Origin of the sequence: Streptomyces sp. NPDC001668, from assembly GCF_042893155.1 — a bacterium.
Taxonomy (GTDB): Bacteria; Actinomycetota; Actinomycetes; order Streptomycetales; family Streptomycetaceae; genus Streptomyces.
On the sequence record NZ_JBIAUQ010000010.1, the window covers coordinates 1 to 55,607 of the forward strand.

The 55,607-nt window shown below is 71.7% G+C and carries 54 protein-coding genes and 1 pseudogene (1 of these 55 running past the window's edge); 34 read left to right on the forward strand and 21 right to left on the reverse strand.

The window, feature by feature from the left end:
• Positions 1 to 760: 760 nt before the first annotated feature.
• Complete coding sequence (locus ACFYZ8_RS27625) at positions 761 to 1,612, reverse strand: DUF4184 family protein (protein ID WP_388537773.1); 852 nt, start codon at positions 1,610 to 1,612, stop codon at positions 761 to 763.
• Between the two features lie 308 nt (positions 1,613 to 1,920).
• Here ACFYZ8_RS27625 and ACFYZ8_RS27630 point away from each other — a divergent pair, with 308 nt between their 5' ends.
• From ACFYZ8_RS27630 to ACFYZ8_RS27640, 3 genes are all read left to right on the forward strand, one after another.
• Positions 1,921 to 3,657: a lytic transglycosylase domain-containing protein gene (locus ACFYZ8_RS27630; protein WP_388537775.1), complete on the forward strand. Its 1,737-nt coding sequence runs from the start codon at positions 1,921 to 1,923 to the stop codon at positions 3,655 to 3,657.
• 145 nt (positions 3,658 to 3,802) lie between these two features.
• Positions 3,803 to 3,937, forward strand: a complete 135-nt coding sequence (locus tag ACFYZ8_RS27635) for an SPW_0924 family protein (RefSeq protein ID WP_359029548.1) — start codon at positions 3,803 to 3,805, stop codon at positions 3,935 to 3,937.
• Between the two features lie 21 nt (positions 3,938 to 3,958).
• Positions 3,959 to 4,942: a DUF3068 domain-containing protein gene (locus ACFYZ8_RS27640; RefSeq protein WP_388537777.1), complete on the forward strand. Its 984-nt coding sequence runs from the start codon at positions 3,959 to 3,961 to the stop codon at positions 4,940 to 4,942.
• Here the strand turns inward: ACFYZ8_RS27640 and hrpB are convergent.
• Entirely contained in the window at positions 4,932 to 7,466 is a 2,535-nt protein-coding gene (hrpB, locus tag ACFYZ8_RS27645) for an ATP-dependent helicase HrpB (protein WP_388537779.1), read from the reverse strand. The genes ACFYZ8_RS27640 and hrpB overlap by 11 nt on opposite strands.
• 31 nt (positions 7,467 to 7,497) lie before the next feature.
• The gene (locus ACFYZ8_RS27650; protein ID WP_359029551.1) at positions 7,498 to 8,391 is read right to left on the reverse strand and encodes a class I SAM-dependent methyltransferase; all 894 of its coding nucleotides are present in this window, start codon (positions 8,389 to 8,391) and stop codon (positions 7,498 to 7,500) included.
• Positions 8,392 to 8,707: 316 nt separating this feature from the next.
• Here ACFYZ8_RS27650 and rpsA point away from each other — a divergent pair, with 316 nt between their 5' ends.
• The 4 genes from rpsA to ACFYZ8_RS27670 all read left to right on the forward strand — a co-directional run bounded on the left by rpsA (position 8,708) and on the right by ACFYZ8_RS27670 (position 12,489).
• The gene (gene rpsA, locus ACFYZ8_RS27655; RefSeq protein WP_359029552.1) at positions 8,708 to 10,216 is read left to right on the forward strand and encodes a 30S ribosomal protein S1; all 1,509 of its coding nucleotides are present in this window, start codon (positions 8,708 to 8,710) and stop codon (positions 10,214 to 10,216) included.
• Positions 10,217 to 10,473: 257 nt separating this feature from the next.
• Entirely contained in the window at positions 10,474 to 11,412 is a 939-nt protein-coding gene (locus ACFYZ8_RS27660; RefSeq protein WP_388537781.1) for a PAC2 family protein, read from the forward strand.
• Positions 11,413 to 11,440: 28 nt separating this feature from the next.
• A complete protein-coding gene (gene coaE, locus ACFYZ8_RS27665; RefSeq protein ID WP_359029554.1) occupies positions 11,441 to 12,058 on the forward strand; it encodes a dephospho-CoA kinase in 618 nt (205 codons plus the stop codon).
• A 50-nt stretch (positions 12,059 to 12,108) separates the two neighbouring features.
• A complete protein-coding gene (locus tag ACFYZ8_RS27670) occupies positions 12,109 to 12,489 on the forward strand; it encodes a tetratricopeptide repeat protein (protein WP_359029555.1) in 381 nt (126 codons plus the stop codon).
• Positions 12,490 to 12,511: 22 nt separating this feature from the next.
• Here the strand turns inward: ACFYZ8_RS27670 and ACFYZ8_RS27675 are convergent, their stop codons facing one another.
• The gene (locus ACFYZ8_RS27675) at positions 12,512 to 12,778 is read right to left on the reverse strand and encodes a DUF6343 family protein (protein ID WP_359029556.1); all 267 of its coding nucleotides are present in this window, start codon (positions 12,776 to 12,778) and stop codon (positions 12,512 to 12,514) included.
• 76 nt (positions 12,779 to 12,854) lie between these two features.
• On the opposite strand from ACFYZ8_RS27675, the gene ACFYZ8_RS27680 reads away from it, so the two are divergent.
• The 3 genes and pseudogenes from ACFYZ8_RS27680 to ACFYZ8_RS27690 all read left to right on the forward strand — a co-directional run bounded on the left by ACFYZ8_RS27680 (position 12,855) and on the right by ACFYZ8_RS27690 (position 15,097).
• A complete protein-coding gene (locus ACFYZ8_RS27680; RefSeq protein WP_388537783.1) occupies positions 12,855 to 13,754 on the forward strand; it encodes an acyltransferase domain-containing protein in 900 nt (299 codons plus the stop codon).
• 74 nt (positions 13,755 to 13,828) lie between these two features.
• Positions 13,829 to 14,521, forward strand: coding sequence for a class I SAM-dependent methyltransferase (locus tag ACFYZ8_RS27685; RefSeq protein ID WP_388537785.1), 693 nt, complete (start codon positions 13,829 to 13,831; stop codon positions 14,519 to 14,521).
• A 100-nt stretch (positions 14,522 to 14,621) separates the two neighbouring features.
• A pseudogene (locus tag ACFYZ8_RS27690) lies at positions 14,622 to 15,097 on the forward strand (DoxX family protein).
• A gap of 73 nt (positions 15,098 to 15,170) precedes the next feature.
• On the opposite strand, the gene ACFYZ8_RS27695 reads toward ACFYZ8_RS27690, so the two are convergent.
• Positions 15,171 to 15,875, reverse strand: coding sequence for an RNA-binding S4 domain-containing protein (locus ACFYZ8_RS27695; RefSeq protein WP_388537787.1), 705 nt, complete (start codon positions 15,873 to 15,875; stop codon positions 15,171 to 15,173).
• Between the two features lie 120 nt (positions 15,876 to 15,995).
• Here ACFYZ8_RS27695 and ACFYZ8_RS27700 point away from each other — a divergent pair, with 120 nt between their 5' ends.
• On the forward strand, positions 15,996 to 16,691 hold the full coding sequence (locus ACFYZ8_RS27700; RefSeq protein WP_388538082.1) for a uracil-DNA glycosylase: 696 nt from the start codon (positions 15,996 to 15,998) through the stop codon (positions 16,689 to 16,691).
• Positions 16,692 to 16,747: 56 nt separating this feature from the next.
• Here ACFYZ8_RS27700 and ACFYZ8_RS27705 read toward each other — a convergent pair whose 3' ends face one another.
• Positions 16,748 to 17,416: a GntR family transcriptional regulator gene (locus ACFYZ8_RS27705; RefSeq protein ID WP_388537789.1), complete on the reverse strand. Its 669-nt coding sequence runs from the start codon at positions 17,414 to 17,416 to the stop codon at positions 16,748 to 16,750.
• Between the two features lie 177 nt (positions 17,417 to 17,593).
• Between ACFYZ8_RS27705 and ACFYZ8_RS27710 the strand changes: the two genes are divergently transcribed.
• Together ACFYZ8_RS27710 and ACFYZ8_RS27715 are read left to right on the forward strand one after the other, a co-directional pair.
• Entirely contained in the window at positions 17,594 to 19,063 is a 1,470-nt protein-coding gene (locus ACFYZ8_RS27710; protein ID WP_359029563.1) for an NCS1 family nucleobase:cation symporter-1, read from the forward strand.
• A gap of 5 nt (positions 19,064 to 19,068) precedes the next feature.
• The gene (locus tag ACFYZ8_RS27715) at positions 19,069 to 19,788 is read left to right on the forward strand and encodes an aspartate/glutamate racemase family protein (RefSeq protein ID WP_359029565.1); all 720 of its coding nucleotides are present in this window, start codon (positions 19,069 to 19,071) and stop codon (positions 19,786 to 19,788) included.
• A 151-nt stretch (positions 19,789 to 19,939) separates the two neighbouring features.
• Here ACFYZ8_RS27715 and ACFYZ8_RS27720 read toward each other — a convergent pair whose 3' ends face one another.
• Both ACFYZ8_RS27720 and ACFYZ8_RS27725 read right to left on the reverse strand, forming a co-directional pair.
• Entirely contained in the window at positions 19,940 to 20,353 is a 414-nt protein-coding gene (locus ACFYZ8_RS27720) for a RidA family protein (protein ID WP_388537790.1), read from the reverse strand.
• Between the two features lie 122 nt (positions 20,354 to 20,475).
• Entirely contained in the window at positions 20,476 to 20,862 is a 387-nt protein-coding gene (locus ACFYZ8_RS27725; RefSeq protein WP_388537792.1) for a hypothetical protein, read from the reverse strand.
• A 258-nt stretch (positions 20,863 to 21,120) separates the two neighbouring features.
• Here ACFYZ8_RS27725 and ACFYZ8_RS27730 point away from each other — a divergent pair, with 258 nt between their 5' ends.
• Positions 21,121 to 21,885, forward strand: coding sequence for a nucleotidyltransferase domain-containing protein (locus tag ACFYZ8_RS27730; RefSeq protein ID WP_359029568.1), 765 nt, complete (start codon positions 21,121 to 21,123; stop codon positions 21,883 to 21,885).
• A 219-nt stretch (positions 21,886 to 22,104) separates the two neighbouring features.
• Positions 22,105 to 24,021 (forward strand): FUSC family protein, encoded by a 1,917-nt coding sequence (locus ACFYZ8_RS27735; protein WP_388538084.1) that lies wholly within the window; start codon positions 22,105 to 22,107, stop codon positions 24,019 to 24,021.
• Here the strand turns inward: ACFYZ8_RS27735 and ACFYZ8_RS27740 are convergent.
• Positions 24,018 to 25,004, reverse strand: coding sequence for an endonuclease/exonuclease/phosphatase family protein (locus ACFYZ8_RS27740; protein ID WP_388537793.1), 987 nt, complete (start codon positions 25,002 to 25,004; stop codon positions 24,018 to 24,020). The genes ACFYZ8_RS27735 and ACFYZ8_RS27740 overlap by 4 nt on opposite strands.
• Before the next feature lie 136 nt (positions 25,005 to 25,140).
• On the opposite strand from ACFYZ8_RS27740, the gene ACFYZ8_RS27745 reads away from it, so the two are divergent.
• From ACFYZ8_RS27745 to ACFYZ8_RS27760, 4 genes are all read left to right on the forward strand, one after another.
• Positions 25,141 to 26,493: an amidohydrolase gene (locus tag ACFYZ8_RS27745; RefSeq protein ID WP_388537795.1), complete on the forward strand. Its 1,353-nt coding sequence runs from the start codon at positions 25,141 to 25,143 to the stop codon at positions 26,491 to 26,493.
• Positions 26,494 to 26,612: 119 nt separating this feature from the next.
• On the forward strand, positions 26,613 to 26,828 hold the full coding sequence (locus tag ACFYZ8_RS27750; protein WP_388537797.1) for a hypothetical protein: 216 nt from the start codon (positions 26,613 to 26,615) through the stop codon (positions 26,826 to 26,828).
• Positions 26,829 to 26,966: 138 nt separating this feature from the next.
• Entirely contained in the window at positions 26,967 to 27,656 is a 690-nt protein-coding gene (locus ACFYZ8_RS27755; protein ID WP_388537798.1) for a DUF899 domain-containing protein, read from the forward strand.
• 172 nt (positions 27,657 to 27,828) lie between these two features.
• Positions 27,829 to 28,014, forward strand: a complete 186-nt coding sequence (locus tag ACFYZ8_RS27760; protein ID WP_359029574.1) for a hypothetical protein — start codon at positions 27,829 to 27,831, stop codon at positions 28,012 to 28,014.
• Positions 28,015 to 28,016: 2 nt separating this feature from the next.
• Here ACFYZ8_RS27760 and ACFYZ8_RS27765 read toward each other — a convergent pair whose 3' ends face one another.
• The 3 genes from ACFYZ8_RS27765 to ACFYZ8_RS27775 form a co-directional block, all read right to left on the reverse strand.
• Entirely contained in the window at positions 28,017 to 29,879 is a 1,863-nt protein-coding gene (locus tag ACFYZ8_RS27765; protein ID WP_388538086.1) for an ABC transporter ATP-binding protein, read from the reverse strand.
• 311 nt (positions 29,880 to 30,190) lie between these two features.
• Positions 30,191 to 30,646: a hypothetical protein gene (locus ACFYZ8_RS27770; protein ID WP_359029576.1), complete on the reverse strand. Its 456-nt coding sequence runs from the start codon at positions 30,644 to 30,646 to the stop codon at positions 30,191 to 30,193.
• A complete protein-coding gene (locus ACFYZ8_RS27775) occupies positions 30,637 to 31,299 on the reverse strand; it encodes an ATP-binding protein (RefSeq protein WP_388537801.1) in 663 nt (220 codons plus the stop codon). The genes ACFYZ8_RS27770 and ACFYZ8_RS27775 overlap by 10 nt, the downstream gene beginning before the upstream one ends.
• A 279-nt stretch (positions 31,300 to 31,578) precedes the next feature.
• Between ACFYZ8_RS27775 and ACFYZ8_RS27780 the strand changes: the two genes are divergently transcribed.
• On the forward strand, positions 31,579 to 32,439 hold the full coding sequence (locus ACFYZ8_RS27780; protein WP_359029578.1) for a helix-turn-helix transcriptional regulator: 861 nt from the start codon (positions 31,579 to 31,581) through the stop codon (positions 32,437 to 32,439).
• Positions 32,440 to 32,694, forward strand: a complete 255-nt coding sequence (locus tag ACFYZ8_RS27785) for a DUF397 domain-containing protein (protein WP_359029579.1) — start codon at positions 32,440 to 32,442, stop codon at positions 32,692 to 32,694.
• A gap of 208 nt (positions 32,695 to 32,902) precedes the next feature.
• Here the strand turns inward: ACFYZ8_RS27785 and ACFYZ8_RS27790 are convergent, their stop codons facing one another.
• Entirely contained in the window at positions 32,903 to 34,393 is a 1,491-nt protein-coding gene (locus tag ACFYZ8_RS27790) for a PLP-dependent aminotransferase family protein (protein WP_388537803.1), read from the reverse strand.
• 46 nt (positions 34,394 to 34,439) lie between these two features.
• On the opposite strand from ACFYZ8_RS27790, the gene ACFYZ8_RS27795 reads away from it, so the two are divergent.
• Positions 34,440 to 34,919 carry a carboxymuconolactone decarboxylase family protein gene (locus tag ACFYZ8_RS27795; RefSeq protein ID WP_359029581.1) on the forward strand — a complete coding sequence of 160 codons (480 nt, stop codon included), beginning with the start codon at positions 34,440 to 34,442 and terminating at the stop codon, positions 34,917 to 34,919.
• 140 nt (positions 34,920 to 35,059) lie between these two features.
• Here the strand turns inward: ACFYZ8_RS27795 and ACFYZ8_RS27800 are convergent, their stop codons facing one another.
• The 3 genes from ACFYZ8_RS27800 to ACFYZ8_RS27810 form a co-directional block, all read right to left on the reverse strand.
• Positions 35,060 to 36,547: a glutamate synthase subunit beta gene (locus tag ACFYZ8_RS27800; RefSeq protein WP_359029582.1), complete on the reverse strand. Its 1,488-nt coding sequence runs from the start codon at positions 36,545 to 36,547 to the stop codon at positions 35,060 to 35,062.
• 116 nt (positions 36,548 to 36,663) lie between these two features.
• Positions 36,664 to 37,143, reverse strand: a complete 480-nt coding sequence (locus ACFYZ8_RS27805) for an anthrone oxygenase family protein (RefSeq protein WP_359029583.1) — start codon at positions 37,141 to 37,143, stop codon at positions 36,664 to 36,666.
• A 547-nt stretch (positions 37,144 to 37,690) separates the two neighbouring features.
• Positions 37,691 to 38,398, reverse strand: coding sequence for a DUF2293 domain-containing protein (locus tag ACFYZ8_RS27810; RefSeq protein WP_388537806.1), 708 nt, complete (start codon positions 38,396 to 38,398; stop codon positions 37,691 to 37,693).
• A gap of 98 nt (positions 38,399 to 38,496) precedes the next feature.
• On the opposite strand from ACFYZ8_RS27810, the gene ACFYZ8_RS27815 reads away from it, so the two are divergent.
• Entirely contained in the window at positions 38,497 to 39,129 is a 633-nt protein-coding gene (locus tag ACFYZ8_RS27815) for a uridine kinase (protein WP_388537808.1), read from the forward strand.
• A gap of 162 nt (positions 39,130 to 39,291) precedes the next feature.
• Positions 39,292 to 39,723, forward strand: a complete 432-nt coding sequence (locus ACFYZ8_RS27820) for a CBS domain-containing protein (RefSeq protein ID WP_359029586.1) — start codon at positions 39,292 to 39,294, stop codon at positions 39,721 to 39,723.
• Positions 39,724 to 39,745: 22 nt separating this feature from the next.
• On the opposite strand, the gene ACFYZ8_RS27825 is transcribed toward ACFYZ8_RS27820, so the two are convergent.
• Positions 39,746 to 40,873 (reverse strand): magnesium and cobalt transport protein CorA, encoded by a 1,128-nt coding sequence (locus tag ACFYZ8_RS27825; protein ID WP_359029587.1) that lies wholly within the window; start codon positions 40,871 to 40,873, stop codon positions 39,746 to 39,748.
• A gap of 253 nt (positions 40,874 to 41,126) precedes the next feature.
• Here ACFYZ8_RS27825 and ACFYZ8_RS27830 point away from each other — a divergent pair, with 253 nt between their 5' ends.
• On the forward strand, positions 41,127 to 41,921 hold the full coding sequence (locus ACFYZ8_RS27830) for a methyltransferase domain-containing protein (protein ID WP_359029588.1): 795 nt from the start codon (positions 41,127 to 41,129) through the stop codon (positions 41,919 to 41,921).
• A gap of 46 nt (positions 41,922 to 41,967) precedes the next feature.
• On the opposite strand, the gene ACFYZ8_RS27835 is transcribed toward ACFYZ8_RS27830, so the two are convergent.
• Positions 41,968 to 42,906, reverse strand: coding sequence for a carbohydrate kinase family protein (locus ACFYZ8_RS27835; RefSeq protein ID WP_388537811.1), 939 nt, complete (start codon positions 42,904 to 42,906; stop codon positions 41,968 to 41,970).
• Positions 42,903 to 43,808, reverse strand: coding sequence for a pseudouridine-5'-phosphate glycosidase (locus ACFYZ8_RS27840; protein WP_359029723.1), 906 nt, complete (start codon positions 43,806 to 43,808; stop codon positions 42,903 to 42,905). Before ACFYZ8_RS27840 ends, ACFYZ8_RS27835 begins: the two co-directional genes overlap by 4 nt.
• 102 nt (positions 43,809 to 43,910) lie before the next feature.
• Between ACFYZ8_RS27840 and ACFYZ8_RS27845 the strand changes: the two genes are divergently transcribed.
• On the forward strand, positions 43,911 to 44,339 hold the full coding sequence (locus ACFYZ8_RS27845) for a VOC family protein (RefSeq protein WP_388537813.1): 429 nt from the start codon (positions 43,911 to 43,913) through the stop codon (positions 44,337 to 44,339).
• Between the two features lie 26 nt (positions 44,340 to 44,365).
• Here the strand turns inward: ACFYZ8_RS27845 and ACFYZ8_RS27850 are convergent, their stop codons facing one another.
• Together ACFYZ8_RS27850 and ACFYZ8_RS27855 are read right to left on the reverse strand one after the other, a co-directional pair.
• The gene (locus tag ACFYZ8_RS27850; RefSeq protein ID WP_388537815.1) at positions 44,366 to 44,920 is read right to left on the reverse strand and encodes a methylated-DNA--[protein]-cysteine S-methyltransferase; all 555 of its coding nucleotides are present in this window, start codon (positions 44,918 to 44,920) and stop codon (positions 44,366 to 44,368) included.
• 60 nt (positions 44,921 to 44,980) lie between these two features.
• Positions 44,981 to 45,850 (reverse strand): glycerophosphodiester phosphodiesterase, encoded by an 870-nt coding sequence (locus tag ACFYZ8_RS27855; protein ID WP_388537817.1) that lies wholly within the window; start codon positions 45,848 to 45,850, stop codon positions 44,981 to 44,983.
• A 279-nt stretch (positions 45,851 to 46,129) separates the two neighbouring features.
• Here ACFYZ8_RS27855 and ACFYZ8_RS27860 point away from each other — a divergent pair, with 279 nt between their 5' ends.
• The 8 genes from ACFYZ8_RS27860 to aroQ all read left to right on the forward strand — a co-directional run.
• Positions 46,130 to 46,996 carry an MHYT domain-containing protein gene (locus tag ACFYZ8_RS27860; RefSeq protein WP_388537819.1) on the forward strand — a complete coding sequence of 289 codons (867 nt, stop codon included), beginning with the start codon at positions 46,130 to 46,132 and terminating at the stop codon, positions 46,994 to 46,996.
• Between the two features lie 271 nt (positions 46,997 to 47,267).
• Positions 47,268 to 49,400 carry an excinuclease ABC subunit UvrB gene (gene uvrB / locus ACFYZ8_RS27865; RefSeq protein ID WP_359029594.1) on the forward strand — a complete coding sequence of 711 codons (2,133 nt, stop codon included), beginning with the start codon at positions 47,268 to 47,270 and terminating at the stop codon, positions 49,398 to 49,400.
• 133 nt (positions 49,401 to 49,533) lie between these two features.
• The gene (locus tag ACFYZ8_RS27870) at positions 49,534 to 50,112 is read left to right on the forward strand and encodes a TerD family protein (protein ID WP_359029595.1); all 579 of its coding nucleotides are present in this window, start codon (positions 49,534 to 49,536) and stop codon (positions 50,110 to 50,112) included.
• Positions 50,113 to 50,164: 52 nt separating this feature from the next.
• Entirely contained in the window at positions 50,165 to 52,258 is a 2,094-nt protein-coding gene (locus ACFYZ8_RS27875) for a TerD family protein (RefSeq protein ID WP_388537820.1), read from the forward strand.
• 227 nt (positions 52,259 to 52,485) lie between these two features.
• Positions 52,486 to 53,487 (forward strand): TerC family protein, encoded by a 1,002-nt coding sequence (locus ACFYZ8_RS27880; RefSeq protein WP_359029597.1) that lies wholly within the window; start codon positions 52,486 to 52,488, stop codon positions 53,485 to 53,487.
• A gap of 130 nt (positions 53,488 to 53,617) precedes the next feature.
• Positions 53,618 to 53,920: a hypothetical protein gene (locus tag ACFYZ8_RS27885; RefSeq protein WP_359029598.1), complete on the forward strand. Its 303-nt coding sequence runs from the start codon at positions 53,618 to 53,620 to the stop codon at positions 53,918 to 53,920.
• 38 nt (positions 53,921 to 53,958) lie between these two features.
• Positions 53,959 to 55,059 (forward strand): calcium:proton antiporter, encoded by a 1,101-nt coding sequence (locus ACFYZ8_RS27890; RefSeq protein ID WP_388537823.1) that lies wholly within the window; start codon positions 53,959 to 53,961, stop codon positions 55,057 to 55,059.
• Between the two features lie 105 nt (positions 55,060 to 55,164).
• Positions 55,165 to 55,607: the 5' portion of a type II 3-dehydroquinate dehydratase gene (gene aroQ, locus ACFYZ8_RS27895; protein WP_359029600.1), read on the forward strand. 31 nt of this gene lie beyond the right edge of the window; 443 of the gene's 474 nt are visible here — the first part of the coding sequence; the start codon lies at positions 55,165 to 55,167; its stop codon lies off the right edge, out of view.

Sequence of the window (55,607 nt, forward strand, 5' to 3'; positions counted from 1 at the left end):
GTAGTGCCCTGTAACGGACGCCGGCCGCTGCGGGCGGACACCCCCCACCCCGTCCCCTTCCCGCCGTACGCGGCCAACGGCCCGCGGTGGCGCGCGAGGCGTAGAGAACGGCCCGTCGTGGCGCAGGCCCACCGCAACCCCAGGGGCGCGGGGAACTGCGCGACCAGCCCCCACACACCCGCACCCGCCCGACAACCGCACCCGGCACCCCCGTAGGCGCCCCGCCCAAGCCCAGCGCAGCGGCCCCGCGGGGAACTGCGCGACCAGCCCCCACACACCCGCACCCGCCCGACAACCGTACCCGGCACCCCCTCAGGCGCCCCGCCCAACCGCCGGAGGCACCGTCACTCGCGTGGACCCCGCAGCCGCGCCCCCGCCCGGGCCCCCGGCCAGGATGCCGTCATGGGTATACGCATGCTTCACCGCCGGGCGGTCCCCGGGCGGACGCAGGCACAGGCGCACGCCGGCAAGAGCCCGTTCGTACGACCCCCGGTCCAGGCCCACGCGGCCGCCGCAAGCACCGCCCGCATTCCCTTCGACCTGGCGACATTCCTGCGCCGGGCGCGAGTCAGGGCGGCACGCCCTCGGATCCCGGTCCACCTCGGCACCACCCTGCGTCACGCCGCCGCAGGGCTCCGGCGCCGTGTCACCCGCGGCGACCGGGACGCCGTAGGGCTGTGGGCCGAGCTGGCGCTCAGTTACCTCGCTCTTGCCCTCACCCTGCTGCCCCGGTCCCGTCCGATGCCCACGATGACGGTGTTCATCGCCGAAGCGGCCGCGGGAGACCGGCCTCTTCCTGCGCGTCGGACACCGGGGCCGGGCGCCACAGCCTGACCCCGGAGGCGTACAGCAGGACCCCGAGGGCCAGGCCGGCGCCCGCGCCGAAGCAGAGGGTGGGGATCAGTTCCCAGGGTTTCGCGGTGGAGCCCCAGTACGCCCACCACCGCGAGGCCCGCTGCACCGCGCCCACCGTCATGCATCCGCCGATCACGGCCACGGCCCACCACCTGTCCCGCACCGACAGAGCGGGGACACCCCGCGGCCGGGCCGCCGCGGGTGTCCGGCGCAGGGCGTACAGGCAGAACACGGCGATCACCAGCGCGGCCAGCGCCGAACCGCCGTACTGCAGGTACCAGTACAGAGGCGACCCGGCCATCTCCCGGTCCAGCACGGGGAACAGCCGTACCCCCCACCGGTCGTGATGCGTGAACGCGTCCCACACGATGTGGGTCAGCGCTCCGAGGGCCGCGGAGGCGTACCAGCGGACGGCCAGGGACGTTCGCACGCGTGCGCGTGGCGTGCCGCAGCCGAGGAGTGTCGCCGGTCTGCCCTGTCGCCTTCGCGGCAGCAGGGCCACCAGGGGTTCTCGCAGCAGCAGCCACAGGCCGACCATTCCCCAGGCGATGAGCACGTCGATCGTGAGGACACCCGGCAAGGAGTGCGTCACGGTGCCGAACTCCATCGCCCCGGACGCGACACTTGCCGCGTAATAGGTCATGTCGGGCGAGAAGGATCCGGCCACCAGTACGGCCGGAACGAGTCGGCCCCGGCCCGTTCCGTCGGGGCGTACCGCGGGCAGCACCGCCGCCGCATGGCTCAGGGTGAACGGCAACGGGGCTCCTCGCGGCGGGCGTTGGCCGGGCGGCGGCCCGGGTGATCGGCTCCGCCCAGTATGGGCGACGCGAGCCCGCACCGATCGAACATGGCCAACCGGTGAATATCGGGCACGAACCGGTGTCCGAGGAAAGGAAGTTGTCGTAGGGTCACACGGGTCACCGTGCTGGGGAGCTCGGTCGAACGTGCGCACCAGGAATTACCGCGCGTCACAGGGGCAACCTCAAGGGCGGCTCGACCGTCACAACTGGACGAGGGCGACAGACGGAGACGGGCGCTCGGGCGTCCACGGGAGGGGTTCACTTTATGGCGGCGCAATTCGGCAGGAGGCTGGCCAAAGGGGCGACGACCACCGCCGTGGCGGCACTCGCGGTCGCGGCACTGTCCGCCTCCCAGGCGCCGGGGGTCACGGCCGACGACAACGGCAGATCGACCGCCGCCGAGGCCTCTCCCGATCCGGCCGCCGGGACCGGCGCGACCGGCAAGTCGCCGTACTACACGGACCTGCCGCCGCTGAACACCCCGAGCCCCGCGCCGACCGACGGCACGGCCGCCACCCCCACCACCCCGGTCGAGTCCGAGGCGGGCATACCCGCGACCGTGCTCGCCGCCTACAAGCAGGCCGCGGCCGAAATCCAGGCGTCCAAGCCCGGCTGCAACCTGCCCTGGCAACTCCTCGCCGCCATCGGCCAGGTGGAGTCGGGCCAGGCTCGCGGCGGACGTGTCGACGCCGACGGCACCACGACCTCCAAGATCATCGGTCCGCAGCTCGACGGCAACGGCTTCGAGCTCATCAAGGACACGGACAACGGCGTCTACGACGGCGACACCGCGTACGACTCGGCCGTCGGGCCCATGCAGTTCATCCCGTCCACCTGGAAGTGGGCCGGCCGCGACGGCAACGGCGACGGGGTGAAGGACCCGAACAACATCTACGACGCCTCCCTTGCCACTGCCCACTACCTGTGCCGCAACGGCTGGGACCTGTCGGACAGCCGCGATCTGGAAAGCGCCATCCTCAGCTACAACCCCTCGAACGCCTACGTCAACACGGTCCTGTCGTGGCTGGAGTACTACCGCAAGGGCACCCACGAGATCCCCGACGGCACCGGCACCGTCCCGGGCAACCGCAGCGACGGCAGCAGCGGCAACGGGGGTTCGACCTCCTCGCCGTCGTCGCCCTCGACGCCGTACACGCCGAGCACCCCGAAGCCGAGCGGGCCCGGCTCGTCGAGTCCGACCGCGCCCACCACGCCTCCGCCGTCGTCCGGGACCCCCACCACGCCGGCTCCGACCACTCCGGTCACGCCCACCCAGACGGTGGACCACCTGGAGGACTCCGGCACCGGGAAGCTCGCCGCCATGGCAGGCGACGCGTTCACCGAGAAGATCAGCACCAAGGCCGAGAACGCCGCCGGCAAGGGCGTCGCCAAGGTCCGGATCCGCTACACGATCGTCGGCGACACCGATGCCACCTTCACCGGCGGCGAGAAGGTCGCCACCGCCCTGACCAACAGCTCCGGCGTGGCCACCGCGCCCGCGCTCCAGGCGGGCGAGACCACCGGCACCTTCGCGGTCAGGGCGACGCTCATCGGCCGTACGGTCACCGGCCCGATCTACTCGGCCACCGTCACCCAGCGCGTCGCCGACACCCTCGTCCGCACCAGCGACACCGCGCTGACCTGCACCCCGGGCGGCCAGTTCGCCGACGCGGTCCAGGTGAAGGCCACCTACAAGAACGCCGTCGCCGACAAGGTCGCCGCCACCGCCACCCTGATCAAGTCGGCCGACGACGCGACCGAGAACGACAAGGGCCCCTACTTCAAGGACGCCGAGGGCAAGACCGTCCGCACCCTGACCGGCCTCACGACGGACGCGGACGGCCTGCTGAAGCTGCCGCAGCTCTACTCCGACGACACCACCGGCACCTACCTGCTCCGCATCACCACCGCGGGCGGCGCGACCCTCGACGTGACGCTGACCGTGGCGGCCGCCGCGGACACCTCCGCGAGCCCCTCGCCGAGCCCCAGCGCGAGTTCATAGGCACGGAGCCATCTCGAAGGGCGTCCTCTCCGCCACGGCGGACAGGGCGCCCTTCGCGTGTGCGCGAACTGTTCTCATCTCGCGCGCCCGTTGCTACCGTGCCGGACCTGACGATGTATCAGTTCCCGTGCGCCGGGAGGCAGCCATGCGCGCCCTGATCGCCGCCGCGACCGGTCTCGCCCTCGCGTTCGCGCTCGTCCTCACCATCACCGCGCTGGGCACGCCCACCGGCAGGACGTCCCCCAAGCCCCTGCTGACCACGGTGCCCGCACACCCGTAACCGTCCGCCCGGGAGGCCGAGATGCGCCGCAAGACCAGCCTGGTCCTGCTCGCCCTCGCCGTGTTCTTCGCGGCGCTGTCCCCGCTGCTGCGCTGGTACGCGTTCCCGCGCCTGGCCAAGATCCCCGCGAACCAGTACCAGGACATGGTCCTGGAGGCCAAGGACGCGACCCTCATCGACTACGGCTCGATGACCGCGAGGAAGGTCTCCAAGGTCACCGTCGTGCAGACCCTCAAGGGCAACGTGGAGGCCTCGGAGAAGGTCGAGAAGACGGCCGGGAAGGACGTCGTCGTCTGGGACGGCCTGTCCTACGTCGTCGGGCCCGACGGAAAGATGGTCTCCAAGATCCCCGAGCGCTACATCTTCGACGCCCACACCCAGGACCCCGTCCACGCCCCCGGAGAGATGGTCGACGGCGACCCCGTCACACGCGAGGGCATCGAGTTCAAGTGGCCCTTCCTCACCGAGAAACGGGACTACGAGTACTTCGACGCCCAGGCCCGCACCTCGGCCCCCATCCACTACAAGGGCACCCAGGACTTCCGCGGCCTCGACGTCTACTACTTCGAGCAGACCATCCCCTGGACCAAGGTGCCCTTCCCGAAGACCATGCCGGTCCAGGGCATCACCCCCGAGTCCATCGCCAGGACCGGCACCACCCGCTGGTACACCACCGTCCGCAGGTTCTGGGTCGAACCCGTCACCGGCGCCCCCGTCTACGGCGAGGAACTCCACAAGGAGGAACTGCGCGGCGGCACCCTGCTCGGCGACCGCGACAAGGTGACGGTCTTCGCCGGCGACGTGAAGATGCGCGAGGACTACATCGAGCACACCGTCGACCTGGTCAAGTCCAACCGGACCCTCGTCCTCCTCATGACCTCCTACCTGCCGTGGGGCTTCCTGATCCTGGGCGTCCTGCTGCTGGCGCTGGCCCTGCTGCTCGAAGCCCGCGGCCGCCGCCCGGCCCCCGCGAAGGCCGACGCACCCGAACCGGTCACCGCCTGAGCCGCGCGTTGGTGTGCCGCGTCGGTTCGGCACCGGCCGGATCCTCCGGCCACGGATGCTTCGGATACCGGCCGCGCAACTCCGCCCGCACCCCCTTGTAGCCGTCCTTCCAGAAGGACGCGAGGTCGGCGGTGACCGCGGCGGGGCGTCCGGCCGGGGAGAGGAGATGGACGAGGAGGGGCACACCGGCGATCCGGGGCGACTCCTGGAGCCCGAACATCTCCTGCAACTTCACCGCGAGGACGGGCTGCTCGGGGCTGCCGTAGTCGATCCGGATTCTGGACCCACTCGGTACGGCCATCCGCTCCGGCGCCAGCTCGTCGAGCCGCGCCGCCTCGCCGGAGGCCCAGGGGAGGAGACGTTGCAGTGACTGCCCGGCGTCGATGCGCGCCAGGTCGGCCCGCCGCCGGGCCCGGCTCAGTTCGGGCTCCAGCCACTCGTCCACGCGCGCGTGCAGCGCGTCGTCGGAGACCTCCGGCCACGGGTCGCCCAGGTGGTGGCGCAGGAACGCGAGCCGCTGCCGCAGTACGTCCGCGTCGGGCGTCCACCGCAGCAGCCGCAGCCCGTCCTGGCGGAGCCCGTCCAGAAGGGCCTCGCGTACGAGGACGGGGTCGGCGTCCTTGAGCGGCCGTACCGCGAGTTCGATCGCCCCGAGCCGCTCCACCCGCCGTGCCACGACGTCCCCGTCGGCCCAGTGCACCTCCTGGCGCTCGGAGTACAGGGGAGCGGCCGCCGCCCGGGCGGTGTCCGCGTCGATCGCCGCGGCGAGCTGCACACGCGCGTGCCCCTTTCCGACCGGCCGGTCCGCCACGGCCACGGCGATCCAGGGCGAGCCCCGCAGCGGGGAGCCGTCGGAGAGTTCGGCGCGGGTGCCGGAGGCCATGAGGTAGGAGCCGCCGTCGGCTCTCGCCACGCGCTCGGGGAAGGCGAGGGCGGCCACGAGCCCGACGGCGCCGTCCTGGCCCGTATCTCCCGAGCGGATCTGTTCGTCCACCCCCGGATGGGGGCGTCCGGCGGACTCCGTCGCGACGGCCCGCAGCCGGCGCACCTCCGTCCGCCACCGTGCCGCGTAGGCGTCACTCCCGCGCCGGGCCGCCCGCAACGCTTCCGCGAGGTCGTTCCCGTCCTCCCGTGGCGCCTCCTCGCTCAGCAGCGCGACGACCTCGGCGGCACGCCCGCCCCCGACCGACGCGGCCGCGTCCAGGAGCGCCCGCCCCAGACGCGGGTGCAGCCCAAGGCGCGCCAGCCGGACACCCCGCCGCGTGGCACGCCCGGCCGGATCCACCGCGTCCACCGCCGCGAGAGCGGTCCGCGCGGCCGCCATCGCGCCCTCCGGCGGCGGATCCAGCAGGGCGAGGCCGGACGCGTCCGGATCGCCCCAGCAGGCCACCTGCAGCGCGAACGCCGTCAGGTCGGCCACCTTGATCTCGGGGGACGGGAAGCGCGGCAATCGGACGTCCTCGGCCTCCGCCCAGCACCGGTACACCGCACCCGGCGCCTCACGGCCGGCCCGCCCCGCCCGCTGCCGCCCGGCGGCCTGCGAGGCCCGCACCGTCGCGAGCGCGCTCAACCCGCGCGCGTGGTCGACGCGCGGCTCCCGCGCCAGCCCCGAGTCCACGACCACCCGCACCCCGGGCACGGTCAGCGAGGACTCGGCCACGGCGGTCGCCAGCACCACCCGGCGCCGCTCCCCGCTCGCCAGCACCGCGTCCTGCACGGCCGCAGGAGCCCGCCCGTGCACCTGGAGCACCTCCACGTCACCGAGGCCGCCCAACTGCCCGGCCACGCGCGCGATCTCGCCCACACCCGGCAGGAAGCAGAGCACGTCCCCGTCCCGTTCGGACAGCGCCCGCCGTACGACCGACGCCACGTGCGCGAGGAGCGCGGGGTCGACCCGCATGCCGTGCGGCGGCCGCACCGGACGGGCCGGGGGCGCCCAGACGACCTCCACCGGATGGGAGGCACCCTCCGCCTCGACCACGGGCGCGTCACCCAGCAACCGCGCCCACCCCTGCGCGTCGGTCGTCGCGGACGCGGCCAGCAGCCGCAGCTCCGGCCGCAGCGTCTGTCGTACGTCCCACAGGAAGGCCGCCGTCGTGTCCGCGTCCAGATGGCGCTCGTGGCACTCGTCGAGCACCACCACGTCCACGCCCGCGAGTTCCTGGTCGCGCTGGAGCCGCTGGAGCAGCACGCCCGTCGTGACGACCTCCACGCGCGTGTGCCGTCCGACCACCCGTTCGCCGCGCACGGTGTACCCGACGCTTTCGCCGGCCTTCTCGCCCAGCAGCCACGCCATCCGCCGGGCGGCCGCGCGGGCGGCGATACGGCGGGGCTCGGCGACGACGACCCTCCGCGCGGGTGCGCCGGAGTCCAGCAGACCGGCGAGGGCCAACGGCACGAGGGTCGTCTTGCCGGTGCCGGGCGGGGCGACGAGGACGGCCGTGCCGTGGCCTTCCAGGGCGTCGCCCAGCGCGGACAGGGCACCGCGTACGGGAAGGGCGTCCAGGGCGTCGTAACGGATCACGCCCCCAGTGTCGTACGACGGCCGGAACGCCTCAGTCGCGCTCGCACACGAAGATCGCGGTCCCGGGGATCAGATTGCCGCGCAGGGGAGACCAGCCGCCCCACTCCGAGGTGTTCCACACCGGCCACTCCGGCTCGACCAGGTCGACCAGGCGGAAGCCGCCGGCGACCACGTCACGCACCCGGTCACCGAGCGTGCGGTGGTGCTCGACGTAGACCGCGCGGCCCTCGTCGTCCTGTTCGACGTAGGGCGTGCGGTCGAAGTAGGAGGCCGAGACGGACAGGCCCTCGGGGCCCGGCTCGTCCGGGAAGGCCCAGCGGATCGGATGCGTCACCGAGAAGACGAAGCGGCCCCCCGGGCGCAGCACGCGGCGCACCTCCCTCAGGACCAGCACCGGGTCGGCGACGAACGGCAGCGCGCCGTACGCCGAGCAGGCCAGGTCGAAGGAGCCGTCCGCGAAGGGCAGGGCGCCCGCGTCGGCGCACACCAGAGGGAAGGACGTACCGATGCGCAGGGCGTGCTGGAGCTGGCGGTGGGAGATGTCCAGGGCGACCGGGCGGGCACCCTGCGCGGCCAGCCAGCGGGCGCACTGGGCGGCGCCGGCGCCGATCTCCAGGACGTCCCTGCCCTTGAGGTCCTCGGCCGGACCCAGCAGCTCGGCCTCCACCTCGTCGAGGCCCTCGGGGCACCAGACGAAGCGGTCGTCGCCGAGGAACGTGCCGTGCTCGACCTGGTACTCGTCCGCGTTGCGGTCCCACCAGCCCCGGTTGGCGCGGGCGCTCTCGGTGACGTCCGCGTCACGCCGGGTGGCCTGCGACTCCGCGTCCGGACCCGTTTCCTGCTGGTGTGATGCGGGCTCTTGGATGACCGGCTCCCTCGTATTAGTCTGCGGGCTCTTCGTCCGACCCGTCGCGGCGGCCGTCATGAATGGGGCGCCGTCACGCGCGCGTGGCCTCGTGAGACAGGTTTTGTGCCGGGTATGCGGCGATCCGCCCCGGGTGTGCGCCTTCGCGCATTGACCCTGTCCGGCTGCCCCCGTATGCTACAAGTTGCGCTGCGGGCCTGCGCACCTCAGACGTAGCAGGTCGCGCTCGCATCTGTTGTATGTCCCCTCGGTTGTCGAGGCGCCACCAGTGGTTTTGTGTGGCGCTTCCTTGGCTGTCCGGCTTCTTCAGAGCGAAACGGGCTCCCGGCGTAAGCAGTACCTACGACTCACTGTCCGTACCGGAGCCCTTTCCCACATGACGAGCAGCACCGAGACCACCTCTACCACTCCGCAGGTAGCGGTCAACGACATCGGTAACGAGGAAGCCTTCCTCGCCGCGATCGACGAGACGATCAAGTACTTCAACGACGGCGACATCGTCGACGGCGTCATCGTGAAGGTCGACCGGGACGAGGTCCTGCTCGACATCGGTTACAAGACCGAAGGTGTCATCCCGAGCCGCGAGCTCTCGATCAAGCACGACGTCGACCCCAACGAGGTCGTCGCCGTCGGTGACGAGATCGAAGCCCTTGTTCTCCAGAAGGAGGACAAGGAAGGCCGCCTGATCCTCTCGAAGAAGCGCGCCCAGTACGAGCGTGCCTGGGGCACCATCGAGAAGATCAAGGAAGAGGACGGCATCGTCACCGGTACCGTCATCGAGGTCGTCAAGGGTGGTCTCATCCTCGACATCGGCCTCCGTGGCTTCCTGCCGGCCTCCCTCGTCGAGATGCGCCGTGTCCGCGACCTCCAGCCCTACGTGGGCAAGGAGCTCGAGGCGAAGATCATCGAGCTGGACAAGAACCGCAACAACGTGGTCCTGTCCCGCCGCGCCTGGCTCGAGCAGACCCAGTCCGAGGTGCGCCAGACGTTCCTCACCACCCTGCAGAAGGGTCAGGTCCGCTCCGGCGTCGTCTCTTCGATCGTCAACTTCGGTGCCTTCGTGGACCTGGGTGGCGTCGACGGTCTGGTGCACGTCTCCGAGCTCTCCTGGAAGCACATCGACCACCCCTCCGAGGTTGTCGAGGTCGGCCAGGAAGTCACCGTCGAGGTCCTCGACGTGGACATGGACCGCGAGCGTGTCTCCCTGTCGCTGAAGGCGACCCAGGAAGACCCGTGGCAGCAGTTCGCCCGCACCCACCAGATCGGCCAGGTCGTGCCCGGAAAGGTCACGAAGCTGGTTCCGTTCGGTGCGTTCGTCCGCGTGGACGAGGGCATCGAGGGTCTGGTCCACATCTCCGAGCTGGCCGAGCGCCACGTGGAGATCCCGGAGCAGGTCGTCCAGGTCAACGACGAGATCTTCGTCAAGGTCATCGACATCGACCTCGAGCGCCGTCGCATCAGCCTCTCGCTGAAGCAGGCCAACGAGGCCTTCGGTTCGGACCCGGCCTCGGTCGAGTTCGACCCGACGCTGTACGGCATGGCCGCGTCGTACGACGACCAGGGCAACTACATCTACCCCGAGGGCTTCGACCCCGAGACCAACGACTGGCTCGAGGGCTACGAGACCCAGCGCGAGGCGTGGGAGCACCAGTACGCCGAGGCGCAGACCCGCTTCGAGCAGCACCAGCAGCAGGTCATCAAGTCCCGCGAGGCCGACGCCGCTGCCGCGGCCGAGGGCGGCGACGCTGCCGGTGCGGCTCCGGTCGCGGGCGGTGGCGGCGGTGGCGGTTCGTACTCCTCCGAGGGTGCGGACACCTCCGGTGCGCTGGCGTCGGACGAGGCGCTTGCCGCGCTGCGCGAGAAGCTGGCGGGCGGGCAGAGCTGAACGCCGGCTCGCTGAGGCATAGCAGGTAGCTGAGGGGCCGTACCTTTCGGGGTACGGCCCTCAGTGCTGTCCGGGTTCGTTGTCGGCTGCGGGCCCGGTGGGGCTTCTCGCGCAGTTCCCCGCGCCCCTTTCGGGGCGCGTCGCGCTTACCCCTGTCATGAAAAGGCCGCAACAGATGGCCTGATCAAGCGCTCGGGTGGGAATGCCGCTGTTCCAGGGCGTGTTGTGCTGTATGAACACGAGGAGGAGCGGTCACAGTGCTTGATCCGCAGGGTTTGTACGCATGGGAGCCTCAGGGCCTCGCCGTTGTTGACATGGCGCTCGCCCAGGAGTCGGCCGGCCTGGTCATGCTCTACCACTTCGACGGATACATCGACGCGGGCGACACCGGCGACCAGATCGTCGACCGGCTGCTCGACTCGCTGCCCCACCAGGTCGTGGCCCGTTTCGACCACGACCGGCTCGTGGACTACCGCGCCCGCCGTCCGCTGCTCACCTTCAAGCGCGACCGCTGGACCGACTACGAGGAGCCCACGCTCGACGTACGGCTCGTCCAGGACGCCACCGGCGCGCCCTTCCTGCTGCTGTCCGGCCCGGAGCCGGACGTGGAGTGGGAGCGCTTCGCCGCGGCCGTCCAGCAGATCGTGGAGCGGCTCGGCGTCCGGCTGTCCGTGAACTTCCACGGGATCCCCATGGGCGTCCCGCACACCCGCCCCGTGGGTCTCACCCCGCACGGCAACCGTCACGACCTCGTGCCCGGCCACCGCAGCCCCTTCGAGGAGGCGCAGGTGCCCGGCAGCGCCGAGGCCCTGGTCGAGTACCGGCTCATGGAGGCCGGCCACGACGTCCTGGGCGTCGCGGCGCACGTCCCGCACTACATCGCCCGCTCGCCCTACCCGGACGCCGCCCTGACCGTACTGGAGGCCATCACGGCCGCCACCGGCATGGTCCTGCCCGGCGTCGCCCACGCCCTGCGCACCGACGCCCACCGCACCCAGACCGAGATCGACCGCCAGATCCAGGAGGGCGACGAGGACCTCGTGGCCCTCGTCCAGGGCCTTGAGTACCAGTACGACGCGGCGGCCGGCGCGGAGACCAGGGGCAACATGCTCGCCGAGCCCGTGGACATCCCCTCCGCCGACGAGATCGGCATGGAGTTCGAGCGCTTCCTGGCGGAACGGGAAGGCGACAACTGACGCCCGCGGAGCGTCTAGGCTGCCGCTCATGCTGAAGGTGGGCCTGACCGGCGGTATCGGCGCCGGCAAGAGTGAGGTGTCGAGGCTCCTCGTGGAGCACGGCGCCGTCCTGATCGACGCGGACCGCATCGCGCGCGAGGTGGTCGCGCCGGGCACGCCCGGCCTCACGGCGGTCGTGGAGGCCTTCGGCGAGGACGTACTCGCCGAGGACGGCAGCCTCGACCGCCCCCGGCTGGGCTCCATCGTCTTCGCCGACCCCGACCGGCTCGCCGTGCTCAACTCGATCGTGCATCCCCTGGTCGGCGCCCGCTCCCGCGAGCTCGAATCGGCCGCCGCCGAGGACGCCGTCGTCGTCCACGACGTCCCGCTGCTCACGGAGAACGCCCTCGCGCCCCTCTACGACCTCGTCGTCGTGGTCGACGCGAGCCCCGAGACCCAGCTCGACCGGCTCGTCAGGCTGCGCGGCATGACCGAACAGGACGCACGCGCGCGTATGGCCGCCCAGGCGACCCGCGAGAAGCGCCTGGAGATCGCGGACGTCGTGATCGACAACGACGTACCCCTGGACGAGCTGCGGCAACGCGTGCGGGACGTATGGGATGACCTCGTACGGCGAGCGCGCGGGTCCCAGGAGTCTCAGGAATAGCGTCCCCCGGTCCGGGCGTTGAACCCTTCCAGTGAGGGAAGGACTCTGCCGTGCCCGAGATCAGCGGATCGACCGGACGTACTCCGGAGACCCATGTCATCGACTTCCGCGCAGCCGAGCAGTTGCTCTCCGCGCGGGACCCGCGGGGCGCGGTGAAGCTGCTCGACTCCGTCATCGCCGCCCACCCGGAGAACACCGCGGCCCGGCTGCTGCGCGCGCGGGCCTTCTTCGCCGCCGCCCAACTGCGTCCCGCCGAGCTGGAGTTCACCATCGTCCTGGAGCGCGAGCCGGACAACGCCTTCGCCCACTTCGCGCTCGCCCGCACCTATGAGCGACAGGGTCGGCCCGACCAGGCCAGGCGCCACTTCCGGCTGGCGGCCGCGCTGGACCCGAACCCGGAGTTCCTGAAGGCCGCGCGGTTCGAATCCTGACCGCCGCCTCGATGTGCTGCGGCTACCGGGGCCGGTTCTCCGGCGGCCGGTACGGCGGGATGTCGGGGCCCGGCTGGTAGTGCGGGCCCTGGCGGATGTGCCGCAGGATCACCGTCGTGTCGACGGTGATCACCAGCCACAGCACCCCGCAGGCGATGGCCCACCCGGGACGGCCGGCCAGCGCGAACGCGGCCGTGCCGAAGATCGCCCACACCAGCCCCCACACGCTCAGCCAGAACCGCGCCCGCAGCGCACTGCGCGCTGTCATCGGCTCACTGCCTGTACGCATCGGGATCACCACCCCTCCCTTGCAACGTACTCTTCGGAACGGACGTTGACCAAAGGGCCGAACAGGGGGTCACCGCGTGCTTCCGGACGCCGACGAACTGGCCGAGGTACTGGTGGAACTCGCCGTACCGCATGAGGACGTCAACGAACTGGTACGGATGGGCCGACGGGTCATGGACGACCCTGAGCTACGGCGCTTTCTGGAACACTCCGTCGACGAACTCGTCCGGGACATCGGAAGGGCCGACGACCCGGTCGTCCTGCCCGAGCTCGACTGGCCGGCCGGTGCCCTCCAACGCTGCTTCCCCGTCTACGTGTTCGTGGCGGCGCTGCCCCACACGCGCGCGTACCACCGCTCGCGCGGCATCCCGGACGAGGTGTCCCGGCGCACCCTCGCCGACCTCGGGCGGAACATGGCCGTGCACCGCAGGCGGTACGGCCGGGCGGGCGTGCAGTCCCCGCGCTGGCTGACCCGGCACTCGCGCGGCGAGCTGTACCAGCTGGGGCGACTGCAGTTCGAGCGGACCCGGTACGGGCCGTGGAACAGCCGGACGCTCAAGGCGGCCGGGCTGGACGTCGCTCCCGGCACGCCCTGTCTGAGCCTGCACATCCCCGACTTCCTCGGCCCGCTGTCACCGGAGGCCTGCGAGCGCTCCCTCGCCCTGGCCGCCGAGTTCTTCGCCCGGCACTTCCCGGAGGAGCCGTACGCTGCCGCGCTGTGCCATTCCTGGCTGCTGGACCCGCAGTTGAAGCAGTACCTGCCCGCGGACTCCAACATCGTCCGGTTCCAGGAGCGCTTCCGGTCGGCCCCCGCGGACCCGGAGCCGGAGGACACCGAGCCGGTGCAGTTCGTGTTCGGGGACCCGGACCTGGCGGTGGAGAGCCTGCCGCGGCGGACGGCGCTGGAGCGGGCCGTCGGCGATCACCTGCGGTCCGGCGGGCACTGGTACATCGGACACGGCTGGTTTCCTCTGTAGCTCGGACGGGTGAACCTGTGCGACTCGGGAACGGCCGTGCGGACACGGGCCGTTGGACGGGCATGGAGCTGAGGATGCGAGCGGGACATCAGGGGACGGGGCCGGGGCCGATCACCCCGGACGGATGCGCGGTCGAGCTGTACTCGCGGCTGCCCGTGGGAGCGGAGCCCGAGATCATCGCCGGGGCGGTACCGGCGGGGGCACGCGTCCTGGAGCTGGGCTGCGGCGTGGGGCGCATGACGCATCCGCTGCTGGAGCGGGGGTTCACGGTCACCGCGGTGGACGAGTCCGCCGAGATGCTGGAGCGCGTGCGGGGCGCGCGCACGATATGCGCCCCGATCGAGGACCTCGACCTGGGTGAGACGTTCGACGTGGTGCTGCTCGCGTCGTTCCTCGTGCACAACGCCGACCTGGAGGTGCGGCGCGGGATGCTGCGCGCCTGCGCCCGGCATGTGGCGCCGGGCGGCTGTGTGCTGATCCAGCGGGAGGGCGAGGACTACCACTCCGATCTGCCGCGAGTGAGGGTCGACCCCAGCGGGTTCACCGTACGGATCGTCTCCTCGGAACCGGTCGCGGAGGGCGTCAACTCGGTGCACGCGGAGTACGAGTTCCCGGACGCCACCTGGACCCAGACCTTCCGGGTCCGGCCTCTGACACAGGAGCAGTTCGAGGAGGCGCTGGAGGAGGCGGGGTTGAGAGTGGACCGGTATCTGACGGAGGACCGGATATGGGTGCGGGCGGTGGCGGAGCCGGGGCGGTGGCCGTGACGGGCTGAGGAAATCGGTCGTGCGGCGGCGATGAGTTCGGGTAAGGGCGCCGGTCTACCTCTGTGACAGCACCACGGACCGCTTCCCACAGGAGACCCCGATGTCCGAGACCACCGCGCCCGTCACCCGCGCCGCTGCCTCCACCGCTGCCTCCACCGCCCCCCGGTCATCGCGGAGTCCTCCACCTCCCGCGGCCGCCGGGCCCGGATCGCCCTGCGCACCCTGCAGGTCGTGCTCGCCCTCTTCTACGTGATCGCGAGCGCGCTCCCCAAGCTGATCGCGCACCCCTCGGCCGCCGAGGGCTTCGACAAGATGGGCTGGGGCAGCGCCGGGATGTACACCATCGGCGTGCTCGAACTGGCCGGAGGGATCGCCCTGTTGGTCCCGGTGCTCCAGTCGGTGGCGGCCGTGGCACTGAGCGGGCTGATGGTCGGCGCGTTCGTCGTCCAGCTCACCTACTTCGACGGGGAGAACGCCGCGACCCCGCTCATCCTGATCATCCCGCTCGCCCTGATCGCCTGGGCCCGGCGCCGGCACAACGCGGACCTGCTGCGCCTGCTGCGACGACGGGCATGAGGAGAGCGGCCCATGTCACCGCGGCGAGGCCGGCGCCCTGCCCTTCGGGGAGGGGGCCGGCCTCGCGGCAGGCTCAGCGGCCGCCTCGGTGGGAGCGCCGGTCCCTGTCCGAGCGGCGCGCCCGGCCCGTGTCGTCGGGGGTGCCGGAGGCGTCGGGTCCGGCGGGGGTGCCGGAGGCGTCGGGTCCGGCGGGGCCGGTCAGCGCGTCGGGGTCGCCGAGGCCCTCCGGGGCGCCGGAGCCGCCCGGGCCGCTGAAGCGGGTGCGGCGGTTTCCTTCCGCGAGGCCGCGCAGGCGTTCCAGTTCGCGCCGGTCGCGCTTGGTGGGCCGGCCGGCGCCGCGGTCGCGGACACCGGCGGGGGCGAAGGCCGCGCGGGGCGGGGGCGGGGGAGAGTTGTCGACGTAGCACTGGGCGGCCACGGGGGCGCCGACCCGCTTGCGGATCAGACGCTTGACGATGACGATCCGCTCCCGGCCCTCCTGGCGGACGCGCACCTCGTCGCCGACGCGCAGGGAGTGGGCGGGCTTCACACGCTCGCCGTTCACATGCACATGCCCGCCCCGGCAGGCGGTGGCTCCCGCGGAGCGGGTCTTGACCAGCCGCACGGACCAGATCCAGCTGTCGGTCCGCACGCTCTCGCCGTGCTGCGGCCCGGCCGCCTCCGCGGCGGCGACGGCGGCGGCGATCTTCGGGTCCGGCGCCTCGGAGGTCACCTCGGCCGTCGCCCCGGCCTGATCCGCCCCACCGGTCTCGTTGTCGTCCGTATGTTCCGCAGCCATGGCTCCGACCTTAGTACCCGGGGACGCGCACCCCGGGTGGGTTTTCCTGGCGGCGCCCGTCAGCACGGCCCGACCACCACCACCCCCGTGGCCTGCCCGTACCGTGGACCCGTGGACGCAATGGCCGAGCTCGACCGACGGATCTCGGACTGCCGTGCCTGCCCGCGGCTGGTCGACTGGCGCGAGGAGGTGGCCCGGACCAAGCGGGCCGCGTTCGCCGACTGGACGTACTGGGGGCGGCCGGTGCCCGGCTTCGGGCCCGCGGACGCGCGGATGCTGATCGTCGGGCTCGCGCCGGCCGCGCACGGCGGGAACCGCACCGGGCGGATGTTCACCGGTGACCGTTCCGGCGACGTGCTGTACCAGGCGCTCCATGACGTCGGGCTCGCCTCGCAGCCGACCGCCGTGACCGCGGACGACGGCCTGGAACTGCGCGGTGTGCGGATCACCTCGCCCGTGCACTGCGCCCCGCCCGCCAACAAGCCCACCCCCGGCGAACGCGACACCTGCCGGCCCTGGCTGGTCCAGGAGCTGAACCTGCTGCGGCCCACCCTGCGGACCGTGGTCGTGCTCGGTGCCTTCGGCTGGCAGGCCGCGCTGCCCGCGTTCGCGGAGGCGGGCTGGAGCGTGCCCCGGCCGCGGCCCGTCTTCGGACACGGGGCGCGCGTCCCGCTCGACGGACTCGAACTCTTCGGCTGCTTCCATGTCAGCCAGCGCAACACCTTCACCGGCAAACTCACGCCCCAGATGCTGCGGGACGTCCTGCGCACGGCGGCCGAGGCGGCGGGGCTGTATGGGCAGGGCCGTACAGCCTGAAAAGGGCCATGGACAAGCAGGGCCGAGCGGCGGTTCGTCAGATCGTCTCGGCCGCGTCAGATCATCTCGGCCGTGTCCCCGAACAGCTGCCGTACCGTCGACTCGTAGTTGGTCCGCACATGCGCCAGGGCGTGCGCGCGGGCGCGGTCCGGGTCGCCGGATGCGATCGCCTCGTACAAGTCGCGGTGTTCGACGAGGAGTTGGGGCCACTCCTCGTTCCGCCGGGTCATCCAGCGCAGCCGTCCGGCAACCGGTTCGAGGGCCTCGACCAGCAGGCTGTTGCGGGCCATGGCCACGATGCTGTCGTGCAGACGGCTGTTGACGTCGGTGATGGTCTCGGCGTCGCCCGCCTCGGTCGCGGTGGCCGCGAGGCCGAGGAGCCGCTCGACCTCGGCGAGATCCTGCGGGGTCGCACGGGCCGCGGCGAGCCCGGCGGCGTACACCTCCAAGGCCTCGCGCAGTTCGAAGAGTTCCTTGACGTCGTTCGGGGTCAGCCGCCGTACGACTGTGCGGCGGGGCGTCTCGAAGTGGACGAAGCCCTCGGCGACCAGCGCGCGGATCGCCTCGCGGACCGGTACCCGGGAGACCCCGAAGCGGTCGGCGAGCTCCCGCTCGACCAGCCGGTCACCCGGGCGCAGCCCGCCCGCGATGATCTCCTGCCTGAGGGTGGCCAGGACGCGTTCGCGGACGGCCCCGAGAGGCTCGGTGTTCGTCGTGGAGCTCATGGAGCCATCTTCTCCGACGCCGGATCCGTCGCTGACGCCGGAGCTGTTTTACGGAGCGTTAACGAACGCGACATCGGTCGGAACTCTTGACGGCGGGACCATGTCGGCAGTTTGGTATACCAAAACCGGATGCCAGGCGGCCGCCCTCCTCCTGTCCCTCCCGTCCCTGGAGGCCCTGTGTCCCTCGCCGACCGTGCCGAAGTCACCGGCACACCAGCGTTCGTCCCCGATCCCCGGCTCACCAACGAAGACCTGGCACCCGCGGGCAAGCGCAACTGGAAGGTCTTCGACCTCTTCGCCATGTGGATGTCCGACGTCCACAACCTCGGCAACTACACCTTCGCGGCCGGTCTGCTGGTCCTCGGCATGAACGTGTGGCAGGTCTTCACCTCCCTGCTCGTCGGCTTCGTGCTCATCTACGTCGGCATGAACTGGATGGGGAAGATCGGCCAGCGCCACGGCGTGCCGTTCCCCGTCGTCAGCCGCATCAGCTTCGGTGTGTGGGGCGCCAACATCCCGGCCCTGATCCGGGCCGTGATCGCCATCATGTGGTACGGCATCCAGACCTACCTCGCCTCCGTCGCGGTCAACGTGATGCTGCTGGCCGCCTGGCCGGGCCTGGAGTCCTGGACGCACAGCTCCTTCCTCGGCCTCGACGCGCTCGGCTGGGTCTCCTTCCTGTCGCTGTGGCTGATCCAGGCGCTGATCATCAGTCAGGGCATGGAGTCGGTCAGGAAGTTCCAGGACTTCTGCGGTCCCGCGATCTGGCTGGTCATGATCGCGCTTGCGGTCTGGGTGCTGGCCAAGGCCGGCTGGAGCATCTCGCTCACCAGCACCCCGCACCCGGTCTCGGTCGGCGAGCAGTGGCGGCAGTGGTTCGGCGCGATCGGTCTGATCCTCGCCACCTACGGCACACTGATGCTCAACTTCTGCGACTTCTCCCGCTTCGCGCCGGACTACAAGACCGTGCGCCGCGGCAACTTCTGGGGCCTGCCCATCAACTCCACGGCCTTCGTGGTCGTCTCCGTGATCGTCACCGCGGGCTCCCTGGAGGTCTGGGGCCAGGCCATCACCGACCCGGCGGAGCTGGTCGCCAAGGTCGGCAACACCTGGGTGATGGTCCTGGGCGCGCTCACCTTCGCCGTCGCCACCATGGGCGTCAACATCGTCGCCAACTTCGTCTCACCGGCGTACGACCTCGCCAACGTCTGGCCGCAGAAGATCACCTTCAAGATCGGCGGCATGATCAGCACCGTGGCCGCGCTGGTCGTGACCCCGTGGAACCTCTTCTCCAACCCCACGGTCGTCAACTACTTCCTCGGCGGCCTCGGCGCCTTCCTCGGCCCGCTGTTCGGCGTGATCATGCTCGACTACTACTGGGTCAAGAAGGGCCGCGTCGACGTCGACGAGCTCTTCAAGGCCGAGCCCGGATCCCGCTACTACTACCGCAAGGGCGTCAACCCCAAGGCCCTGTGGGCGTTCCTGCCCGCGGCCGCCGTCGCCGGGGTCCTCGCCCTGGTGAAGACCTTCAGCGACGTGGCGCCGTACTCCTGGTTCATCGGCACGGCCCTCGCGGCCGGCCTGTACGCGCTGCTGTGCCGGAGCGAGCGAGCCGCTCGTGAGGTCCCCGAGGCCGTGGAGGTCTGAGAAACGTGCGGATCGTCGTCACCAACTGCAACACCACGCAGGAGATGACCGAGGAGATCGTACGAGGTGCCCGGGCCGCGGCAGGCCCGGGCACCACCGTGCTCGGACTCACCCCCGCGTGGGGCCCCGAGTCGGCCGAGGGCTGGCTCGACAGCTACCTCTCCGCGGCTGCCGTCCTGGACCTGCTGCGCACGTACGAGGGTCCTGCCTACGACGCCGTCGTCATGGCCGGCTTCGGCGAGCACGGACGGGAGGGGGTCCGGGAGTTGGTGGACGTACCGGTGGTCGACATCACCGAGGCCGCCGCGCATCTGGCCTGTCTGCTCGGCCGGCGCTACGGGGTCGTCACCACGCTGGAGCGCTCCTGCGGGCAGATCGAGGACAGCCTGGAGCTGGCGGGGGTGGGGCGCAACTGCGCGGCCGTCGTAGGGACCGGACTGGGGGTTCTCGACCTGGGCGACACCGACCGCACGGAGGCGGCGTTCCTTGCGGCCGCCGAGCGGGCGCGGGATGCGGGCGCCGAGGTGCTGGTGCTGGGGTGCGCCGGGATGACCGGCCTTCAGCGGACGGTGGCGGAGAAGCTGGGGCTCCCCGTCGTCGACGGGGTGGGGGCGGCGGTGAAGCTGGCGGAGTCGCTGGTGGGGCTGGGACTGACCACGAGCCGGGCGGGCGGGTATGCGAAGCCGGTGGTGAAGAGGCGGGTGTGGGGGGCGGGAGCGGGTTGAGCGTGCTCAAGACCGCCGCCTTGCCGCTGCCGTCGGTGCGTTCGGCCTCGTCGAAGCCGTGGCGTTCGTCCCGGTGTCCTCGGCGAGCCAGGTCTGACGTCGGCCGTGGCAACGGCGTCGGGGGCGGTGGCCCGGCGGATGGCGACCGCGCTCACCGTGCCGGCCGCTCGGGAACCGCTGCCGTCGCCGTGATCTCCACCAGCTGGCCGGTGTACCCGAGGCAGGCGACCCCGATCAGCGTCGACGAGTGCGGGCCGGTGCTCAGACCGGACGCCTCGACGACCTCCCACACGGCGGACAGCGCCGCGGGCTCGCTGCTCACGACATGCACATCGGTCGACAGCACGTGCTCCAAGTCGCTGCCGACCGCGTGCAGTTGCTCCCGCAGGTTCGCGATCACCTGCTCGGCCTGCCGCGCGGGATCCCCCTCGCCGACGAGATTCCCCTCGGCGTCCAGCGGAACGGACCCGGCGAGGAACGCGAGTTTCGTGCCGGCCTCGACCACGGAGGCATGGGAGTAGGTCGGCGGCGGGAAGAGGGCCGGGGCGGTGACACGCTGGATCACATGGACTCCTGTGGCGAACGGCGGGCAACTTCCGATCATCGGGGTCGGGGGCCGTGACCGCACCCGAATTTCGGGCACGGCGCGCGCGGCCCCAGTCCGCCACCGCTTCTCGCCCGTCACGGTCACGACCGGCGTTCGCATTCCTGCGCAAGGTCCGGGTACGCCTCGGAGACGGCCGTGTGGATCCTGCGCCGCAACAGCTGTTCCGCGGCCGGGCGTCCGGTGCGGCCGGACAACTCGTCGAGGACGCCGTCGTAGCGGGCCGGCCGATGGACGAGGTGGTCGACCTTCCAGCGGTCGAGCCAGGGCCCCGCCGGCTCACCCCGGTTCCCGCGGTGCTCGACGGCCGGCTCCGTCAGCCGGTCCGGGGCGAGCACCGGCACCTCGATCGGCTCCGCCGCGATCCGCGCCGGCACCTCCCGCCGCCGGCGCGGCACCGCCTCCCGCACCGCCGCCGACCGCCGCGCTGCCACCGCCGCGACGGCCCTGAACTCCTCGCTCCGCTCCACGTCCTCGACCCGCTCGACACTGTGGAGACGGGTCGGCGGGGCCGTACCGCAGTCCGGCGGCGGACAGGTGCGTGCGGTGCGGTCGCGGATCCGGATCCGTCTCGTACGCCGTCATCGCCGATCCCCCGTCGTCGTAACACTGAGGGACGACTTCATTGATAACGCGTGCCACTGACAACGGCGCCGAAGGCTGTGCCCTGGGGCGCCGACGGCGTAATTCCATGGTGCGGTGCCCCCCGGGCTTCGTACGCTGCGCCCATGCCGATCACCCCCGCGGACGCCGACTTCCTCGACACCACCGCCGACCGCCTCGCCGCCCTCCCGGCCGTCCGGGCCGTGGCGCTCGGCGGCTCCCGTGCGCAGGGCACCGAACGGCCGGACAGCGACTGGGACCTGGCGATCTACTACCGCGGCGACTTCGACCCCGCGGACCTGCGTGCCGTCGGCTGGCAGGGCGAGGTGTCCGGGATCGGCGCCTGGGGCGGCGGGGTGTTCAACGGGGGCGCGTGGCTGACGATCGACGGGCGGCGGGTCGACGTCCACTACCGGGATCTCGACGTGGTGGAACGGGAGATGGCGGAGGCGGAGGAGGGGCGGTTCCGGGTCGAACCGCTGATGTTCCATCTCGCGGGGATCCCCACCTACCTGATCGTGGCCGAGCTCGCGATCAACCAGGTGCTGAGGGGTGATCTGCCGCGTCCGGCGGCCTATCCGGACAAGCTCCGCACCGCCGCCGCCACCCGCTGGCGCGACACCGCCCATCTCACCCTCGCCTACGCCGGCGCCAACCACGCCCCGGCCGGGCGCCTCACCGAGACCGCCGGCGCGCTCGCCACGGCCGCCGTGCAGAGGGGGCACTCGGTGCTGGCGGCGCGGGGGGAGTGGGTGACGAACGAGAAGCGGCTGCTGGAGCGGGCCGGGCTGCGGGGCGTCGACCGGATCGTCGAGTCCCTGACGGCGGAACCAGGGTCGGCCGTCCGCGCGGTCGCGGAGACGCGGGAGCTGTTCGACAGAGCGGGCTGAGCGGCCGTAGTGCCTGCGGCAGTCCACTTCCCGGGTTGCGTTCATAAAGAACGTGGCTCCTGCACACATCGTCACACGGGGGTAACACAAGCGTCCCGGCCCGTCCAGGAACGGGACTTACCGTGGAGAGCACAGCCCAACGCCCGGCCACCGTCGCCCGAAGGCACACCCCCGCCTCCCCCAGACGACAGGAGCCCTGTGTCCCGCCCCGCCCCACGGATGCACCTACCGCCCTGGCTCGCTCACGCCCTCCGCGCCCAGCGGGGGCCGATCCCCTGGAACGCGGTCGTGCGCGGGGCCCTGTCCGCCGGGCCCATCCTGCTCGCCGCGGTGCTCGTCGGGCAGACCTCGCTCGGGGTCGTCGCCGCCATCGCCGCCATGCTGGCCGGGATCAACGACCGGCCCGGCAGCCGACGGGTCTCCGTGAAGCGGATCGGGGTGCCGGCGCTCGCCGGAGCGGTCGGGATGGCCGTGGGGACGTATGCGGGGGAGTACATGGGGGCCGTGAGCCTCACGGTGCTCCTCACCCTCGTCGGGCTGGTCGCCGGTGGCGTCAGCGCGGTCGGGCCCGTCGCCTCCGGAGCCGGCACGCAGCTGCTCGTCGCGTCGGCGATCGGGGCGGGCATGCCGTTGCCGGAGGAAGGGTGGCTGCGGGCCGTCGCCTATCTCGGCGGGGCCTGCTGGCTGCTCGTGCTGCGGCTCGCGCTGCCCACCCCCGGCGGCCTCGCCGGTGACTTCCGGTTCGACGGGGAGCGGGAGGCCGTCGCCGAGGTGTACGACGCCGTCGCCGCCCTTCTCGACGCCGTGGGCACCGAGAGCGCCACCTCGCGGCGCGTCGCGCTCACCGCCGCCCTCGATCACGCGCAGGACGCGCTCACCGGGCCCCGGCTGCGGCGGTACGCCAGCTCGGCCGCCGAGCGGCGGCTGCACGCGCAGTACGCCGCCGCGCTGCCGCTCGCCGAGGCCGCCACCGCGCTCGCCTGGGCGGAGGAAGCGGTGCCCGGGCGGGCGTCCGCGGGGCCCCGGCGGCTCGCCGCCGCCGTACGGGAGAACACGCACACCGGGCCGCTGCCCGCGCCCGGCCGGTCGGGGCCCGCGCTGCGGGCGCTCGACGACGCGCTGCTGCGGGCCGCCGAGGCGTTCGACCGGGGCCGGGGCGGGGACCTGCACACGCGCCGGCGCACCGCCCGGGACCTGCTGCGGTCAGCCTTCGGGGCCGGCGGGCGGGAGTACGGGCTGCGGGTCGCCCTCTGCTTCGGGGCCAGCGCCGCCGTGGCACAGGCCCTGCACCACTCCCACTGGTACGGGGAGCACGCGCACTGGTACTGGCTGCCCGCCACCGCCGTCTTCCTCGTCAAGCCCGACCTGGGACCCCTCGCCTCCCGGGTGCTGTGCCGGGCCGCCGGGACCGTCCTCGGCGCGCTGGTCTTCGCCGGGTTCGCACTGGTGCTGCCGCGGCCCGAGGGACTCGTCGCGCTCGTCGCCGTCAGCGGGGCGCTCATCCCCGTGGCCACCCGGCACTTCGCCGCGCAGACGGCCGTCGTCACGGTTCTCGTCCTGGCGCTGGTGATGGTGGGCGGCGAGCCGCAGGCCTCCGTCAGCCGGATCACCGAGACCCTGCTCGCCTGCGCCATCGTGCTGATCGTCGGCCACCTGCCGATGCCGGGGCAGCGGGGCGGGGCAGTACGGTCCCGGCTGACCGCGGCGGGCAGGGCGGCGGAGGCGTACCTCACGCATGTCCTGCGGGAGACCGAGCGGCTTGTTCCCCGGGCCGCCGGGTCCGCCGTACGAGGCATCCCCACCGGGGGCACCCCCACGGAGGACTCCCGCGCCCTGCGCTGGACCCTCCGCCGTGAGGCCTACCGCGCGCTCGCCGAGGCCCGTACTGCCATCGCCCTCGCCGCCGCCGAACTCCCCGCACTCGCCCGGCACTCGGAGGGCGCCGACGAGATCGTCGCCGTGCTCGAACGGATCGTCGACACCACCACCGCGTGTGCCGTCCACCTCGACGACTCCGGGCGGCTCGCCCCGGAGCAGGTCCGGCGGCTCGGTGAACTCCTCGACGAACTCGGGCGACTTGACGAGGGACACGGGCGCGTGGGGGTCCGGCTGCCGGAAGTGCCGCTTGCCGGTTAGGAGGTGAAGCGCACCCACACCGGTGCGTGGTCGGAGCCGGGCGTCCCGACCCGCCTCATCGGATCCTCGTCCACCGAGGGCAGTTCGAGGGCGTCGTCCCGCTGCTCGGGCAGACCCGTCCCCGCCTCCCCGATACGGCGGGCCAGCCGGTGGCTGACCAGGACGTGGTCGATCAGTTCGGCGCGGCCGAAGCTCACGCGGGAGAAGCGGCGCTTCTCGGGTATGCACGGGGCGATGTCCCACAGCCGGAACGGATCGCCGCGGTCGGGCTCGAGGAAGGCGCGCGGTTTGTCGAGCTCGGAGCCGGGCGGCCCGAGCAGGATCTGTGTGGTGGCGGCGTTCACCACGTCGTTCATGTCGCCGAGGACGATCACGTCCCGTTCGGTTCCGGCGCCTTCGAGCAGGAAGTCCGCGACGGCGCGCAGGGTCGTCGCCTCGGCCGCCCGCCGGTAGAGGGCGTAGGCGCCGAAGCGGGCCCGTTCGGCCTCGTCGTGCGGCTGGAAGCGGCTCTTGTCCCCGGGGCCCGGATACGACAGCAGCTTCGATTTGAGATGGGCGACGGCCACCTGGAGCGGTCCGTCCCCGGTGTCGGTCTCCACCGCGAGGAAGCCGCGGCTGGTCTGCCGGTCGTGCGGGTCCGGCTTTGTGCCGTCGTGGCCCTGCACGGGGTGCAGACCCTCGGCGAGGACATGGGTGTCGCGCCGGATCCGCAGCGGGGTACGGCTGAGGAAGCCGACGCGGATGCCCCTGTGGTCCGCGTACCGGGACAGCGCGATGTGCCACTCCCCGCCGATCGCCTTGACCAGATCGGCGAGCGTCTCCTCCTGCCTGACCTCCTGGACGCCCAGCAGTGCTGGGTCGAGCGCGGTGATCACGGAGGCCAGGGCCTCCACTTTCGCCTCGTACTCGGCCTCGGTCCTCGGTGCGCCGTCGCCGCTGCGCGGCAGCATCAGATTCTCCACGTTCCAGGTGCCGACGAGCATGCCGGATCCCTTCCGGAAGGCGTACGACGAGCGGTGGTGAGGCCAGGGTGCCTGCGCCGGCGCCGCCGCGACAGAGCGGCGACGGGATGCGCGGTTGACCCACTGCGAGGGCACGACCGCGTCGTACGGTGCCTGTATGACGCCTTCTCCCGCAGGTCTCATCATCACCCGGTGCACCGTGCTGACGCACGACGATCAAGAACGGGTCGGGTTCGTGCGGGACGCCGCGATCGTCGTACGGGACGGTGTCGTCGAGTCGGTGACCAGCAGTGCGCAGGCCGAGGAACTGCCCGCGGCGGAGCGCGTCGACGCGCGGGGGCAGATCGCCCTTCCCGGGCTCGTCAACTGCCACACCCACGCGCCCATGGTCGCCCTGCGCGGGGTCGCCGAGGATCTGCCGACCGAGGAGTGGTTCAACGACGTCGTCTGGCCGATCGAGTCCAACCTCACCGGAAGAGATGTGGAGTCGGGGGCCCGGCTGGCCTGCGCCGAGATGATCCGGGGCGGTGTCACCTGCTTCGCCGACCACTACTTCTCGATGGACGCCGTCGCCGCGGTCGTCGAGGAGTGCGGGATCCGGGCGCACCTCGGCCAGGCCTACTTCTCCTCGCAGGGGCCTCAAGGACGGGAGGAATCCCTGGAGTTCGCCCTACGGCACCGGGGCGCGGCCGGTGGCCGCATCACCACGGCCCTCGCCCCGCACGCGCCCTACACCGTGGACGACACCGACCTCGCCGCGACCGCCTCGCTCGCCCAGGAGCACGGCCTCCCCGTGCACCTCCATGCCTCCGAGAACCGCGACCAGGCCGAGACCAGCCTCGCCCGGCACGGGGTCACGCCCATCGAGGTGCTGCGGCGCACCGGGATCCTCGACACCGACGTCCTGATCGCGCACGGCAGCGGCATCCTCGACCGCGACCTGCCTCTCCTGGCAAGTGCCGCCGGTCGTACGGCCGTTGCCACCGCCCCGCGCGGCTACCTCAAGTTCGCCTGGCCCACCACCACGCCCGTCCGCGCCCTGCACGACATCGGCATCCCCGTCGGACTCGCCACGGACGGGGCCGCCTCCAACAACTCCCTCGACGTATGGGAGTCGATGGCACTGACCGCGCTGATCCAGAAGTCCACCACCGGCGACCCCCGCTGGCTGACATCCCGTCAGGCACTGCACCACGCGAGCCTCCAGAGCGCCCGCGCGGTCGGACTCGGTGACGTCGTCGGCAGCATCGCGCCCGGCCGCCGCGCCGACATCATCCTGGTCGACCTCACCGGCCCGCACACCCAGCCCGTGCACGATCTCGCCGCGACCCTCGTCCACAGTGCCCGCTCCTCCGACGTCCGCACGACGATCGTCGACGGCCGGGTCCTGATGCGGGACCGCGAGCTGCTGACGATCGATGTCGGCGCGGTGGTACGGGAGTTGGGGGAGCGGATGCCCGCGCTGCTCGACCGGAGTCATGGCCGGCGGATCCAGGACTACAAGACCTGAAATCCGGTCGCGGAGAGGCACTTTGACGCCAACCGCCGGTGACCGGGCGGTCGTGCCAGGTCGGTTCACGCTACATATGAAAGCCGGAGCACACCTGTCTGACGGGGAGGGCCGGCCGGGTGGAACTGACGATCGACGTCGCCGTACTGCTCGCTGTCATCATCATCGTGCGACTGCGCCGGCGAACGGAGGCGCGCAGCCGCAACGACGAGAAGCTGACCGTGGCCATCGTGCTGGTCTTCGGCATCCTGATCGCTCCCACCGCGTTCGGGCACGGAGTCGCGGACGTGGTCGGCCAGGTCGCCCAGGGCGTCACCGAGTCGGGCGGTCCGTGATCGCGCCCCCGTCGGGCTGACGTCGACGGCGGCACCTGACTCCGTCAGGCATCGTCCCGGAATCTTCCCCGGCACCGATGAGTTCCGCCCCTCCCCACGGTCACCACCCCGGACGGACCGTTGCACAGGAGGGACCCCATGGCGCTACCGGAGATCGTCTCGCGGGACGAATGGCGCGCCGCGCGCGCGGAGCTGCTGCTCAGGGAGAAGGCGGCCACGCGGGCGCGCGACGCCCTCAACGCCGAGCGGCGCAGGCTGCCCATGGTCGAGGTGGAGCAGGAGTACCTCTTCGAGGGCGGCGACGGCAAGGCCTCCCTGCTCGACCTCTTCGAGGGGCGCGCCCAGCTCGTCGTATACCACTTCATGTTCGCCCCGGAGTGGGACGCGGGCTGCCGCAGCTGCTCCGCCTTCCTGGACCAGATCGGACATCTGGCCCATCTGAAGGCACGGGGCACGACCTTCGCGGCCGTGTCGAGAGCGCCGTACACGAAGATCCTGCCGTTCAAGGCGCGGATGGGGTGGACCGTGCCCTGGTACTCGTCGTACGGCGGCGACTTCAACCACGACTTCGAGGTCACCCTGGAACACGAGGGGGAGTGGACGGAGCGGCCCGGCGTCAGCTGCTTCCTGCGCGACCGCGACCGGGTCTTCCACACCTACTCGGCCTATGAGCGCGGCCTCGATGGACTCGGCTCGACCACCAGCTTCCTCGACCTCACCGCACTGGGCCGGCAGGAGGAGTGGGAGGAACCCAAGGGGCGTGCGTCGGCTCTTGGGGCGCCTGCGGGCAGTGCACGCATCAGGTATCACGATGAGTACGAGGACTGACACAGAGAGCAACCGAAGTAACCGCTGAGTAATCAAACTCTCACGCTTCGCGCTGAACTCGTGTCAACTACGTCTCAGTACGGCAACTCACCGAGGCTTTCCGGCCCCGGAAGGCGTTAACTCCTACAAGTGCTCCTACGGGTGAGCACACGCTTTCTGGAGGTGCAGGGTGGTGAACGGGCGAACAGTGCTCGAACGCTTTCCCGCTGGCGGGCCGCGCGGATCGTGGCCGGCGGAGGAGTTCGCGCAGGCGAGGCGTCTTGAGGGACTGCAGGCGGAGGTCGTCATGGACCTCGCGTCGGACACGTTCCTGGTGATCGTCCGCAGTGGAGAGGCAGCGGCCGACGCCGTCGCATGAGGTCAGCCCGCCTCCTTGGCGGGCACCCTTGCCGTGAACTGCTCGGCCTGGAGCGAGTACAGCTCCGCGTAGACACCGCCGGAGGCCAGGAGCTCGTCGGGCGTGCCCGACTCCACGAGCCGGCCCTGCTCCAGCACGTGCACCAGATCCGCGTGGCGTACGGACGCCAGCCGGTGGGTGATCAGGATGACCGTCTGGCCGGTGCCGGCCAGGGCGCGGATCTTCTCGAAGACCTCCAGCTCGGCCCGGGCGTCCAGGGCGGCCGTCGGCTCGTCCACGATCAGGATGCGGCCCCTGCGGTAGGCGGCCCGGGCGATGCCGAGCCGCTGCCACTGGCCGCCGGACAGCTCGTGGCCGCCGCTGAAGTTGCGGGCCAGCAGCGTGTCCAGGCCGCGCGGCAGATCGGCCAGCACCTCCCCGGCGCCGGCCTCCGCGACCGCGCCGGACACCCGCTCGTCGGTCAGCGGTGCCGAGGAGCGGCCCACCGCCACATTGACGCGGGCGGTGAACGGCCACCGCTTGAAGTCCTGGGCGACCATCGCCACCCGCTCGGCCAGCAGCCGCCGGTCCGCGTGCGCCGCGTCCACCTCGTCCCACAGGATCCGGCCCCCGTCGGGGGTGTAGAGACCGGCGAGCAGCTTCACCAGGGTGGTCTTCCCGGAGCCGTTCTCCCCGACCAGCGCGACGATCCTGCCGAGCGGCAGGCTGAGCGTCACGTCGTCGAGCGCGGGCCGGGTCGCGTCACCCGGGTAGGTGAAGCTGACGTTCTCGAAGCGGATCTCACCCGGATCGTCGGGCAGCGCGGCCCCGCCCTCCGGGATCGCCCACTGGGCCGCCTCCCGGTAGAGCCGCTGGAGGTCGCCCACGAACAGGGCCTCCTCGTGCAACGCGTTCATCTCGACGACCAGGGTGTTCAGGCTCTGCGAGCCCGTGCGCACGGCGATCACGGCCGTGCCGGCCACCGACAGCGCCATCGCGCCCCCCAGCAGCAGTGCGCCGAGTGTCGCGTACGTCGCCACGGTCGCGAGGCCCGTCCAGGTGGCCGCGATCAGCCCGGTGCGGGCCGCCAGCCGGGCCAGCCGGGCCTGTTCCGCCTCCGCCGTCTCCGCCATGGCGCGGTAGTGCCTGAGCAGGAACGGGCCCACCCCGTGGACCCTGATCTCCGGCGCCGCCTCAGGCTCGATCAGCAGCGCGCCGAGCAGCCGGCCCGCCCGCGCGTGCTGCACCCAGGTGTGGAAGGACTCGTACTGGCGGCGCGCGATCGTCAGCGCGCCCCATCCGCTCGGGATCGTCATCGTGACCAGCAGCGGCAGCAGCGCCGGGTGCAGCACGGTCAGCACGCCCGCCGCCGTGATCAGCGAGATCATCGCGTTCACCACCCGGGTGGCGAACGAGATCATCCGGCGGGCCGAGGAGGCTCCGTACTGGGCGGTGTCCAGCAGCTTGTGGAAGGCGTGGTCCTCGATCGCGGCCAGCTCCACGGTGGCCGCCCGCTCCAGATACCGCTCGGTGGCCACCCGCTCCACCTTGGGTTCGAGGCGTCCCGTGGCGTATGTCGACGCCGCCCGCAGCAGCGCCCCTACGAGCATGACGGCGGCCATCGTCACCAGCGCGGGCACGGCTCCCCGCAGCCGGTCCTCCAGCGCGCCCCCGCCCATCAGGCGCCCCAGCACACTGTTGACGGCGAGCAGGCTCACCGCCTGCGCGAGGCCCCGGCCGACCTCGGCGACCAGCACGATCCGGGCGGCCGGCCGGTCGGCCTGCCAGGCCAGGCGGAAACTGGCCGACAGCAGAGCGGGCAGCCGCACCACCATGGCCCGGAAGCCCAGCTCCAGAAACGCGTCGGCATGGGTGTTCCACCCCATGTCGTACCGCAGGGGCCCGCCGAAGAGCAGCTGCTCCGACTCGGAGACCCCGGGTCGCTCCGCGTCCGGTCGTTTCCCCACCGTGGACCTCCCCCGATCGTGGACGGGGCAACTATGGCGGGGCGGGCCGCACGGGGGGAGGGCGCAGAAGGGAACAGGGAGAACACGCGGGCGTACGACGCGACCGAGAAGGGGCGCGGGGCGGCATCTCCTGTGCGGCTGCGCCTCGCGGGCGCGGGGCGGAATCTCCCGTGCGGCTGCGCCTCGCGCGCGGTCGGTCCCGACTCGGCCGCACGCGCGGGACGGCCGGCCTATCCGGCCGAACTGACCGGCCGGGACCAACCGGGAGTGGTCCCCGTCAGCCGGCACAGGGCCAGGTACAACGGTATCGGCGGCGTATAGGGCAGCGTCCCCTCACCCCGGCGGACGAGGGACGGCACCACCGGGGCGTCCGGAACAACCGCCCCGGTGGCGTACTGGGCGGGCGCGGGCCACTCGAGCGCGTAGTCGGAGTCGGCGGGAACGAGCCACCACCAGTGCGTGTCATCGGCGTACACACACCCGACGCGCGGCAGCCGGGAGACCAGCTGTCTGCTCAACAGCAGCGGCACCCCCACCGCGTCACAGCCCAGCGGTACCGTCATCCCCTCCGGCACGACCAGCCTGTGCGGTGTCCCGGGCGCCCCCGGCGCGCGCAGCCCGCGTCCGAGGCGGACCAGCGAGTCCAGGGTCAGCACCTGGCCGCCGGGCCCGCTCCTCACGCCCATGCGTCCGCGCCCCCCGCTCCGTGGTCGCGGGCTTCCGCGTCGGGCTCCGCTCGGTGATGCTCCTCGGCCTCGTCCCCCCGGCCGGGCCCCTCGGAGGGAAGCGGCTTCGGGCGGGATCCCCAGCCCAGGTCGTTGCGCGGGCCGGTGTCCTCGCGGGGCTCGTCCGCCTTGCGCGGCAGCTCCGCCCAGACCAGCAGCCCGGGCCCGTGCTCATGGGCACCCCACGCGTGACAGAGGGAGTCGACGAGGAGCAGTCCCCTGCCGTGCTCCTCTTCGCCGCGCTGCGGGGACGGGTGCGGCTCACCCGGCGCGCAGCCCTGGTCGCGTACGGCTATGCGCACCAGGTCGTCATCGTCGTGCAGCTCGCAGACCACATGGCTGCTCGCGGTGTGCACGATGGCGTTGGTGACCAGCTCGGAGACCACCAGGGCGGCCGAGTCGCAGGTGTCCTCACAGACCGACCAATGGGTCAGCCGCGCCCTCGTCAGGCGTCTGGCCTGCGCGGGGGAACCCGGATGCGCGGCCAGCTCGAAACGGAACCGGCGCCGGGCAGCGGCCCTGTGGAGGCCTGCTCCCGCGGCGGCACCGAGACCCTGGGGGCGGTCTTCGGCTGCGTCTGTTCCTAAGGGCGGGGACGGAATCACGCTTGCCACTATCGCCCCGTCGTGAACACTTGGCAAGTGTCACTCTGAAAAATGCAGAGTGCTGTGTGGCGCGGTGGAAGCGCGTGGCACACTGCTCGCAACAAGCAGGTCGAGCGGCGCCAGTTGGGATCACCGGAGATCCGTACGCAGCGGTTTTGTATCCGCATTTGTATCCGTACAGATCTTCGAAACAGGTCTTCGAATGGCGCCGCTGGCCTGTCGGCGTGCGGTGGCCGTGACGCCCGTACAGGACTTCGACGCCCGTAGACGACTCAGTGGAGGTGGAGCGTGAGCGAACCGCGGTCCGCGCCGACGGTCGGCCAGGTCGTCCTCGGCAGGCGCCTGCTGGACCTGCGGGAACGCGCCGGGCTCAAGCGTGAGGAGGCCGCCCGCATCCTGCGCGTCGCCCCCGCCACCGTCCGCCGGATGGAGATGGCCGAGGTAGGTCTCAAGATCCCCTACCTCCAGCTCCTGCTGAAGGCCTACGGCGTCGGCGACCAGGAGGCCGAGGACTTCGTCCAGCTCGCCGAGGACGCCAACCGCCCCGGCTGGTGGCAGCGCTTCCACGACGTGCTGCCCGGCTGGTTCTCCATGCACGTCAGCCTGGAGGGCGCGGCCTCTCTCATCCGCGAGTACGAGCCGCACTTCGTGCCCGGACTGCTCCAGACCGAGGACTACGCGCGTGGCGTCCTGCGCTCGGGCGCCATCGGCCAGACCAGCCCCGAGGACATCGAGCGCCATGTCGCCCTGCGCATGGAACGGCAAGGACTGCTCACCCGTCAGGACGCGCCCCGCCTGTGGGTGGTCATGGACGAAACCGTGCTGCGCCGCCCCGTCGGCGGTCCGGAGGTGATGCGTGCCCAGATCGACAAACTGCTCGAGGCGACGAAGCTGCCCAACGTGACGCTCCAGGTCGCCCCGTTCGCAAGCGGGCCGCACCCGGGGACGTACGGGCCCTTCGTGCTCTTCCGATTCGCCGTGCCCGAACTTCCGGACATGGTCTACAGCGAGTACCTGACCGGCGCGATCTATCTGGACGCGCGTGTCGAGGTGGCGACCCACCTCGAGGTCATGGACCGCATGGCGGCGCAGGCCGCTACGGCACATCGCACGAAGGAGATCCTCCGGGATCTCCGCAAGGAGCTGTGAATGAACCGCATCAAGCCACGCCGGCCCGTCTACAACGGCATGCCCGCCCGGGAGCTGGGGAGCGAAGGCTGGCACAAGCCGTGGAGCGGCGGCAACGGCGGCAACTGCCTGGAGGCGATGAAACTCGCCGACGGCCGGATCGCCCTCCGCCAGTCCACCGATCCGGACGGACCGGCGCTGATCTACACCACCGACGAGATGACGGCGTTCATCGAGGGCGCGAAGGCGGGGGTGGCCGACTTCCTGCTCTCCTGACCCACGTGCTCACTTGGATGGGTAATTCACTTCATGGCTGAGATCGACACCACCGAGCCCCACCCCGCGCGGATGTAGAGGCACCGCTCCCCCCACCGGCTCGTCCGTGCCGGCGTCCGTCACTTCCTGGACGCCGGCACCGGCATGTCCGGGTGCCGCGTGTCCGGGTGCCGCATGCCCGCGTGCCGCATGTTCGGGTGCCGATGTCCTACGACGCCTGCGTCCGGCCCGGCGGCAGCGCCCCGCACAGCGCCTCCAGCGCGGCTGCGTAGGCATGCTCGGAGGGCGTCGCGTACCCCACGACCAGGCCGTCGTGGGCCGGCAGGTCCGTGTCCGGGTGGCGGAACTCCGCGAGCCCGTCGAGCGCCACCCCCTGCCGGACCGCCGCCTGGACGGCGGACCGCTCGGTGCCCGGCGGCAGCCGCAGCACCGCGTGCAGACCCGCCGCGACCCCGCTGACCTCGATGTGCGGCGCGCGCTCCGCCAGCGCCGCGACGAGCCGGTCCCGGCGGCCGCGGTAGCGCTGCCGCATCCGCCGTACGTGACGGTCGTAGGCCCCGGAGACGATCAGGTCGGCGAGGGCCAGCTGGTCGAGCACGCTCGCCCAGGCCTCCCGCTCGCCCTTGGCCGCGAGCACGCCGCCGACGTACCGCTCGGGCAGCACCATCCACCCCAGCCGCACCGCGGGCGACAGGCTCTTGCTGACCGAGCCGATCAGGATCACCCGCTCGGGATCGAGGCTCTGCAGCGCCCCGACGGGCTTGCGGTCGTAGCGGAACTCCCCGTCGTAGTCGTCCTCCAGCACCACCGCACCACGCGCGCGTGCCCAGTCGACCACCGCGGCCCGGCGCTCGGCGTGCAGCGGACCGCCGGTGGGGAACTGGTGCGCGGGCGTGAGCAGTACGGCCCGCTCACGGGCCAACTGGTCGACGCGCGCGCCGTGTTCGTCGAGGGGCAGCGGCACGGTCCGCACGCCCTCGGCCGCGAGCAGCTCGCGGTGGAAAGGCAGTCCGTACGCCTCGACGGCGAGCGGGCCGCGCAGGATCGGTCCGTCTCCGCCGCCGCCGCTGCCGCTTCCGCTGCCGCTTCCGCTTTCGAAGAGCAGGCGCAGGGCGTGGGCGAACCCGGAGCAGATGACGATCCGGTTCGGCTCCGTGCGCACGCCACGCGCGCGTGCGACGTATACGGCGAGCGCCGCTCTCAGCTCCGGCCGCCCGGCGGGGTCGCCGGGGCCGAAGACCTCGTTGGGGGCCTGGTGGAGGGCCCGGCGGTAGGAGGCGAGCCAGGCGGAGCGGGGGAAGGAGGAGGCGTCGGGGGTGCCTTGGCGGAGGTCGTGGCCGGCTGCCCTGCCGAGGCGCGGGGCACGCGCGCGTGGAGGCTGCGCGGGTGCCTTCGGGGGTACGGCGGTGTGGAGCGGCCGGGCCCGTTCGGCGACGTGGGTGCCGGAGCCCTGGCGGGCGGTGAGCCAGCCCTCGGCGACGAGTTCGGCGTAGGCGTCGGCCACCGTGTTGCGGGCGACGCCGAGGTCGGCGGCGAGCGAGCGGTACGGCGGCAGCCGGGTGCCGGGGGCGAGCCGCCCGCTGCGCACGGCCTCACGCAGCGCCCCGATCAGCGCGGCCCGCTTGCTCCCCGGCCCGGAGAGCTCCAAGTGCAGGTCGGAGCCGATCCGCTCCGCGTAATTGACCCACGATTCCGCCATGGAAATGCACCCTACAGCCGGTCTTTCCGGCCCGTAGATTGATCACATGACGACGACGACCACGCACCCGACCGGTACCGCTCGACTCAACCTCGCGAAGGCCGCCCCGAAGGTGTTCCGGGCCCTGGTCGGCTTCGACGCGGCGGCCCGCGAGGGCCTGGACCCCGCCCTCGTCGAACTGATCCAGATCCGCGCCTCCCACCTCAACCACTGCGCGTACTGCCTCCACATGCACACCAACGACGCCCGCAAGGCCGGTGAGTCGGAGGACCGCCTCCACATGGTCCCGGTCTGGCGAGAGGCCCGCCACTTCTTCACGGAGAAGGAACAGGCGGCCCTCGCCCTCACGGAGGCGGTGACGCTGGTGGCCGACGGGGGAGTCCCCGACGCCGTCTACGCGCAGGCCGCGGCCTGCTTCGACGAGCAGGAACTGGCCCACGTACTGTCCCTGATCCTCACGATCAACACGTGGAACAGGGTGGCTCTCGCGACGGCGAAGGTGGCGGGGACGGACGAGCGGGGATGAAGGGCCAGGGGGCCTGGATGGCCGGGGGGCTTGAACGGCCGGGGGCTTGAACGGCCGGGGGGCCTGGACGGCCGGGGGCTTGAACAGCCGGGGGCTTGAACAGCCGGGGGCTTGAACGGCCAGGGGGTCCCCTCGTCGCCCTATACCGTCATCGGCCGGTCGTACGGTCCGATCGGTGCCGGCAGTCGTGAACTCCCGGTCAGATAGCGGTCGACCGCCGCCGCGACCGCCCGCCCCTCCGCGATCGCCCACACGATCAAGGACTGCCCCCGAGCGGCGTCGCCCGCGGCGAACACCCCGGGTACGTTCGTGCCGAACCCCGCGTCCCGGGCGACCGTCCCCCGGGGTTCCATCTCCAGCCCCAGCTGCTCCACAAGCCCGTCCCCGCGATCCGGCCCGGAGAACCCGAGCGCCAGCAGCACGAGGTCGGCGGGAAGCGTCCGTCCCGTGCCCTCGACCTGCCGGCGCGCCGCGTCCACCTCGACGAGATGCAGTGACCGCACATGCCCGTCCGCGTCCCCGGTGAAGCGCAGGGTGGACGCCGCGAACAACCGCGCGTCCGCGTCGGCCGCAGGCGCCGTCCGCAGGTCCCGGGCCTCCTCGTGCGCCGCCGACAAGCGGTAGATCTTCGGATACGTGGGCCACGGCTCGACATCCTCGTCCCGCTCACCCCCCGGCTGGGCGTAGATGTCCAACTGGGTCACGGAGGCGGCCCCTTCACGCACCGCCGTCCCCAGGCAGTCGGCCCCCGTGTCACCCCCGCCCACGATCACGACATGCTTCCCGGCGGCCGACATCGGGGACTTCGCCAGCTCCCCCTCGCACACCCGGTTGGCCAACGGCAGGTACTCCATGGCCTGTTGGACGCCGGTCAACTCCCGCCCCGGCACGTCCAGTTCACGCCACGCCGTGGCCCCCGTGGCGATCACCACCGCGTCGTACCGCGTCCTGAGCTCCGCCGCCCCGATGTCCCGCCCGACCGCCGTGGACGTACGGAACTTCGTCCCCTCGGCCCGCATCTGCTCGATCCGCCGGTCCAGATGGCGCTTCTCCATCTTGAACTCGGGGATGCCGTACCGCATCAGCCCGCCGAGCCGGTCGTCCTTCTCGTAGACGGCGACCGTGTGGCCCGCCCGCGTCAACTGCTGCGCCGCGGCGAGCCCCGTCGGCCCCGACCCGATCACCGCGACGGTCCGCCCCGACAGCCGGTCCGGCGGCCGCGGGGGCGTGAACCCGAGCTCCCAGGCCCGGTCCGCGACGGCCACCTCGACGTTCTTGATGGTGACCGCCGGCTGGTTGATGGCGAGCACACACCCCGCCTCGCACGGCGCCGGGCACAACCGCCCCGTGAACTCGGGGAAGTTGTTCGTCGCGTGGAGCCGGTCGGCGGCCTGCCGCCAGTCCTCCCGCGAGACCAGGTCGTTCCACTCGGGGATGAGATTCCCCAGCGGACAGGCGTCGTGGCAGAACGGGATCCCGCAGTCCATGCAGCGATCCGCCTGCTGGGTGATGATGGGCAGCAGCGCTCCGGGGACGTACACCTCGTCCCAGTCCCGGACCCGCTGCTCGACCGGCCTGCGGGGCCAGTCCTGACGAGGGGTCGTCATGAATCCCTTGGGATCCGCCATGGCCGTCTTCCTTGCTCGCGGGCGGCTCTTCTGCGGAACTTCTTTCGGCCACGATACGACTCATCGGCCACCCGCGCAGAGTGCCGGTGAGCCGCCACGACAGCGCTTTCCAGGACTCAGGTGAGGGCCAGCACGTACGCCAGCGCCGCCGCGCCCGAGGCGATCGCGCGGACGTGGTTGTACGCCGTCCACTCGCGTACGTACGTCGGCCAGTACGACGCAGCCTCCGGCGTGCCCGGGTCCAGTTTGAGCAGGGCGTCGTTGCGGGGCACGTTCGCCACCATCGTCAGCCCGAACGAGCCGAACAGATACAGCGCGCTGCCCACCAGCAGCTCCACGGTCCCCTCGTCCGGCCACAGCACGAACGTCACCACCGCGATCACCGAGCACAGCACGGCTGAGCCCGCGAACACGGCCATGAACGGCGGCCGCACCGCGCTCACATTGATCGCGTTCATCGCGGCGACGCCCTGCGCGGGCGGCAACGCGGCGAGCCCCCTCATCACGAACGCCGAGAACGCGCAGAACACCCCGGCCACCAGGCCGGTCCCGAGCACCCCCAGCACGACCAGCACGAAGTAAGGCCCATCAATCATCGCGACACCGTCTCCCGCTTCCGGCCGAGCACCACCCGTCCCCACCAGTCAATCCCGTCCCCACCCCTCGAACCATGGTCACTCCGCGCACCCCCATAACCAGACGTCCACCCCCACACGCCCTCCACACCCCTCGCCCACCGCGACGACGGCAGACGAGTGCGACGGCGGGGCGGGTGGGGTGGAGGGGGTGGGGTTGGTGGGGGCGGGGCCGGGGTTCCGATGGCGAAGCGGCCGACACCGGCCAAGCGGCCCTCGCTCAGTTCGGCGACGAGGGGCGCGGTGCCGAGGAACCGGCGCCGGGTTGTCAGTCCGGCCATGGTGGGCGGTGTGGGGCTGGGGTCGGGTGGTCCGGCCATGGTGGGCGGTGTGGGGCTGGGGTCGGGTGGTCCGGTGGTGGTGGGCGGCGTGGGGCTGGGGTCGGGTGGTCCGGTGGTGGTGGGCGGCGTGGGACCGGGGTTGTCAGTCCGGTTGTGGCGGCCGGCGCCGGGGGCGGGGTCGGGGGCGGGCAGTCCGGCCGTGCCGAGCGGCCGGGTGCCGGGGGGCGTCAGCCCGCCTCCTCCCGCAGCGCCACCCCCGGATCTCGCCACCCCCTCAGCACCGCCTCCACCCGCCCCGAGATCCGCCGCCGTGCCTCGTGCCGCGCGACCCCGCTCATCAGCAACGCGTCGTACGGCGTGTCCACATGCCGTACGGACGCCACCACCGCCGACACCACCGCCCCCTCCGACAAGGCCCGCCCGGCCGCGCTCCGCCCCACCCGCCCGCTGCCCCGCAGGGACGCATGCGAGGCGATGGCCCGAGCCCGCTCGTCAGGGCATCCCGGAAACAGCCGCCGTATCTCCGCGGCGAACGCCTCCGTGAACCGCACGTCCTCCACCGCCCGCCGCCGCGCGTCCCGGGCTCGGCGCCGCCGTCGGGCCTCGGCGTCGGCGAGGCACCGCGCCTCGGCCCGCGCCAGCCCCGCCTCGTCGACGAGGACGCCCTGCCGCTCGTAGCGCCCCTTGCGCCGGTTGAACCGCACGACGACCGCCGAGAGCGCGCTCTCCTCCCGCGACCGACGCGTGAGCGCCGTGTCCCCGCGCGGCAGGAACACCAGGTGCCCGAGGTCGGAGCAGTCGAGACACCGCGGCGCCCCGCCCTCCATGACGAGCAGCGGCAACGGCCCGCCCCGGCACTCCGCGCAGTGCCGTCGCCGCAACGGCTGGACGACAAGGGGCCCGCCACGGGCCGGGGGAGTCGTGAGGCCTGTCATGAGAGGTTCATCCCCCGGCACCCTCCCTCGCACCCGCTCACCGCCCCGGGCCGAACAGCGCCACCCGTCCCGGCCAACGCCTGCCGCATGATGGCCCTGTGCGACTCGAAGCGATCACCTGGGACCGGCTCGGCGAGCGGCTGGCCGACCGCCTTCTCGACCTGAAGCCGGCCGACGGCAGCCCCTGGCCACGCGTCGCCCTCGACGGCGCCCCGGCAGCACGGCCGGGCGAACTCGCCGAACGGGTGGGCGAGGCCCTGCGCGTTCGCGGCCGCCCTTCGCTCGTCGTCGGCGTGGAGGGCTTCCTGCGCCCCGCCTCGATCCGTCTGGAATACGGCCATCACGACCTGGAGGCCTACTACAACGGCTGGTTCGACACCGGCGCCCTCTGGCGCGAGGTCTTCGGCCCCCTCGAACCCGGCGGTGACGGCCGGGTCCTGCCCGACCTGTGGGACCCGGTCACCGACCGCGCCACGCGCAGTGCCTACGTCCACCTCCCGCCCGGCGGCGTCCTGTTGCTGCACGGCCCCCTCCTGCTGCGCCACTGGTTCCCCTTCGACCTGACCGTCCACGTCCTCCTCTCCGAGGGCGCCCTGCGCCGCCGTACCCCCGAACGCGACCACTGGACCCTCCCCGCCTACGAGCGCTACGCCGACGAGACCGACCCGGCGGGTACGGCCGACGTCCTGGTCCGCGCCGACGACCCGCGCCACCCGGCGTGGAACGGCTGACCCGGTGGCCGTTCCGAGTGCCGTGGCATCGCCGCCCGGGCCCGGCCGCCATCACCGAGGGGTTCCGGGTGCGGGCCCTCGGTGGCGCGGCGAGAATGTAGGGCGCCGGGACTTGCGGTGCCGCCCGCGCCGCGCCGGCCGTCCGGCACCGGGAGGTACTCCATGACCACCGCCGGAGAGATCATGCACCGGGGTGCCCAGTGGATCCCCGCTCACGAGACCCTCGACCGCGCCGCCCAGCTGATGCGTGAACTCGGCGTCGGCGCCCTGCCCATCAGCGACGCGAACGAACGGCTGTGCGGCATCCTCACCGACCGCGACATCGTCATCGGCTGTGTCGCCGTGGGCCGCGACCCCGCCAAGGTCACCGCCGGTGAGATGGCCCAGGGCACACCCCGTTGGATCGACGCGGGCGCCGACGTCGCCGACGTCCTGCACGAGATGCAGGAGCACCGGATCCGCAGGCTCCCCGTCATCGAGAACAAGCGCCTGGTGGGCATGATCAGCGAGGCCGACCTGGCCCGGCACCTGACGGACGAGCAGATCGCCGGCTGGGCCGAGAGCGTCTACGCGCGCTCTTCCACCACCCACTGACCCGTCCCGCGGACGATCCCGGTCACAGCCAGCCGTTGCGCCGGAAACCGCGGTACAGCACAGCGCAGGCGACGGCTATCACTCCCATGACCAACGGATAGCCGAACGTCCAGTGCAGCTCCGGCATGTGCTCGAAGTTCATGCCGTACACACCGCAGACCATCGTCGGAACCGCGATCACCGCGGCCCAGGCCGTGATCTTCCGCATGTCCTCGTTCTGCGCGACCGTCACCTGCGCGAGGTGGGCCTGCAGGATCGAGTTGAGCAGCTCGTCGAACGCGGCGATCTGCTCCTTGGCGCGCAGCAGATGGTCGGAGACGTCACGGAAGTACGCCTGTATCTCCGGGGCGACGACCTGGATGGGCCGGGTGGAGAGCTCCTCCAGCGGGCGGCTGAGCGGGGCCACCGCCCGCTTCAGCTCCAGCAGTTCACGCTTGAGCTGGTAGATGCGGCCCGGGTCGACCCGCGCGCCGTCGTCCGCGAACACCGCCGTCTCCACCAGGTCGATGTCCGACTGCATGGAGTCGGTGACCTCCAGATAGTCGTCGACCACATGGTCCGCGATCGCGTGCAGCACCGCGGCCGGCCCCTTGGCGAGCTGCCCGGGATCGGACTCCAGCTCCTCACGCAACGGGCCCAGCGATCCGTGGCTGCCGTGCCGCACGGTGATCACGAAGTCCGCGCCGACGAACACCATGATCTCGCCGGTGTTGACCACCTCGCTCGTCGCCGTGAGCTCCTCGTGTTCCACGTAGCAGACCGTCTTGAACACCGCGAACAGCGTCTCGCCGTACCGCTCCACCTTCGGGCGCTGATGGGCCTCGACCGCGTCCTCGACGGCCAGCGGGTGCAGGTCGAAGAGGTCCGCGATGCCCTCGAACTCGTGGTCCGACGGCTCGTGCAGACCCAGCCAGACGAAACCGTCACGGCTCTTGCGCATCCGCTCCACGGTGTCGACCAGATCGCCGTCGACCGGGATGCGGGCGCCCTCCCGGTAGGTCACGCAGTTGACCACCGAGGTGCCCAGCGGGGAGCGGGCATGGTGGCTCAGGTCGACACGCGGGCGCCGCCGGGCCAGCCGGGCCACCTTGCGCAGGCCGCCGACCCTGCCAAGGCCCGTGACCCTCCGCAGATTCCCTGCCATGGACATCTGGATCTCCTCGCGTGGACCTCCGTGCGACGCGTTGCTGCGTCCTGGCGCGCCAGTTTGCCAGGTCGACGTAAGCGCCGGGTGAGCCTGTGGACAGGCGAGGTTCCGCTTGGTTCCCGCCTGTGGACAACTGCCCGAGCGGGCCTCGGCGCCGGCCTCCGCGCCGGTCGCCCGCCGGACGGACGTCGGCCTTCTCGTCGTAGGAGCCGCGTCGTCCGTTTCCGACAAGCCCGGCAACTGGGATCATCGCGGCATGACACGAACCGACGGGTATCTCCTCGACAACCGGCAGTCGGAGGCGGCAGAGCGCTTCGACGCCTTCGCCACCCTCTTCGACCCCACGACCTTCCGGCACATCGAAGGATTCGGCATCGGATCCGGCTGGCGCTGCTGGGAGGTCGGCGCGGGCGGCACGTCCGTGGTGTCCTGGCTGGCCAAGAAGGTCGGCCCGACCGGAAAGGTCGTCGCGACGGACATCGACACCACACTGCTCACCGCGGCGGGCCGTCCGCCGGTCGACGTACGTGTCCACGACGTGAGCACCGAGGAGCCGCCCGGGGAGGGTTTCGACCTGGTGCACGCCAGGCTCGTCCTGGTCCATGTGCCGGACCGGGAACGGGCGTTGCGGTCGATGATCAAGTCCCTGCGCCCCGGCGGGCGGCTCCTGCTGGAGGACGCCGACCCCGCCCTGCAGCCCCTGACCTGCCCCGACGAGCACGGTCCGGAGCAGCAGCTGGCGAACCGGCTGCGCCAGGGCTTTCGCCGGCTGCTCGCCGACCGCGGTGCCGACCTCTCCTACGGCCGCACCCTTCCGCGTCTGCTCCGCGAGGCCGGTCTGCGTCAGGTGGCCGCCGACGCGTACTTCCCGCTCGCCTCGCCGGCCTGCGCCGCCCTGGAGTCGGCCACGATCCGCCAGATCCGCGACCAGCTGGTCACGGCGGGCCTCGCCACCGACGAGGACGTCGACCGCCACCTCGCCAACGTCGCCACCGGCACGATGGACCTGGCCACGGCCCCGCTGATCTCCGCGTGGGGACGCAAGGCGTAGACATGGGGGAGCGGTAACCGGTGTGCGGGCCGAGCCCGGAGCGATGTCAGTCCCGCCCCGGTGGTCTCCCGCCCACCCGCTCCACCGCCACCGCACCCGCCCGGCACCCGTCCGCCGCCGCGTCCTCGGGCGTGGCGCCCGCCAGCAGGGCCGCGAGGAACGCACCCGTGAAGGCGTCGCCCGCCCCGGTGGTGTCCAGGGGCTTGGCCGCTACGGCGGGCACGCGGGCGTGGACGGTGCCCGAGCGGGCGATCAGCGCCCCCTCGGCCCCCTGCTTGGCCACCACCAGGGGGACGTGGCGGCTCAACTTGGCCGCCGCGTCCGCCGCGTCGGGCAGTGCGGTGAGCAGGCACGCCTCGTCCCGGCTCGGCAGCAGCACGTCCACCCCCTCGACCAGGGAGAGGAAACGGTCCACCCCCAGCTCCCGGAGGAAGCCCGCCGACGCCGGATCGAGGCTCACCGGCACCGCTCGCGCGCGTGCCGACCGAATGGCCACGGCCACCAGCGCCCGGCTCGGCTCCGAGAACAGGAGGTAGCCCGACAGATGCAGCCTCGCCACTCCGTCGAGCAACGCGTCCGACCAGTCGTCCGGCTCCAGCCGCAGCGCCGCGCCGCTGTCGGTGAGGAACGACCGTTCGGCGGCCTCGCCCGTGTCCACCAGGCAGATCACCGTCCCGGTCGGCGCCTCGGGATCGACGACGAGCTGCGGCCGCACCCCGCACGCGGCCAGCTCCCGCTCGTGCCACGCGGCCGCGTCCGCGCCCACCCGCCCCAGCAGCCGTACCTCCGCACCGCCCCCGCGGGCGGCCCAGCAGGCCACGTTGGCCCCCGCCCCGCCCGGCACCGTACGGATCGCGGCGGTCGTGTCCGTACCCGCGGCGAGCGGCCCCCGGTGCCGGGCGACGACGTCCGTGATGACGTCTCCGACGACCAGGAGGGCGCCGCCCCGCCCGGCCGTGGCGGCGCCGGGCCCGTCCGTCGTCACGCCCCGGCCCGGGCCGCGGCGATCCGCCCGGCCAGCCGCACGTTTCCGCGCACCGCCGCCAGGTTGGCACTCAGGGAGGCGCCGTCGGTGTGCCGCACCAGATGGTTCAGCAGGAACGGTGTGACGCCCTGGCCGGTGACTCCCGCCGCCGCGCAGGCCTCAAGCGCTTCTGCGAGCACGCGCGCGTGCAGCCCGGGGTCCAGCTGCTCCTCCTCGGGCACCGGGTTGGCGACGATCAGCGCCGAGCCGGGCGCGCCGAGTGCTTCCCGCGCGCGCATGACCTCCGCCACCTGCTCGGGGGAGTCGAGCCGCCACTCCACGGGGTGGCCGGAGTCGGACAGGTAGAAGCCCGGGAAGCGGTCCGTGCCGTACCCGGCGACCGCCACCCCCAGCGTCTCCAGCCGCTGGAGCGTCGCGGGTACGTCCAGGATGGACTTCACGCCCGCGCACACCACGGTGATCGGTGTGCGCGCCAGCAGGCCGAGGTCGGCCGACTCGTCCTGGGTCGTCGTCCACTCCCGGTGCACCCCGCCGAGCCCGCCCGTCGCGAACACCTCCAGCCCGGCCAGGGCCGCGAGCTGGGCCGTGGCCGACACCGTGGTAGCCCCGCTCACCCCCGCGGCCATCGCGAGCGGCAGATCCCGGTGGCCCAGCTTGCGGATCCCGTCCTCGTTCGCGACCCGCTCCAACTGCTGCTTGTCCAGGCCGACATGAGGGCGCCCGTCCAGTACGGCGATCGTCGCCGGTACGGCCCCCTCCTGCCGTACGGCGTCCTCCAGCTCCAGCGCCACCTGCAGATTGCGCGGCCGCGGCAGCCCGTGCGCGATGATCGTGGACTCCAGGGCCACCACGGGTCGACGCGCGTCAATCGCCTCGCGTACCTCTTCGGACACCACCAGCACCACGGGCCTGCCTCCTGTCGTTCGGTCTTCCCTCATCTCTGGCGACCGGCACGTCCGGTCAAACCCTTGCGGGCTGTGCGGGACGACACCAGCCTGGGGTGCATGACGGACAACTCGATACGTCTCGACCATGTCGTCCTCTGGGTGCGTGACCCGGTGGCATCGGCCGACTTCTACGAGAAGACCCTGGGCATGGAACCCGTGAGGCTCACCGACTTCGCTGCGGGGGCGGTGTCCTTCCCCTCCGTACGGCTCAACGACGAGACCGTCCTCGACCTCATGCCGCTCACCCTGGCGGACTCCATGAAAATGGTCCCAGGTGCCGCCGAGAGTGCGGGCCACCCCGTCAATCATGTCTGCGTGGCCCTGCCCGCCGACGATTTCGAGACACTCCGCGCCCGGCTGGAGGAACGCTCGGTGCCCGTGTCGGACCTCTCCCACGACTCCTTCGGCGCCCGCGGAATGGCCCGGCGCAGCTTCTACTTCCGCGACCCGGACGGCAACGTCTTCGAGGCACGCCATTACGACTGACCTTCAGAAGGAACGCCGGTCGCGCCTCAGAACAGCGGCTCGGGCAGCACGCCCTCCAGCGCGAGCAGCTTCCGCTTGGTCTCCAGGCCACCGCCGAACCCGCCGATGCCGCCGTCGCTCTCGACGACCCGGTGGCAGGGCACGACGACCGGCAGCGGATTGGAGCCCATGGCCACGCCCACGGCCTGCGCGGCACCCGGCTGGCCGACCCGCCCGGCCAGATCGCCGTACCCGACGACCTGGCCGTACCGCACACCGGACGCCAGCTCGCGCAGCACCTGCCGGTTGAAGCCCGAGATCAGGGACCAGTCCAGGGGCAGCTCGAAGTCGTGCCGCTCGCCCGCGAAGTACGCCTCGACCTGGCGTATCGCCTCGGTCAGGAGCGGGGAGCCGGGCGCCTCGACGGGCGGGGTGCCCAGCCGGGACGCGAGCCGCTCCAGCGCCTTGTCGCGGACCGCCTCGGTGGCGTGGAAGACCACGTTGACCAGGCCCTCGTCGGTCGCGGCCAGCAGCAGCGGGCCGATGTCCGTGCCGACGACGGTCCACACGATCCGCTGCTCGTCCTGCCCATGGCTGTTCATGCCACCACCGTACGAGCCGCCACTGACAACACCCGGCGACCTGCGTGAACGGCCGGCCCGCTACCGGCGCAGCGCGTCGCGCACCACGTCCGGCTTGTTGGTGATGATGCCGTCGACGCCGTACCCGGCGACCCGTCGTGCGGCGTCCGCGGTGTTCACGGTCCAGGTGCAGACCTCCAGCGGCTTGCCGTGCGGGCCCGTGAAGGCCTGGACCGCGGAGACATAGGCCCGCGAAAGGGAGGTGTGCGACGGGTTGATTTGGTCGGTGAAGTCCGCGTACGCGTGCAGATCAGCCATGGAGGGGGTGCCGAGGAAGCCGGTCTTCACACCGGGCTTGAGATCGTGGACGGTCCGCAGACTGGCCGCGCTGAAGCTCTGCACGACCAGTCGGCCGCGGTGCGCCTGGTCGAGCCACCCCTCGTTGCTCAGGAGCTTGAGGGTCTCGCGCTCGATGCCGGGGTACAGCTCCGGGTTCTTGAGTTCGAGGAGCAGCTTCTGACGGTGAAGATCGACTCGGTCCAGGTACTGCTTGAGCGTCGGCACGCGCGCGCCCGCGTAGGAGGCGCCGAACCAGCTGCCCGCGTCCAGACGCGCGACCTCGGCGGCGGTGAAGTCCTTCACTTTCCACGGCGCCCGGCCGGGGAAGACCTGCTCGACGTCCGTGGTTCGCGCCAGGCTGTCGTCATGGAGGACGACGAGCTTGCCGTCCCTTGTGCGCTGGACGTCGTTCTCGACCCAGACGGCGCCGAGCCGGGCGGCCCTGTCGACAGCGGCCAGGGTGTTCTCGGGGGCGTAGGCGGAGGCACCCCGGTGGGCGATGACCGCGGGCGGTGTGCCGTCCTCGACGGCCCGGACGCCGGTTGCGGGAAGCAGCAGGGCGACGGTCCCCAGGAGCGCGGTGGTCACAGCGGTCGCGGCACGCGCGTGCATACGTACTCCTCGCGTCGAGCGATCACGTACAGCACAACTGTGACAGCACCGGGTCAACTGCACCGGGGTACAGAATGAACACATCCTGAATGGGCGTGTCCCAGGTCCGCTCACGGGTGCCGCACAACTGGGGCAAGGGCGTGTTTCTTTGCCGGAAAGTCGTTCGACCATTCCGGTGGGGGTCATACTCTCTGCCTCAACCCTGATCGCTCGGGCGGTGCTGGGAAGGGGCACACTTCAGGGAATTCCAGGACGTAAGAGGGCGGAAGGTAGCCGCGCATGCAAGGCACGGTCGACGGATTCAGCTACGGACTCGTCACACCGCTGGTGGCCTACCTCATGGCCTGCCTCGGCGGAGCCCTCGGCCTGCGCTGCACCACCAGATCCATGCTGGTCAACCGGTCCTGGCGGCCCGGCTGGCTGGCTCTCGGCTCGGCGGCGATCGGCTCCGGCATCTGGACCATGCACTTCGTGGCCATGATGGGGTTCAAGGTCCGGGAGGCACCGATCCACTACGACCGGGCCACCACCTTCGCCAGCCTGGGTGTCGCCATCGTGATGGTCGGCATCGGCGTCTTCATCGTCGGCTACCGGGGCGCGCGCGGAACGGCCCTGCTGACCGGCGGCGCCATCACCGGCCTCGGCATCGCCTCCATGCACTACCTGGGCATGGCGAGCATGCGGCTGAACGGTCAGCTGGAGTACAACACCGCGACCGTGTCCGTGTCGGTGGTCATAGCCGTAGTCGCCGCCACCGCCGCCCTGTGGGCCGCCGGGCAGGTCAGGGGCTTCCTGTGGAGCGTGGGCGCGAGCCTGATCATGGGCCTCGCCGTCACGGGCATGCACTACACCGGCATGGCCGCGCTCAGCGTCCATCTGCACGGCACGTCCGCCCCCGCCTCGGGTGACTCGCCCGCCTCCCTGCTCGCGCCGATGATGATCGGCCCGCTGGCCTTCCTGCTGCTCGCGGGTGTCGTCGTGATGTTCGATCCGCTGATGGTCATGGGCAAGCCCGTGTGGTCGCCCGCCGAGAACAAGCCCGGCGTCCCCGCCCGCGAGCTCGTCCACCACCCGGCGGCCCGCCCCTCGCTCCGCACCCACCGCAACGTGACCCACCACGACTCCCGCACCCCGCAGAACCGCTGACCCACCCGGGCCGTCGACCGGGCCGCGACGCGCGCCCCGCCTGCAACCCCCTGATCCGATGTCCCCGTGCCGTCGCCTCTGGTGGCCTGCCCGCCTGGCGCCGGGCCGCTCAGCGCCCGGTCCCGGTGCGGCCGGCGACACCTCTCGGCCTGCCGCGACCGCCGCTGAGATCCGCGAGCTCCGCCTGGCCCCGCCGCCGATCCCCGTCGGTGCCCGGGACGAAACCCCTGATCGGGCCGCGTTGTCAGTGGGGAGTCGTACGGTGGACTCCATGCGGCCCGTTTCTCACATCGAACGTACGGTGGCGCCTTTCGAGGTCGTCAGCTCCTACCAGCCCAGCGGCGACCAGCCGGCGGCCATCGCCGACCTGGCCAAGCGCATCGAGGCAGGTGAGAAGGACGTCGTCCTGCTCGGCGCGACCGGCACCGGAAAGTCGGCCACCACGGCGTGGATGATCGAGAAGCTCCAGCGCCCCACCCTCGTGATGGCCCCGAACAAGACGCTGGCCGCCCAGCTGGCGAACGAGTTCCGCGAGCTGCTGCCGAACAACGCGGTCGAGTACTTCGTCTCGTACTACGACTACTACCAGCCCGAGGCCTACGTCCCGCAGTCGGACACCTACATCGAGAAGGACTCCTCGATCAACGAGGAGGTCGAGCGCCTGCGCCACTCCGCGACCAACTCGCTGCTCACCCGCCGCGACGTCGTCGTGGTCGCCTCCGTCTCCTGCATCTACGGCCTCGGCACCCCCCAGGAGTACGTGGACCGCATGGTCCCCCTCAAGGTCGGTGAGGAGATCGACCGCGACCAGCTGCTGCGCCGCTTCGTGGACATCCAGTACACGCGCAACGACCTTGCCTTCAGCCGCGGCACCTTCCGGGTGCGCGGCGACACCATCGAGATCTTCCCGGTCTACGAGGAGCTCGCCGTCCGCATCGAGATGTTCGGCGACGAGATCGAGGCCCTCTCGACGCTCCACCCGCTCACCGGCGAGATCATCAGCGACGACGAGCAGCTGTACGTCTTCCCGGCCTCCCACTACGTCGCGGGCCCCGAGCGCTTGGAGCGGGCCGTCAACGACATCGAGAAGGAGCTGACGGAGCGCCTGGCCGAGCTGGAGAAGCAGGGCAAGCTCCTGGAGGCCCAGCGCCTGCGGATGCGCACCACCTACGACCTGGAGATGCTCCGCCAGATCGGCTCCTGCTCCGGCGTGGAGAACTACTCGATGCACTTCGACGGCCGCCTGCCCGGCTCCCCGCCGAACACCCTGCTGGACTACTTCCCGGACGACTTCCTGCTCGTCATCGACGAGTCGCACGTGACCGTGCCCCAGATCGGCGCCATGTACGAGGGCGACGCCTCCCGCAAGCGCACCCTCGTCGACCACGGCTTCCGGCTCCCGTCGGCCCTGGACAACCGGCCCCTGAAGTGGGAGGAGTTCACGGAGCGCATCGGCCAGACCGTCTACCTGTCGGCGACACCCGGCAAGTACGAGCTCTCGCGCGGGGACGGTGTCGTCGAGCAGATCATCCGCCCCACCGGCCTGGTCGACCCCGAGGTCGTCGTCAAGCCCACCGAGGGCCAGATCGACGACCTGGTGCACGAGATCCGCACCCGCACCGAGAAGGACGAGCGCGTCCTGGTCACCACTCTCACCAAGAAGATGGCCGAGGACCTCACCGACTACTTCCTGGAGCTCGGCATCCAGGTCCGCTATCTGCACAGCGACGTCGACACCCTGCGCCGTGTGGAGTTGCTGCGCGAGCTGCGCTCCGGCGAGTACGACGTCCTCGTCGGCATCAACCTCCTGCGGGAGGGCCTGGACCTGCCCGAGGTGTCCCTGGTGGCCATCCTCGACGCCGACAAGGAGGGCTTCCTGCGCTCCGGCACTTCCCTGATCCAGACCATCGGCCGCGCCGCGCGCAATGTCTCCGGCCAGGTCCACATGTACGCCGACAAGATCACCCCGGCGATGGAGAAGGCCATCGAGGAGACCAACCGCCGCCGGGAGAAGCAGGTCGCGTACAACAAGGAGCGGGGCATCGACCCCCAGCCGCTGCGCAAGAAGATCAACGACATCGTCGCGCAGATCGCGCGCGAGGACGTGGACACCGAGCAGTTGCTCGGCTCCGGCTACCGCCAGGGCAAGGACGGCAAGGCGGCCAAGGCGCCCGTGCCCGCCCTCGGCAAGGCGGCCGGCACCAAGGCCGCCAGGGGCAAGGCCAAGGAGACCGTCCCGACCGACCGTCCGGCGGCCGAACTCGCCGGGCAGATCGAGGAGATGACGGCACGTATGCGTGCCGCCGCCGCGGACCTCCAGTTCGAGATCGCGGCCCGGCTGCGTGACGAGGTCTCCGAGATGAAGAAGGAGCTCAGGCAGATGAAGGAGGCGGGCCTGGCCTGACCGCATCGCGCTGTGTTGCAAGACCGACACAAAGTGCGCTTCGGGGTGCGTCACCGTCAGCGGCCCTGCGTAGGGTTCGGGACAACCGCGGGGGCCGCGGCAACAGGGGACAGCAGCGAGAGGGGTTCGGCGCGTGACCGTCAACATGACCAAGGGTCAGGCCATCAGTCTGCAGAAGAACGACGGAGGCAGCCTGACCGCGGTGCGCATGGGCCTCGGCTGGCAGGCGGCTCCCCGGCGCGGCCTGTTCGGCTCGCGCACGCGGGAGGTCGACCTCGACGCCTCCGCCGTCCTGTTCGCGGACAAGCAGCCCGTCGACGTGGTCTTCTTCCGCCACCTGGTGAGCGACGACGGCTCGGTCAAGCACACTGGTGACAACCTCGTCGGCGGCGTCGGCCAGGGCGGGGACGACGAGTCGATCCTCGTCGACCTGTCCCGCGTCCCCGTCCACATCGACCAGATCGTCTTCACGGTGAACTCCTTCACGGGCCAGACCTTCCAGGAAGTGCAGAACGCCTTCTGCCGTCTGGTCGACGAGACCAACGGCCAGGAACTCGCCCGCTACACGCTCGCCGGCGGCGGTGCCTACACCGCCCAGATCATGGCGAAGGTGCACCGCACGGGCCCCGGCTGGACCATGACGGCCCTCGGCACCCCGGCCAACGGCCGCACCTTCCAGGACCTGATGCCGGCGATCCTGCCGCACCTGTAACCGGCCCGCCGAGCGGCCCGCGACCGACACCACGACACAGGGGGAGAAGGCGATGGCGGTCGAGTTGGTGCGGGGGCAGAACCACCCGCTCTCCCAGGCCCGACTCGAGATCCGGATCGCGGCCGGCACGCCGGTCGTGGCCGGTGCCACGCTCGGCGACGAGCACGGCCGGGTGCACGGAGTCGAGTGGGTCGTCCACCCGGGCGCGCCCACCCTGCCGGGTCTGGAGGTCTCCCGGCAGGCGGCCGCCGACCACCGCCTCGCGATCGATCTCGGCGCCGTCCCGGAGGCCGTCCACCGGGTCCATGTGCTGCTCGCGCTGCCCGCGGCGGGCGGCCCCGTGCGGTTCGGCGCCGCCGCAGCCCCCTCCGTCGCGGTGACGGGCCTGGACGGCGCCGAGCTCGCCGGTTACACCATCACCGGCCTGGACGCCGAGACCGCGGTCGTCGCGCTGGAGCTCTACCGCCGCCAGGGCGCCTGGAAGGTCCGCGCTGTGGGACAGGGCTATGCGGGCGGCCTCGCCGAACTCCTCACCGACCAGGGTCTTCCCCAGGCCCGGCAGCTCGCCCACGAGATCCACGAGGCGGTGGCCCGGGGCTCGGCCCGCGCGGTGCCGATGCCGCCACCGCTCGCGGCGGACGCCGACCGCCCCCGGCAGACGGCCACGCCGGCACCGGGCCCGGGCCCGGACCAGGGATCGTCCGCGGCCCAGGGCGCCCCCGGCGCCGTACCGCCGCAGCCCTTGTCGCCGTACGGCACACAGCCCGCGACCCCGCAGCCGCCGACACCCCCGAGCGGTCCGGTCCCCGGCACCCCACAGCCCACCTCCCCCTACGGCGTCCAGGGCGCTCCGGCGGCAGGCGCGGCGCAGTCCGGGCACACCCCGGGGCCCGCGGACTCCACCGCCCAGCCGCCCACGCTCGGCGGCCCGATCGACTACAGCCACCCCCGACGGCAGGACACCGCCCCGCCACCACCCCCGCCCACCGCGCCTCCCGCCCAGCCGGGACAGCCCGCGCCACCGGTCGCCGGGGACGCCACCGGATGGTCCATGGAGGAGCGGCTCTACAACCAGGTGTGGGGCATGTTCGAGGATCTGGCCCGGTCCACGGCCGCGTATCGCAGCGCCGTCGACTTCGCCGAGTCCCGCATGGAGAAGGAGCTGGACGCGGCTCTCGCCGACCCGCGCGACCGGATCGGCGGACAGGGCGACGCCGCGCGTGAGGCCGCCCGCACCAAGCACGCCCAGCTCGTCGAACAGGCCCGGACGGTCTACGACCGGGACCTCGGCCGGCTCACCGCCGAGTCCGAGGTGGTCGAACCCGCCCTGCCGCTCGCGTACGCCCGCTGGGACAGCCCCGTCTGGCACGGCTACCGAGTGCCGTTCGAGGTGCCCATGGCAGTACGCCTGGGCGATCTGCATCTGCCCGAGTGCGCCGAGCTGCGCATCCCGATGCTGATCCGGCTGCCGCTGGAGCGCGGCCTGTGGATCGACAGCGGAGCCGCCGGGTCCCTCGACGCCTCGTTCCTCGACTCCCACGAACTGCACCGCCTCGCCATGGACACAGCCGTGGCGCTCGCGGCCCGGCTCCTCGCCGTCCACCCCGCGGGGGACTACACCCTGCACGTCATCGACCCGGCCGGTTCGGGGGCGCAGGCGCTCACCCCGCTGGTGTGGGCCGGAGCGCTCGCCGCCCCGCCCGCCGTCGGTGCCGCGGGTGTGGCGGACGTGCTGGGCCGCCTCACGCAGCGCGTCGACCTCGTGCAGATGGCGGTGCGCGCCGGCGTGGCCGACTCCTTGCCGCCCGGCGTCGACGCCTCCGAGCACCTGCTGATCGTCAACGACTTCCCGCACGGCTTCGACGACCGGGCCGTGACCCAGCTGCGCTATCTCGCGGACGAGGGACCGTCCGTCGGCGTGCACCTGATGATGGTCGCGGACCGTGAGGAGGCCTCCGCCTACGGGCCCCTCCTCGACCCCCTGTGGCGCTCGCTGATGCGGCTCACTCCGGTGCCCGACGACCACCTCGCCGATCCATGGGTCGGACATGCCTGGACGTACGAGCCCGCCCTCGTCCCGCCCGGCAGCCAGGTGCTCCAGCAGGTCCTGGCTCAGGTCGCGGAGGCTCGTACCAAGTATACGTAAAGCCGTTCTGATCAGGGATTTTGACCTTTCTTTTGCCAATCGCTTTACCTTGCCTTGGTGATTGGGGTACCGTTGTTGGCACGGAGGGGAGTACTCCCTGTCGACTGCGGCGTACCCGTCAATACGGATCAGGCCTGATCCCGGGGCGTCGGCCCACCGTGGGTGGAAGAGACCTCCGGCAGCGCGACGACGCTGGTTACTTGCCGTTACGTATTGCCGGAGGAACTGTGGATGTTTCCCTGACCCTGTGGGTCCTCACGATCGTGGGCCTCGCCGCCCTCATCGCGGTCGACTTCTTCATCGGCCGCAAGCCGCACGACGTGTCCATCAAGGAAGCGGGTATCTGGACGGTCGTCTGGATCGCCCTGGCCGGCCTTTTCGGCCTCGGCCTGATGATCTTCGGCGGCGGTGCGCCCGCCGGTGAGTTCTTCGCGGGCTTCATCACCGAGAAGTCGCTCAGTGTGGACAACCTCTTCGTCTTCGTCCTGATCATGGCGAAGTTCGCGGTGCCGTCGCAGTACCAGCAGCGGGTGCTGCTCGTCGGTGTCCTGATAGCCCTGGTGCTGCGCGCGATCTTCATCGCCGCAGGAGCCGCGATCATCGCCAGCTTCGCCTGGGTGTTCTACATCTTCGGCGCCTTCCTCATCTGGACCGCCTGGAAGCTCATCCAGGAGGCCCGCGCGGACGAGGAGGACGAGGAGTTCGAGGAGAACAAGCTGCTCAAGGCCGCCGAGCGCAGGTTCGGTGTGGCCGACCGCTACCACGGCACCAAGCTGTGGATCGTGGAGAACGGCAAGCGGGTCATGACCCCGATGCTCGTCGTGATGCTCGCGATCGGCTCCACCGACGTGCTCTTCGCGCTCGACTCGATCCCCGCGATCTTCGGCCTGACCCAGGACCCGTACATCGTCTTCACGGCCAACGCCTTCGCCCTGATGGGGCTGCGGCAGCTGTACTTCCTCATCGGCGGTCTGCTGAAGAAGCTGGTCCACCTCAGCTACGGCCTGTCGATCATCCTGGGCTTCATCGGCGTCAAGCTGGTGCTGCACGCCCTGCATGAGTCCGGGGTCCATGTCCCCGAGATCAGCATTCCGGTCTCGCTCGGCGTGATCTGCTCGGTCCTGATCGTCACCACGATCACCAGCCTGATGGCCTCCAGGAAGCAGGCGGCGGCCGGGGCGGCGCAGGCGGAGAGCGAAGGCGCTCCGAAGGACAGCATCGAGGCCTGACCACGGCCGACGTAGGAAGAACCACCACCGGGAGCGGTGCGCGGCGAATTGCCGGGTACCGCTCCCGGTGCTTGTTTGGTTCCAGTGCGCGTACCCCGGCCCGGGGGCGCCGTGGCCGGCTGGAGACACCGTGAAGTTCGTGCAGATCATCGGCTTCGAGACCGAGCGCCTGGAAGAGATGCAGCAGGTGCTGCGGGAGGCGGCGCAGCGCAACGAGGGCAGGACGGGCGGCCCGACCCACAGCATGCTGCTGAAGGACCGTGACAAGCCGAACCGCTATCTGGCGCTGATCGAGTTCGACTCGTACGACGAGGCCATGCGCAACAGCGACGACCCCGAGACGAGCAAACTCGCGGAGCAGCTGGGCGCGCTGAGCATCGGCGAGCGCGTCTACACCAACTGCGACGTCCTGGAGTCACGCGAGCTGAAGTAGCCCTGGCGCCGTACGTACGCCTCTGCGACGATCGCTGCATGATCGCTCCGCTCAGGTCGTTCACCACGAGCTGGACGTCCGTCGTGCCGGTGCTCGCGGTCGTCCTGCTGGTGTTCACCTGGGGCCGCGAGCTGCCCGGGGCGGTCGTCGTCCTCGTGACCCTGGTCCTCGCGGGAGCCGTCCTCGCCGCCGTGCACCACGCCGAGGTGGTCGCCCACCGGGTCGGTGAACCGTTCGGCTCACTCGTCCTCGCAGTCGCCGTGACGATCATCGAGGTGGCTCTGATCGTCACCCTGATGGCGGACGGCGGCGACAAGAGCGCGACCCTGGCCAGGGACACGGTCTTCGCGGCCGTGATGATCACCTGCAACGGCATCGTCGGCATCAGCCTGCTGGTGGCCTCCCTGCGCCACGGCACCGCCGTCTTCAACCCCGAGGGCACCGGCGCCGCCCTCGCCACGGTCGCCACCCTGGCCACGCTGAGCCTGGTGCTGCCGACGTTCACGACGAGCAAGCCGGGTCCGGAGTTCTCCCCCACCCAGCTGACGTTCGCGGCGGTGTCCTCGCTGGCTCTGTACGGCCTGTTCGTGGCGACCCAGACCGTACGGCACCGCGACTACTTCCTCCCGATCACCCGCCAGGGCGAGGTGATCACCTCCGACGACCACGCCGACATCCCCACCGCCCGCGCCGCACTGGTCAGTCTGAGCCTGCTCGGCCTGGCCCTGATCGGCGTGGTCGGCCTGGCCAAGGGCGTCTCACCGACCATCGAGTCCGGGGTGGCCAGGGCAGGGCTTCCGCACGCCGTCGTCGGCGTGATCATCGCCCTGCTGGTGCTGCTCCCCGAGACCATCGCCGCCCTGCGCTCCGCGCGCCGCGACCGCGTCCAGACCAGCCTCAACCTGGCCCTCGGCTCGGCCATGGCCAGCATCGGACTGACCATCCCCGCGGTCGCCCTGGCCTCCGTCTGGCTCTCCGGCCCGCTCGTCCTCGGCCTCGGCTCCACCCACATGGTGCTGCTGGCCCTGACGGTGGTGGTCAGCTCCCTGACGGTGGTTCCCGGCCGGGCCACACCCCTCCAGGGCGGCGTCCACCTGGTGGTGTTCGCGGCCTACCTGGAGCTGGCGATCAACCCGTGACGGGCCGGAAAGCGGCCGACGTCATGGAGGGTACGGGCCGCCCCGCGCGCGGTGCACCGTGATAAACCGGGTCCGAGCAGCCCGTCTTCACCGACCGGAGGAACCGTGTCCCGCACCCTGGCCGACGCCCCGATCATGGTCCTCAACGGCCCCAACCTCAACCTGCTGGGTCAGCGGCAGCCGGAGATCTACGGCAAGGACACCCTCGCCGACGTCGAGGCCCTGTGTGCCAAGGCGGCGGCCGCGCACGGCGGCACGGTGGACTTCCGGCAGTCCAACCACGAGGGCGAACTGGTCGACTGGATCCACGAGGCGAGGCTCAACCACTGCGGGATCGTCATCAACCCCGGTGCCTACTCGCACACCTCGGTCGCCATTCTGGACGCGCTCAACACCTGCGACGGGCTGCCGGTGCTGGAGGTGCACATCTCCAACATCCACCAGCGCGAGTCCTTCCGGCACCACTCCTACGTCTCGCTGCGCGCGGACGGGGTCATCGCGGGCTGCGGTGTGCAGGGGTACGTGTTCGGCGTGGAGCGGGTCGCGGC

Coding starts and splice junctions, on each gene's coding strand:
- ACFYZ8_RS27630 (WP_388537775.1), top strand. CDS start 1,921: ATGGCGGCGCAATTCGGCAGGAGGCTGGCCAAAGGGGCGACGACCACC.
- ACFYZ8_RS27635 (WP_359029548.1), top strand. CDS start 3,803: ATGCGCGCCCTGATCGCCGCCGCGACCGGTCTCGCCCTCGCGTTCGCG.
- ACFYZ8_RS27640 (WP_388537777.1), top strand. CDS start 3,959: ATGCGCCGCAAGACCAGCCTGGTCCTGCTCGCCCTCGCCGTGTTCTTC.
- ACFYZ8_RS27650 (WP_359029551.1), bottom strand. CDS start 8,391: ATGACGGCCGCCGCGACGGGTCGGACGAAGAGCCCGCAGACTAATACG.
- rpsA (WP_359029552.1), top strand. CDS start 8,708: ATGACGAGCAGCACCGAGACCACCTCTACCACTCCGCAGGTAGCGGTC.
- coaE (WP_359029554.1), top strand. CDS start 11,441: ATGCTGAAGGTGGGCCTGACCGGCGGTATCGGCGCCGGCAAGAGTGAG.
- ACFYZ8_RS27675 (WP_359029556.1), bottom strand. CDS start 12,778: ATGCGTACAGGCAGTGAGCCGATGACAGCGCGCAGTGCGCTGCGGGCG.
- ACFYZ8_RS27685 (WP_388537785.1), top strand. CDS start 13,829: ATGCGAGCGGGACATCAGGGGACGGGGCCGGGGCCGATCACCCCGGAC.
- ACFYZ8_RS27695 (WP_388537787.1), bottom strand. CDS start 15,875: ATGGCTGCGGAACATACGGACGACAACGAGACCGGTGGGGCGGATCAG.
- ACFYZ8_RS27700 (WP_388538082.1), top strand. CDS start 15,996: ATGGCCGAGCTCGACCGACGGATCTCGGACTGCCGTGCCTGCCCGCGG.
- ACFYZ8_RS27705 (WP_388537789.1), bottom strand. CDS start 17,416: ATGAGCTCCACGACGAACACCGAGCCTCTCGGGGCCGTCCGCGAACGC.
- ACFYZ8_RS27730 (WP_359029568.1), top strand. CDS start 21,121: ATGCCGATCACCCCCGCGGACGCCGACTTCCTCGACACCACCGCCGAC.
- ACFYZ8_RS27735 (WP_388538084.1), top strand. CDS start 22,105: ATGCACCTACCGCCCTGGCTCGCTCACGCCCTCCGCGCCCAGCGGGGG.
- ACFYZ8_RS27740 (WP_388537793.1), bottom strand. CDS start 25,004: ATGCTCGTCGGCACCTGGAACGTGGAGAATCTGATGCTGCCGCGCAGC.
- ACFYZ8_RS27745 (WP_388537795.1), top strand. CDS start 25,141: ATGACGCCTTCTCCCGCAGGTCTCATCATCACCCGGTGCACCGTGCTG.
- ACFYZ8_RS27755 (WP_388537798.1), top strand. CDS start 26,967: ATGGCGCTACCGGAGATCGTCTCGCGGGACGAATGGCGCGCCGCGCGC.
- ACFYZ8_RS27765 (WP_388538086.1), bottom strand. CDS start 29,879: ATGGGGTGGAACACCCATGCCGACGCGTTTCTGGAGCTGGGCTTCCGG.
- ACFYZ8_RS27770 (WP_359029576.1), bottom strand. CDS start 30,646: ATGGGCGTGAGGAGCGGGCCCGGCGGCCAGGTGCTGACCCTGGACTCG.
- ACFYZ8_RS27785 (WP_359029579.1), top strand. CDS start 32,440: ATGAACCGCATCAAGCCACGCCGGCCCGTCTACAACGGCATGCCCGCC.
- ACFYZ8_RS27790 (WP_388537803.1), bottom strand. CDS start 34,393: ATGGCGGAATCGTGGGTCAATTACGCGGAGCGGATCGGCTCCGACCTG.
- ACFYZ8_RS27795 (WP_359029581.1), top strand. CDS start 34,440: ATGACGACGACGACCACGCACCCGACCGGTACCGCTCGACTCAACCTC.
- ACFYZ8_RS27800 (WP_359029582.1), bottom strand. CDS start 36,547: ATGGCGGATCCCAAGGGATTCATGACGACCCCTCGTCAGGACTGGCCC.
- ACFYZ8_RS27805 (WP_359029583.1), bottom strand. CDS start 37,143: ATGATTGATGGGCCTTACTTCGTGCTGGTCGTGCTGGGGGTGCTCGGG.
- ACFYZ8_RS27810 (WP_388537806.1), bottom strand. CDS start 38,398: ATGACAGGCCTCACGACTCCCCCGGCCCGTGGCGGGCCCCTTGTCGTC.
- ACFYZ8_RS27820 (WP_359029586.1), top strand. CDS start 39,292: ATGACCACCGCCGGAGAGATCATGCACCGGGGTGCCCAGTGGATCCCC.
- ACFYZ8_RS27825 (WP_359029587.1), bottom strand. CDS start 40,873: ATGTCCATGGCAGGGAATCTGCGGAGGGTCACGGGCCTTGGCAGGGTC.
- ACFYZ8_RS27830 (WP_359029588.1), top strand. CDS start 41,127: ATGACACGAACCGACGGGTATCTCCTCGACAACCGGCAGTCGGAGGCG.
- ACFYZ8_RS27845 (WP_388537813.1), top strand. CDS start 43,911: ATGACGGACAACTCGATACGTCTCGACCATGTCGTCCTCTGGGTGCGT.
- ACFYZ8_RS27850 (WP_388537815.1), bottom strand. CDS start 44,920: ATGAACAGCCATGGGCAGGACGAGCAGCGGATCGTGTGGACCGTCGTC.
- ACFYZ8_RS27855 (WP_388537817.1), bottom strand. CDS start 45,850: ATGCACGCGCGTGCCGCGACCGCTGTGACCACCGCGCTCCTGGGGACC.
- ACFYZ8_RS27860 (WP_388537819.1), top strand. CDS start 46,130: ATGCAAGGCACGGTCGACGGATTCAGCTACGGACTCGTCACACCGCTG.
- uvrB (WP_359029594.1), top strand. CDS start 47,268: ATGCGGCCCGTTTCTCACATCGAACGTACGGTGGCGCCTTTCGAGGTC.
- ACFYZ8_RS27875 (WP_388537820.1), top strand. CDS start 50,165: ATGGCGGTCGAGTTGGTGCGGGGGCAGAACCACCCGCTCTCCCAGGCC.
- ACFYZ8_RS27890 (WP_388537823.1), top strand. CDS start 53,959: ATGATCGCTCCGCTCAGGTCGTTCACCACGAGCTGGACGTCCGTCGTG.